The sequence below is a fragment of the Sinomonas sp. B1-1 genome (assembly GCF_050474465.1).
GTDB lineage: Bacteria > Actinomycetota > Actinomycetes > Actinomycetales > Micrococcaceae > Sinomonas > Sinomonas flava.
This window is the reverse complement of the sequence record NZ_JBCHVF010000016.1, coordinates 55,779-102,441: the sequence shown is the minus strand read 5'-3', so window position 1 is coordinate 102,441 and position 46,663 is coordinate 55,779. Positions and strand designations below refer to the sequence as shown.

The 46,663-nt window shown below is 71.4% G+C and carries 45 protein-coding genes and 1 riboswitch (1 of these 46 running past the window's edge); of the genes, 19 read left to right on the top strand and 26 right to left on the bottom strand.

What is annotated here, in order from left to right; all coding sequences use genetic code 11:
- Positions 1 to 248: 248 nt before the first annotated feature.
- The 4 genes from ACQ5BE_RS18080 (at position 249) to ACQ5BE_RS18065 (ending at position 4,915) form a co-directional block, all read left to right on the top strand.
- Positions 249 to 656, top strand: a complete 408-nt coding sequence (locus ACQ5BE_RS18080) for a hypothetical protein (protein WP_430298353.1) — start codon at positions 249 to 251, stop codon at positions 654 to 656.
- A gap of 78 nt (positions 657 to 734) precedes the next feature.
- Positions 735 to 2,366, top strand: a complete 1,632-nt coding sequence (purF, locus tag ACQ5BE_RS18075; RefSeq protein WP_430298352.1) for an amidophosphoribosyltransferase — start codon at positions 735 to 737, stop codon at positions 2,364 to 2,366.
- Positions 2,363 to 3,556 (top strand): phosphoribosylformylglycinamidine cyclo-ligase, encoded by a 1,194-nt coding sequence (purM, locus tag ACQ5BE_RS18070; protein ID WP_430298351.1) that lies wholly within the window; start codon positions 2,363 to 2,365, stop codon positions 3,554 to 3,556. The genes purF and purM overlap by 4 nt, the downstream gene beginning before the upstream one ends.
- Positions 3,557 to 3,682: 126 nt before the next feature.
- Entirely contained in the window at positions 3,683 to 4,915 is a 1,233-nt protein-coding gene (locus ACQ5BE_RS18065) for a cytochrome P450 (RefSeq protein WP_430298350.1), read from the top strand.
- 60 nt (positions 4,916 to 4,975) lie between these two features.
- Here the strand turns inward: ACQ5BE_RS18065 and ACQ5BE_RS18060 are convergent, their stop codons facing one another.
- Positions 4,976 to 5,941, bottom strand: coding sequence for an NAD-dependent protein deacetylase (locus tag ACQ5BE_RS18060; protein ID WP_430298354.1), 966 nt, complete (start codon positions 5,939 to 5,941; stop codon positions 4,976 to 4,978).
- A gap of 4 nt (positions 5,942 to 5,945) precedes the next feature.
- A complete protein-coding gene (locus tag ACQ5BE_RS18055; RefSeq protein ID WP_208710373.1) occupies positions 5,946 to 6,176 on the bottom strand; it encodes a DUF3073 domain-containing protein in 231 nt (76 codons plus the stop codon).
- 349 nt (positions 6,177 to 6,525) lie between these two features.
- Between ACQ5BE_RS18055 and ACQ5BE_RS18050 the strand changes: the two genes are divergently transcribed.
- A complete protein-coding gene (locus tag ACQ5BE_RS18050; protein WP_430298349.1) occupies positions 6,526 to 6,954 on the top strand; it encodes a septum formation family protein in 429 nt (142 codons plus the stop codon).
- A 14-nt stretch (positions 6,955 to 6,968) separates the two neighbouring features.
- Here the strand turns inward: ACQ5BE_RS18050 and clpB are convergent, their stop codons facing one another.
- From clpB to ACQ5BE_RS18025, 5 genes are all read right to left on the bottom strand, one after another.
- The gene (clpB, locus tag ACQ5BE_RS18045) at positions 6,969 to 9,611 is read right to left on the bottom strand and encodes an ATP-dependent chaperone ClpB (protein ID WP_430298348.1); all 2,643 of its coding nucleotides are present in this window, start codon (positions 9,609 to 9,611) and stop codon (positions 6,969 to 6,971) included.
- A 155-nt stretch (positions 9,612 to 9,766) separates the two neighbouring features.
- The gene (locus ACQ5BE_RS18040; RefSeq protein WP_430298347.1) at positions 9,767 to 10,237 is read right to left on the bottom strand and encodes a DUF6220 domain-containing protein; all 471 of its coding nucleotides are present in this window, start codon (positions 10,235 to 10,237) and stop codon (positions 9,767 to 9,769) included.
- Positions 10,238 to 10,270: 33 nt separating this feature from the next.
- Positions 10,271 to 12,619, bottom strand: a complete 2,349-nt coding sequence (locus ACQ5BE_RS18035) for an FtsX-like permease family protein (RefSeq protein ID WP_430298346.1) — start codon at positions 12,617 to 12,619, stop codon at positions 10,271 to 10,273.
- Positions 12,620 to 12,625: 6 nt separating this feature from the next.
- Positions 12,626 to 13,366 carry an ABC transporter ATP-binding protein gene (locus tag ACQ5BE_RS18030; protein WP_430298345.1) on the bottom strand — a complete coding sequence of 247 codons (741 nt, stop codon included), beginning with the start codon at positions 13,364 to 13,366 and terminating at the stop codon, positions 12,626 to 12,628.
- 11 nt (positions 13,367 to 13,377) lie between these two features.
- Positions 13,378 to 13,911 carry a PadR family transcriptional regulator gene (locus ACQ5BE_RS18025; protein ID WP_430298344.1) on the bottom strand — a complete coding sequence of 178 codons (534 nt, stop codon included), beginning with the start codon at positions 13,909 to 13,911 and terminating at the stop codon, positions 13,378 to 13,380.
- Positions 13,912 to 14,096: 185 nt separating this feature from the next.
- Here ACQ5BE_RS18025 and ACQ5BE_RS18020 point away from each other — a divergent pair, with 185 nt between their 5' ends.
- The gene (locus ACQ5BE_RS18020; protein ID WP_430298343.1) at positions 14,097 to 14,984 is read left to right on the top strand and encodes a DUF4031 domain-containing protein; all 888 of its coding nucleotides are present in this window, start codon (positions 14,097 to 14,099) and stop codon (positions 14,982 to 14,984) included.
- Here the strand turns inward: ACQ5BE_RS18020 and ACQ5BE_RS18015 are convergent.
- The 3 genes from ACQ5BE_RS18015 to ACQ5BE_RS18005 all read right to left on the bottom strand — a co-directional run bounded on the left by ACQ5BE_RS18015 (position 14,981) and on the right by ACQ5BE_RS18005 (position 16,588).
- Positions 14,981 to 15,493: a 2'-5' RNA ligase family protein gene (locus ACQ5BE_RS18015; RefSeq protein ID WP_430298341.1), complete on the bottom strand. Its 513-nt coding sequence runs from the start codon at positions 15,491 to 15,493 to the stop codon at positions 14,981 to 14,983. The genes ACQ5BE_RS18020 and ACQ5BE_RS18015 overlap by 4 nt on opposite strands.
- Positions 15,494 to 15,495: 2 nt before the next feature.
- Positions 15,496 to 16,083, bottom strand: a complete 588-nt coding sequence (locus ACQ5BE_RS18010) for a YceI family protein (protein ID WP_413248657.1) — start codon at positions 16,081 to 16,083, stop codon at positions 15,496 to 15,498.
- 103 nt (positions 16,084 to 16,186) lie between these two features.
- Complete coding sequence (locus tag ACQ5BE_RS18005) at positions 16,187 to 16,588, bottom strand: YccF domain-containing protein (protein WP_430298340.1); 402 nt, start codon at positions 16,586 to 16,588, stop codon at positions 16,187 to 16,189.
- An 80-nt stretch (positions 16,589 to 16,668) separates the two neighbouring features.
- Positions 16,669 to 16,733, top strand: a riboswitch (guanidine-III (ykkC-III) riboswitch).
- An 11-nt stretch (positions 16,734 to 16,744) separates the two neighbouring features.
- Here ACQ5BE_RS18005 and ACQ5BE_RS18000 point away from each other — a divergent pair.
- Positions 16,745 to 17,074 (top strand): DMT family transporter, encoded by a 330-nt coding sequence (locus ACQ5BE_RS18000; RefSeq protein ID WP_430298339.1) that lies wholly within the window; start codon positions 16,745 to 16,747, stop codon positions 17,072 to 17,074.
- Positions 17,075 to 17,076: 2 nt separating this feature from the next.
- Positions 17,077 to 17,421, top strand: a complete 345-nt coding sequence (locus tag ACQ5BE_RS17995; protein WP_430298338.1) for a DMT family transporter — start codon at positions 17,077 to 17,079, stop codon at positions 17,419 to 17,421.
- On the opposite strand, the gene ACQ5BE_RS17990 is transcribed toward ACQ5BE_RS17995, so the two are convergent.
- Both ACQ5BE_RS17990 and ACQ5BE_RS17985 read right to left on the bottom strand, forming a co-directional pair.
- Positions 17,418 to 17,903, bottom strand: a complete 486-nt coding sequence (locus ACQ5BE_RS17990) for a pyridoxamine 5'-phosphate oxidase family protein (protein ID WP_430298337.1) — start codon at positions 17,901 to 17,903, stop codon at positions 17,418 to 17,420. The two genes, ACQ5BE_RS17995 and ACQ5BE_RS17990, sit on opposite strands and share 4 nt — an antisense overlap.
- A 90-nt stretch (positions 17,904 to 17,993) precedes the next feature.
- Positions 17,994 to 19,694: a DEAD/DEAH box helicase gene (locus ACQ5BE_RS17985; protein ID WP_430298336.1), complete on the bottom strand. Its 1,701-nt coding sequence runs from the start codon at positions 19,692 to 19,694 to the stop codon at positions 17,994 to 17,996.
- Positions 19,695 to 19,945: 251 nt separating this feature from the next.
- Between ACQ5BE_RS17985 and trmB the strand changes: the two genes are divergently transcribed.
- Both trmB and ACQ5BE_RS17975 read left to right on the top strand, forming a co-directional pair.
- Positions 19,946 to 20,812 (top strand): tRNA (guanosine(46)-N7)-methyltransferase TrmB, encoded by an 867-nt coding sequence (gene trmB / locus ACQ5BE_RS17980; RefSeq protein ID WP_430298335.1) that lies wholly within the window; start codon positions 19,946 to 19,948, stop codon positions 20,810 to 20,812.
- Between the two features lie 24 nt (positions 20,813 to 20,836).
- Entirely contained in the window at positions 20,837 to 21,484 is a 648-nt protein-coding gene (locus tag ACQ5BE_RS17975) for a GntR family transcriptional regulator (RefSeq protein WP_430298333.1), read from the top strand.
- Positions 21,485 to 21,529: 45 nt separating this feature from the next.
- On the opposite strand, the gene ACQ5BE_RS17970 is transcribed toward ACQ5BE_RS17975, so the two are convergent.
- From ACQ5BE_RS17970 to ACQ5BE_RS17950, 5 genes are all read right to left on the bottom strand, one after another.
- Positions 21,530 to 22,339, bottom strand: a complete 810-nt coding sequence (locus ACQ5BE_RS17970; RefSeq protein ID WP_430298332.1) for an AMIN-like domain-containing (lipo)protein — start codon at positions 22,337 to 22,339, stop codon at positions 21,530 to 21,532.
- 107 nt (positions 22,340 to 22,446) lie between these two features.
- The gene (locus ACQ5BE_RS17965; protein ID WP_430298331.1) at positions 22,447 to 24,978 is read right to left on the bottom strand and encodes a GcvT family protein; all 2,532 of its coding nucleotides are present in this window, start codon (positions 24,976 to 24,978) and stop codon (positions 22,447 to 22,449) included.
- Between the two features lie 27 nt (positions 24,979 to 25,005).
- Positions 25,006 to 25,914: a formyltetrahydrofolate deformylase gene (purU, locus tag ACQ5BE_RS17960; RefSeq protein WP_430298330.1), complete on the bottom strand. Its 909-nt coding sequence runs from the start codon at positions 25,912 to 25,914 to the stop codon at positions 25,006 to 25,008.
- A gap of 108 nt (positions 25,915 to 26,022) precedes the next feature.
- Complete coding sequence (locus tag ACQ5BE_RS17955) at positions 26,023 to 26,730, bottom strand: anti-sigma factor family protein (RefSeq protein ID WP_430298329.1); 708 nt, start codon at positions 26,728 to 26,730, stop codon at positions 26,023 to 26,025.
- Positions 26,727 to 27,230, bottom strand: a complete 504-nt coding sequence (locus tag ACQ5BE_RS17950; protein WP_430298328.1) for a sigma-70 family RNA polymerase sigma factor — start codon at positions 27,228 to 27,230, stop codon at positions 26,727 to 26,729. The genes ACQ5BE_RS17955 and ACQ5BE_RS17950 overlap by 4 nt, the downstream gene beginning before the upstream one ends.
- Positions 27,231 to 27,383: 153 nt before the next feature.
- Between ACQ5BE_RS17950 and ACQ5BE_RS17945 the strand changes: the two genes are divergently transcribed.
- Together ACQ5BE_RS17945 and ACQ5BE_RS17940 are read left to right on the top strand one after the other, a co-directional pair.
- Positions 27,384 to 27,968: a COG4315 family predicted lipoprotein gene (locus ACQ5BE_RS17945; protein ID WP_430298327.1), complete on the top strand. Its 585-nt coding sequence runs from the start codon at positions 27,384 to 27,386 to the stop codon at positions 27,966 to 27,968.
- A 101-nt stretch (positions 27,969 to 28,069) separates the two neighbouring features.
- On the top strand, positions 28,070 to 28,237 hold the full coding sequence (locus ACQ5BE_RS17940; protein WP_208710395.1) for a hypothetical protein: 168 nt from the start codon (positions 28,070 to 28,072) through the stop codon (positions 28,235 to 28,237).
- Between the two features lie 64 nt (positions 28,238 to 28,301).
- Here ACQ5BE_RS17940 and ACQ5BE_RS17935 read toward each other — a convergent pair whose 3' ends face one another.
- The 8 genes from ACQ5BE_RS17935 to ACQ5BE_RS17900 all read right to left on the bottom strand — a co-directional run bounded on the left by ACQ5BE_RS17935 (position 28,302) and on the right by ACQ5BE_RS17900 (position 37,342).
- Positions 28,302 to 30,011 (bottom strand): hypothetical protein, encoded by a 1,710-nt coding sequence (locus tag ACQ5BE_RS17935; RefSeq protein ID WP_430298326.1) that lies wholly within the window; start codon positions 30,009 to 30,011, stop codon positions 28,302 to 28,304.
- A gap of 70 nt (positions 30,012 to 30,081) precedes the next feature.
- Entirely contained in the window at positions 30,082 to 30,987 is a 906-nt protein-coding gene (locus ACQ5BE_RS17930; RefSeq protein WP_430298325.1) for a DMP19 family protein, read from the bottom strand.
- 115 nt (positions 30,988 to 31,102) lie between these two features.
- Positions 31,103 to 31,528, bottom strand: a complete 426-nt coding sequence (locus tag ACQ5BE_RS17925) for a heat shock protein transcriptional repressor HspR (protein ID WP_208710396.1) — start codon at positions 31,526 to 31,528, stop codon at positions 31,103 to 31,105.
- Between the two features lie 3 nt (positions 31,529 to 31,531).
- Positions 31,532 to 32,509, bottom strand: coding sequence for a DnaJ C-terminal domain-containing protein (locus ACQ5BE_RS17920; RefSeq protein WP_430298324.1), 978 nt, complete (start codon positions 32,507 to 32,509; stop codon positions 31,532 to 31,534).
- A 164-nt stretch (positions 32,510 to 32,673) separates the two neighbouring features.
- Complete coding sequence (locus ACQ5BE_RS17915; protein WP_430298323.1) at positions 32,674 to 33,360, bottom strand: nucleotide exchange factor GrpE; 687 nt, start codon at positions 33,358 to 33,360, stop codon at positions 32,674 to 32,676.
- Positions 33,361 to 33,362: 2 nt separating this feature from the next.
- Positions 33,363 to 35,243, bottom strand: a complete 1,881-nt coding sequence (gene dnaK, locus ACQ5BE_RS17910; protein WP_430298322.1) for a molecular chaperone DnaK — start codon at positions 35,241 to 35,243, stop codon at positions 33,363 to 33,365.
- A gap of 174 nt (positions 35,244 to 35,417) precedes the next feature.
- Positions 35,418 to 36,836 carry an MFS transporter gene (locus ACQ5BE_RS17905; RefSeq protein ID WP_430298321.1) on the bottom strand — a complete coding sequence of 473 codons (1,419 nt, stop codon included), beginning with the start codon at positions 36,834 to 36,836 and terminating at the stop codon, positions 35,418 to 35,420.
- 92 nt (positions 36,837 to 36,928) lie between these two features.
- Positions 36,929 to 37,342 carry a hypothetical protein gene (locus ACQ5BE_RS17900; protein WP_430298320.1) on the bottom strand — a complete coding sequence of 138 codons (414 nt, stop codon included), beginning with the start codon at positions 37,340 to 37,342 and terminating at the stop codon, positions 36,929 to 36,931.
- A 143-nt stretch (positions 37,343 to 37,485) separates the two neighbouring features.
- Between ACQ5BE_RS17900 and ACQ5BE_RS17895 the strand changes: the two genes are divergently transcribed.
- The 4 genes from ACQ5BE_RS17895 to ACQ5BE_RS17880 are packed head-to-tail and all read left to right on the top strand — an operon-like array spanning position 37,486 to position 41,859.
- Positions 37,486 to 38,316 (top strand): methyltransferase domain-containing protein, encoded by an 831-nt coding sequence (locus tag ACQ5BE_RS17895; RefSeq protein ID WP_430298319.1) that lies wholly within the window; start codon positions 37,486 to 37,488, stop codon positions 38,314 to 38,316.
- A gap of 46 nt (positions 38,317 to 38,362) precedes the next feature.
- Entirely contained in the window at positions 38,363 to 38,983 is a 621-nt protein-coding gene (locus ACQ5BE_RS17890; RefSeq protein ID WP_413248680.1) for a LysE family transporter, read from the top strand.
- 58 nt (positions 38,984 to 39,041) lie between these two features.
- A complete protein-coding gene (locus ACQ5BE_RS17885; protein ID WP_430298318.1) occupies positions 39,042 to 39,575 on the top strand; it encodes a low molecular weight protein-tyrosine-phosphatase in 534 nt (177 codons plus the stop codon).
- 4 nt (positions 39,576 to 39,579) lie between these two features.
- A complete protein-coding gene (locus tag ACQ5BE_RS17880; RefSeq protein ID WP_430298317.1) occupies positions 39,580 to 41,859 on the top strand; it encodes a chorismate-binding protein in 2,280 nt (759 codons plus the stop codon).
- 92 nt (positions 41,860 to 41,951) lie between these two features.
- Here ACQ5BE_RS17880 and cls read toward each other — a convergent pair whose 3' ends face one another.
- The gene (gene cls, locus ACQ5BE_RS17875; RefSeq protein WP_430298316.1) at positions 41,952 to 43,421 is read right to left on the bottom strand and encodes a cardiolipin synthase; all 1,470 of its coding nucleotides are present in this window, start codon (positions 43,419 to 43,421) and stop codon (positions 41,952 to 41,954) included.
- 33 nt (positions 43,422 to 43,454) lie between these two features.
- Here cls and ACQ5BE_RS17870 point away from each other — a divergent pair, with 33 nt between their 5' ends.
- The 3 genes from ACQ5BE_RS17870 to ACQ5BE_RS17860 form a co-directional block, all read left to right on the top strand.
- Entirely contained in the window at positions 43,455 to 44,369 is a 915-nt protein-coding gene (locus ACQ5BE_RS17870) for an aminodeoxychorismate lyase (RefSeq protein ID WP_430298315.1), read from the top strand.
- Positions 44,370 to 44,552: 183 nt separating this feature from the next.
- Positions 44,553 to 46,055: a CoA-acylating methylmalonate-semialdehyde dehydrogenase gene (locus ACQ5BE_RS17865; RefSeq protein WP_430298314.1), complete on the top strand. Its 1,503-nt coding sequence runs from the start codon at positions 44,553 to 44,555 to the stop codon at positions 46,053 to 46,055.
- A protein-coding gene (locus ACQ5BE_RS17860; protein ID WP_430298313.1) for an enoyl-CoA hydratase/isomerase family protein crosses the window boundary here: on the top strand, positions 46,056 to 46,663 show its 5' portion. It continues 517 nt past the right edge of the window; the window shows 608 of its 1,125 coding nt (coding positions 1-608); the start codon lies at positions 46,056 to 46,058; the stop codon falls past the right edge of the window. It abuts the gene before it with no gap.

Here is a 46,663-nt window from a genome sequence, read left to right as displayed (position 1 = left end):
CCGATACAGCCGCTGCACCGGCCACCGGGACACCCCCAGCCGAGTTGCCGCGGCCCGATCGGCGAAACCCTGCTCGAACAACGCTACAGCCGCCGACCGCTGCCCCTCGGACAGCGAACTACTCACATGCATGAACTGCTCCCCAGAAGACGGAACCGAATATCACGGTCCAACTTCCGGGGAGCAGTGCATTGCGGGGTCCCTGGCGCCAGCTCAGCGCCCCGCCGGGCGCCCGGTACGCTTGTGCCATGCCCACCCAGCGCCAGATCAGCGTCCGCCGTGCCCCCAAGTACGTCCCCTTCCTCGTGGCGGGCGGGATCGTCGGGGTGGTCGCGGCCGCGTTCATCTCCTTCACGGTCCCGGCGCCAGCGGACTACACCCAGGAGTCCGTGTTCGGGTACTTCATGGTCCTCTTCGCGGCGGGAGGCGTCCTTGTGGGCGCAATCGTCGCGCTCGTCCTCGACCGCCTGAGCGTACGGCGCACCGAGCGCGCCGTCGTCGAGGAGGTCGACGACGACCAGCCGGCCGCCACCGCGCCCGCTCCCACCGACGACACCACCCACGCCGCCGCCGAGGGCGAGCCGACGCACGACGGCGGGGACGCGCCGTCGTCCGCCGACGGCAACCGCGACGGCACAGAACGCGACGGCCGCTGAGCCAGCCCTCCCACCGCGGCCGTGTGGCGTGGACGACACACGCCGGGCAAGGCGTCAGGGCCATGAGACAATCGACCAGTGGTACGCGGTGACGGACTCCTCTCCCTCGACTTAGATCCCCTCGACAAAGGCCCGAAGGACGCCTGCGGCGTCTTCGGTGTGTGGGCACCCGGCGAAGAAGTCGCCAAGCTCACCTACTACGGCCTCTATGCGCTCCAGCACCGCGGACAGGAGTCCGCGGGCATCGCGACGAGCGACGGCACGCGCATCAACGTGTACAAGGACATGGGCCTCGTGTCCCAGGTCTTCGACGAGTCGACGCTCAACACGCTGACCGGGCACATCGCCGTCGGCCACTGCCGCTACTCGACCACCGGCGCGAGCCACTGGGCCAACGCGCAGCCCACGCTCGGTGCCACGGCGAACGGCACCGTCGCCCTGGCCCACAACGGCAACCTCACCAACACCGCGCAGCTGCGGGACATGATCGAGGAGCTCACGGGCGGCGAGCTCACGGGCGAGATGAAGCAGGGCAACACCTCGGACACCGCGCTCGTCACGGCGCTCCTCGGCGGCCGGAAGGGCGAGACGCTCGAGGAGACAGCGATGGAGCTCCTGCCCAAGATCCGCGGCGGGTTCTGCTTCGTGTTCATGGACGAGGGCACCCTCTACGCGGCCCGCGACGCCTACGGCATCCGGCCCCTGTGCCTCGGCCGCCTCGAGCGCGGGTGGGTCGTGGCCTCCGAGCAGTCGGCGCTGGCCACCGTGGGCGCGAGCTTCATCCGCGAGGTCGAGCCCGGCGAGTTCATCGCCATCGACGAGGACGGGGTCCGCACCCAGCGCTTCGCCCAGCCGACGCCGGCCGGCTGCGTCTTCGAGTACGTGTACCTCGCCCGCCCGGATGCGGCGATCAACGGCCGCTCCGTCTACGAGTCCCGCGTGGAGATGGGCCGCCAGCTGGCCCGCGAGAACACCCACGAGGCCGACATCGTCATCCCCGTCCCGGAGTCGGGAACGCCCGCCGCCGTCGGCTACGCCGAGGAGTCGGGGATTCCGTTCGCCCACGGCTTCGTCAAGAACGCCTACGTGGGCCGCACCTTCATCCAGCCCTCGCAGACGCTGCGCCAGCTCGGGATCCGCCTCAAGCTCAACGCGCTCGAGTCCGTGATCCGTGGCAAGCGCGTGGTGGTCGTGGACGACTCCATCGTGCGCGGCAACACCCAGCGCGCGATCGTGCGGATGCTGCGCGAGGCCGGGGCCAAGGAGGTCCACGTCAAGATCTCTTCGCCGCCGGTCAAGTGGCCCTGCTTCTACGGCATCGACTTCGCCTCGCGTGCAGAGCTCATCGCCAACGGCGCGAGCATCGAGGAGATCTCCCAGGCCATCGGCGCCGACTCCCTCGGCTACATCTCCGAGGACGGCATGATCACCGCGACCATGCAGCCGCGCGAGCGCCTCTGCACCGCATGCTTCACCGGCACGTACCCGATCGAGCTGCCGAGCGCGGACAAGCTCGGCAAGAACCTCCTCGAGCGGCGGGACGCCGCCCAGGGCGTCGCCCGGACTGTGGAGCCCGACGGCGACACCGTTCCCGTGCCGGTGGCCGACACCGAGGACGGCGGCCACCCGGGCTCGACCGGCTGCGACCCGGGCCCCGACTCGGAATTCGAACCCCTGCTGACCGAGGCCGACAGGAAAGAGACCGTATGAGCGCCAGCACCCCCGAGCAGTCCACGTCCCCCGGCACGTCGCCGTCGGGCGCCGGCCGCCCCGCGATCACCTACGCTGACGCTGGAGTCGACGTCGAGGCTGGCGACCGCGCCGTCGAGCTCATGAAGGACGCCGTCAAGGCGACCCACAACGACTCGGTGCTGGGCGGCGTCGGCGGCTTCGCAGGGCTCTTCGACGTCTCGCGCCTGCTGACGTACCGGCGGCCGCTGCTCGCCACCTCGACCGACGGGGTCGGCACGAAGGTTGCCATCGCGCAGGCCATGGACGTGCACGACACGATCGGCTACGACCTCGTGGGCATGGTCGTGGACGACATCGTCGTGGTCGGCGCCGAGCCGCTGTACATGACCGACTACATCGCGTGCGGCAAGGTGGTCCCGGAGCGGATCGCCGACATCGTGCGCGGAATCGCGGCCGCGTGCTCCGTGGCCGGGACCGCGCTCGTGGGCGGCGAGACCGCCGAGCACCCCGGCCTCCTCGGGGAGCACGAGTACGACGTCGCGGGCGCGGCGACCGGCGTCGTCGAGGCGGACGCGCTGCTGGGCCCGGACCGGGTCCGAGCCGGCGACGTCGTGATCGGCATGGCCTCCTCCGGCATCCACTCCAACGGCTACTCGCTCGTGCGCCGCGTGATCAACCACGCTGGCTGGGCACTCGACCGGCAGGTGTCCGAGCTCGGCCGGACCCTCGGCGAGGAACTCCTCGAGCCGACCCGCGTCTACGCCGCGGACTGCCTCGACCTGGTCCGCGAGCTCAACGGCCCGGCTGGAGGCGCCGAGCTGGCCCTCCGCGGGTTCTCGCACGTCACCGGCGGCGGCCTCGCCGCGAACCTCGCGCGAGTCCTCCCGCAGGGCCTCCTGGCCACGGTGGACCGCTCGACTTGGGAGCTCCCGGCCGTGTTCAAGCTCGTCGCCGAGCTCGGCGGGGTCCCGCAGGCGGACCTCGAGCGCACGCTCAACCTCGGCGTCGGCATGGTCGCGATCGTGGCCCCCGAGGCTGCCGACGCGGCCCTCGCCCGGCTCGCGGACCGCGGCCTGTCCGCCTGGGTCATGGGCCAGGTGGGCGCGGACGACGCCGCGGGCTCGGCTGCCGCGGGCGACCCGGACTACGTGCACGGCGCCAAGGGAGTCGACGGCGGGGCCGTGCGCCTCGTCAACGCCTACGCCTGACCCGCCACCCCGTTTCGGGTACACCTCATCCGCTCCAGAGGCGTTCCGGGTACGAGTCCTCGTACCCGGAACGCCTCTGGCGCGCTGTACCTGTACCCGGAACGGGGAGTCTGGCACGGTGGTGCCATGGACATGGAGGAGAACGCCCGGCCCGAGGCCGCGACGGAGACGGCGACCGAGAGCGTGACCGAGACCGCGCACAGCCCGGTCCCCGCGTTCGACTGGGACCCCCGCAGCGCCGAGGTCCAGTCGGACCAGATCGCGGCCTACGACGCGATGCGGGCGAAGTGCCCGGTCGCGCTGGGCGCCCAGGGCAACTGGGCGGTGTTCGGGCATGCCGACACGAAGCGCATCCTCGCCGACCCCGGCACCTTCTCCAACGCGGTCTCGGCGCACCTCTCCGTTCCCAACGGCATGGACCCGCCGCAGCACGGGCCCTTCCGCGCCGTCGTGGACAGGTACTACACCCCGGACCGTATGGCGGCGTTCGAGCCCGAATGCCGAGCGATCGCCCAGCGGCTTGCGGCGGCGCTGCCCGTGCCCGGCGAGGTCGACCTCATGTCCGCGTTCGCCGAGCCCTTCGCGAACCAAGTCCAGTGCGCGTTCATGGGCTGGCCCGAGACGCTGCACGAGCCGCTGCGCGCGTGGACGCGCAAGAACCACGCGGCGACCCTGGCCATGGACCGTGCCGCGATGTCTGCAGTGGCCGTCGAGTTCGACTCCTACATCCGCGAGCAGCTCGACATGCGCCGCTCCGCCGGCGACCTCGCCCCCGCCGACACCACGACCGAGCTGCTCGGCGAGCGGGTGGACGGCCGCCGGCTCAGCGACGAGGAGATCGTCTCGATCGTCCGGAACTGGACCGTCGGCGAACTGGGCACCATCGCGGCGAGCGTCGGGATCATCGCGGACTTCCTCGCCCGCAACCCGGACGTGCAGGCCACCCTCCGCGCACAGAGGCACGACGGCGAGCTGCTCGCCCGGGCCAGCGACGAGATCCTCCGCATCCACGCACCACTCATCGCGAACCGCCGCCGCACCACGGCGCCAGTGACGATCGGCGACCGCGCGATCGGTGCGGGCGAGCGGGTAATCGTGCTGTGGGCCTCCGCCAATCGTGACGAGCGCGTGTTCGGCGACCCCGACGAGTTCAGGCTCGACCGCAATCCGGCCGACAACCTGCTCTACGGGGACGGCGTCCACGCCTGCCCCGGCGCGCCGCTGGCCCGGCTCGAGCTGAGGATCGTGATGGACGAGCTCCTGGCCGCCACGGCGTCCATCGAGCCGGGAGACGAGGCACCCCAGCGTGCCACCTACCCGGGCAGCGGGTGGACGTCGCTGCCCCTGCGGCTCGGCTAGCTCCCACCCCTCTGGGGGTCACCTCCTGGGAGTCACATCCCGGAGGTCACATCCCGGAGGTCACCTCTCGCGGGCCGCCGCCCCAGGCGCCGGGGATCCGAGTTCCGAGCTGAGCTCCTCGAGCGCCTCGCCGACATCGGTGCGCCAGCGCCAGTGGGCCCGGGAGTCTCCGCGCGTGGGGCCCTGGTTGACGATCCCGACAGGCTTCCCCGCCCGCCCCGCATCCAGGACGAACCGGAAGCCGCTCATCACCGCGAGCGACGAGCCGAGCACGAGGAGGCTCCGCGCCTCGGCGAGCATCGCCGTCGCCCGCTCCTTGCGCTCCGCGGGGACGCTCTCGCCGAAGTACACGACATCCGGCTTGAGCTCCACCGACCCGCACACGAGGCAGCCCACCATGCGGAAGCGCTCGACCCAGCGCCCGTCCAGCTCGACGTCGCCGTCGGGGTTGACGGTGGAGGGGTCGTGCGCGACGGCGTCCGCGTAGCCGGGGTTCGCCTGGGCGAGACGCTCGTCCAGATTGGAGCGGCCCTCGACCGCACCGCAGTTGAGGCACATGACCTTGTCCAGGTCGCCGTGGAGCGTGACCAGATTCCGCGTGCCGGCGGCGGCATGCAGGCCGTCGACGTTCTGAGTCACGACGCCGGCCACGCGCCCCGCCCTCTCGAACGCGGCGAGGGCGCGGTGCGCGCTGTTCGGCTCGGCACGGTTCAGGTGCCGCCAGCCGATGTAGCTGCGCGCCCAGTACCGGTGGCGCGCCGCCGGGTCGTGGCGGAACTCCTGGTACGTCATGGGCCGGTGCTTGCGCCACGAGCCCTGCGGGCCGCGGTAGTCGGGGATGCCGGACGCCGTGGACACTCCCGCACCCGTGAGCACCAGGACGCCACCGGCCCGCAGCATGCCAAGGATGCCGTCGCGTGCGACGGCAGGCGTCTGGGGTCCGACGGTTTCCGTCACCTCGCGTGCGATCGAGCGCAGGGCCGCAGCGTGGGCCCCGGCAATGGCGGGGTGTTCGAAGGGGTCCAGTGGCTCAGCCGATCCGGCGGGAATCCTCGTCCTCGTCCTCGTCGGCAAACTGATCGCCGTACTTGTCCTCGTACTCCGAGTAGTCGGGCTCGGAGTCGTCGGCGTACCGATGGGAAGAGTGGCTGGCCTGCGAGCCGAGTTCGCGCTCGAGTGCCGCGTAGTCAGTGGTCGGGCTGTAGTACTTGATGTCCCGAGCCTGCTTAGTTGCCTTAGCCTTTTGACGGCCGCGCCCCATGGCGTGACCCCCTCTTTTGCCTCGTCCCGGAGGTTGTCGCGAAGGCACGCTCGCGAGGCCCCGGAGTCATTGATCAATTTGTCGTAGGTCTAGACTACATGTAATTCCCGCTGACTGCGTATTCGTGCGGCGTGTGCCACGTGCCGTGCGAACGAGAAGGAAGTGAGCCCTCCGCATGAGCAGCCACAACGGCTCTGGCGGCCCACCCAACGGGTCCTTTCCGCCGCCTCCGCCCCGTCCCGACCGTCCCCCGCGTACGGGCGCACTACCCGTCACCGGGGCTCCCAATCCGGGACGCCGGGATCAGCAGCGCAGACGCCGGCCCGATTCCCGGCGCAGGCTGATCATCGTGGTCGCCGCGGTGGTGGGCCTCGTGATCGTGGGCCTGGGGATCTGGGGCATCTCGGGGCTGGTCGGCGGCGGCAGCTCGCAGAACGACGTCAAGGCGGCGTCCTACGCCAAGGGCAACTGCTTCGCCGACTTCAACCCGACGGCGGACTCGAACCGGCGCGTGGACTGCTCCGAGCCGCACTCGGCGCAGCTCGTCGACCAGACCACCGCCGCTGCGGAGGATGCGTATCCCGGGCGGGACGCCCTCGAGGGCCGAGCGAAGGACCTCTGCGACAAGGTTTCGCTCAAGCTCCCGTCGGACTCGAGCAAGCTCAAGAAGCGGTACACCTACCCCACCCAGGAGGGCTGGGGCAGCGGCGACCGCCGCATCGACTGCTACGTCGAGAGCACCGATGGCAACACGCTCACGGCCTCGCTGCTGCCCTGACGCACCGCCCGCACCTACCGCTCGGCAGGCTCCTTGCGCCGGACGCTCAGGCCGCTCGTGGCGCCGCTGAGGTCCTTGAGGTCCACGTCGACGTCCGCGACGTCCACCACCACGGTGTCGCCGTCCGCGACGTCTCCGGCGAGGAGCTCGCGCGCCAGCCGGTCGCCGATCTCGCGCTGGACCAGCCGGCGGAGCGGCCGCGCGCCGTACGCGGGGTCGTAGCCGGACATCGCGAGCCAGGCCCGCGCGCCGTCGGTGACCTCGAGGGTGAGCCTGCGTTCCTGGAGCCGCGCCTGGAGCGAGGCGACCTGCAGCTCGACGATCCGGGCGAGCTCGTCCACGGAGAGCGCGTCGAACATGATGACCTCGTCGAGCCGGTTCAGGAACTCCGGCTTGAACGAGGAGTTGACCACGCTCATCACGAGGTCCCGCTTGGCCTGCTCGCCGAGCGTCTGGTCCACGAGGTACTGGCTGCCGAGGTTGGAGGTCAGCACGAGGATCACGTTGCGGAAGTCCACCGTGCGGCCCTGGCCGTCGGTGAGGCGGCCGTCGTCGAGCACCTGCAGGAGGATGTCGAACACCTCGGGGTGGGCCTTCTCGACCTCGTCGAGCAGGATGACGGAGTAGGGCCTGCGCCGCACCGCCTCGGTGAGCTGGCCGCCTTCCTCGTACCCGACGTATCCCGGAGGGGCACCCACGAGGCGCGCCACGGCGTGCTTCTCCGAGTACTCGCTCATGTCGATCCGCACCATGGCGCGCTCGTCGTCGAACAGGAAGTCCGCGAGCGCCTTGGCGAGCTCGGTCTTGCCCACGCCGGTGGGGCCGAGGAACAGGAACGAGCCGGTGGGCCGGTTGGGGTCGCTGATGCCGGCGCGGGCGCGGCGGACCGCATCGGAGACGGCAGCGACGGCCTTCGACTGGCCGATGAGGCGCTTGCCGAGCTCCTCCTCCATGTGCAGGAGCTTCTGGCTCTCGCCCTGCAGCATGCGGCCGGCCGGGATGCCGGTCCAGGCCGAGATGACCTCGGCGATGTCGTCCGCCGTGACCTCCTCGGCAACCATCTTCGAGCCGCCTCCTGCCTGCTCCTTGGCCGCCTCTGCCTCGGCCGCGGCCGTGAGCTCGCGTTCGAGGGTCGGGATCTCGCCGTAGAGGATCCGTGAGGCTTCCCCGAGGTCGCCCTCGCGCTGGGCCTTGTCCGCGAGCGAGCGGAGCTCGTCGAGCTTGGCCTTGAGCTCGCCGACCCGGTTGAGCCCCGCCTTCTCGGACTCCCAGCGTGCGTTGAGCGCGGCGAGCTGCTCCTTCTTGTCCGCCATGTCCTCGCGCAGGGCCGCGAGCCGCTCGACGCTCGCGGCGTCGGTCTCGCCCTCGAGCGCCAGCTCCTCCATGGTGAGGCGGTCGACGGCACGGCGCAGCTGGTCGATCTCCTCCGGTGCCGAGTCGATCTCCATCCGCAGGCGGGATGCGGCCTCGTCGACGAGGTCGATGGCCTTGTCGGGGAGCTGGCGCCCGGAGATGTAGCGGTTGGACAGGGTCGCGGCGGCGACGAGCGCCGAGTCCGCGATCGCGACCTTGTGGTGGGCCTCGTAGCGCTCCTTGAGGCCGCGGAGGATCGCGATGGTGTCGTCCACGCTCGGCTCGCCCACGAACACCTGCTGGAAGCGGCGCTCGAGCGCGGCGTCCTTCTCGATGTTCTCGCGGTACTCGTCGAGGGTGGTCGCGCCGATGAGGCGCAGCTCCCCGCGGGCCAGCATGGGCTTGAGCATGTTGCCGGCGTCCATCGAGGAGTCGCCGGTGGCACCCGCGCCGACCACGGTGTGGATCTCGTCGATGAACGTCACGATCTGGCCCTCGGAGGCCTTGATCTCCTCGAGAACGGCCTTGAGCCGCTCCTCGAACTCGCCGCGGTACTTCGCGCCGGCGACCATCGAGCCGAGGTCCAGGGAGATCAGCGTCTTGCCGCGAAGGCTCTCGGGGACGTCGCCGGCGACGATGCGCTGGGCGAGGCCCTCGACGACGGCGGTCTTGCCGACGCCGGGCTCGCCGATGAGCACCGGGTTGTTCTTGGTGCGGCGGGAGAGGACCTGGATGACGCGCCGGATCTCGGAGTCGCGTCCGATCACCGGGTCGAGCTTGCCGGAACGTGCGACGGCGGTCAGGTCGGTGCCGTACTTCTCGAGCGACTGGAACGTGTTCTCGGGATCCGGGGAGTCGACCTTCCGGTCCCCGCGGACGCCGGGCAGGGCTGCGCTGAGTGCCTCACGGGAGGCCCCGGCGTCGCGGAGCGCCTTGCCGGCTGACCCGCCGTCGGCCGCGAGGCCGAGCAGGAGGTGCTCGGTCGAGACGTAGGTGTCCCCCAGCTGCTCGGCCTGCTGCTGCGCCGCCTGGATGACCTGGAGCCCCTGGCGGCTGAGCTGCGCCTGGGCCACGCTGCTGCCCGAGCTGGACGGCATCGCCTTGATGGCCGTGCTCGCGGCGACGCTCACCGCGTCGGGGTCGGCGCCGGTGGCGCGCAGGAGTGCGACGGCGACGCCCTCCCGCTGGTCCATGAGCGCCTTGAGCAGGTGCGGGGGCTCGACCTGCGGGTTGCCCGCCGTCGAGGCGTTCATGGCCGCAGCAGAGAGCGCCTCCTGGCTCTTGGTGGTGAATTTGACGTCCAAAACGAGCTCCCTTCCACGCAGCTTCCGGACCCATCCAACCGCGCCGACCTCACTTAGGTCAACGCATCTAACTTGAGTGTATCGTGCTCAAGTTTCAGGACCAAGCTGGGAAGGGAGCCGCCCGCGTCCTGCTGGGAACGGACGCGGGCGACAGGTCAGGACGCACGCGCCGCCTGCGTGGGACGCGCTACCTCGCGGAGCCGCCCACGCCGCACGAGGCGATAGGCCCGCACGAGGACCACAATGCTGATGGCGATGAGCGCCAGCCCCGTGATCGGATGGACGGCTGCGGCCCAGACCGCACCCACGGACATCCGGTCGATGGTGGACCCGGTGAGCATGAGCGGGATCAGAATCGCGAAGGCCTGGACGAAGGCCACGAAGAGCAGGATCACGATTGCCAGCCAGATCGTCGCCCTGCCAGCCCGCGCCAGGGCAGCGAAGAGGATCAGTGCCAGAGCGAGCGCGGGCATGACGACACGGCCGTTCATGGCGTGGACGGCGAAACCGTCCTCAAGACCGTCGCCACGGCCGCCGACATTGAAGGCGCCGACTCCGGCGAGGTACAGCTGTGCGATGACGTCCGCCGCCATGAGTGCGGCGACAACAAGGAAGGCCTTGCGCATGATGATTCCTTGAAGAGCGCCCGGCTGGCCGGGCTATTCGGAGTGGAGGACGACGGCGGCGGGCACCCGAAGCGCGCGCCGCGCCGGAATGGCCGTGCCGAGGAGGGCGACGGCGAGGGCGCCGGCGACGATCGCCAGCCCCGTGAGCGGGCTGAGGCTCCCCTGAGGAAGCTCGAAGCCCCACTGCGACCCCATGACGGCGTTCAGGAGGTAGTCCTCGAACCACAGGCCCAGGGGGATCCCGATGAGCGCTGCGCAGACCGTCAGGAAGAGGCCGAACGAGAAGACCATCGCGACGAACTGCCGGGCGGACATGCCGACCGCTTTGAGGATCGCGTGATCGCGTCGCCGCTCCATCACGGCAAGGAACGCGACGTTGAAGACGCCCGCCGCGGCCAGCACGATGATCGCCGTCGCGAGGCCGCCCACCAGAGAGTTGAGGATGCCGAGGAACCCGTCGGCGTAGCCGCCCCAGATGACGGGCCTGGCCTGCAGGAGCGCGCCGTCGTCCTCATTGAGTGCGGCAATGACGCGCTTGGCGTCCGCCGCGTCGCCGAGCCTGACCTGGTACTGATTCGGCTGGGCGCCCGGCACGATCGACTCGAACGCTGGCCAAGGCACCCGAACCCCGAGGCCGCCGCCCGCAATGTCGTTCATGATCCCGGACACGCGCGCCGAGAAGGGGCGCCCTGCCACAGTCCCGGTCACCGTGTCGCCCACCCGCAGGTCCAAGTCCTTGGCGGTACCGCCTGCAATCACTGCCTCATCGGGTCCCGCGAACCAGTGGCCGCGTAGCGCCCGATATCCAAAGGCGGGAGCGTCCCCCCTCATTCCCGTGAGAGGAATGGACTGGGCTCGACCGCGGACGGCAAGCTGAGCCGTCGCAGACTGGAGGGTGGAGGCAATCTCCGGCCGCGCAGCAAGCGCAGCGCCCACCTCCGCGTCGGTCGCCTGCGGGGCACGGACCACGTCGAAGTCCTGCGCCCCGCCCCAGCTCGCGCGGTCGGCGGCGAGCGAGGCAGCCGCAGGGGCAAACGTGAGCGCGAGCGTCAGAACGGCCAGGCCGACAGCCACCGCACCGAGGGTCAGCAGCGAGCGAACGGGCCGTCTGGCTACGTCGACCATCCCCAGCCGGACCGCCCGCGGCAGCCCGAGGCGGTCGACGGCTGCCGCGAGCCTCGAGGGATGGCCGCCCCACTCCGGGCCATCCCGCAAGGCGACCACGGCGGGAACCCTAGCAGCGCGGACGGCCGGACCCAGTGCGACGAGGCCAACCAGACCGAGCATGCCAGCATAGAGCCCGACGTCCATGGGAAGGTCCACCGGGCTGGGGACGGGCACGCGGAGCGTGTCGGAGCTCGAGCTGAGGAAGGGAGCGCTCGAGGCGAGCCCGAGCGGCAGGCCGGCAAGAGCCCCGAGCGCGGCAGGGACGAGCATCTGGCCGATCACCGCCGCCACGGCCTGGGCAGGCGTCAGGCCAAGGGCCTTGCCCACGCCCAGGTCGCGGCGGGTGGCGAGGACGGATCCCGCGACGATGCTCGCCACAAGGAACACGACTGTCAGGAGCGCGGCAACCATGAAGACGTAGACCACGGCGCCGAAGGCCTGGGTTGCCCAGTTGGATGAAGACTTCGAGACGCTCCAGTACAGCGGAGCCTTGGCAACGGCACCGGAGGGAAGAATCCCGCCGATGGCAGCTGCGGTGGCTGCGAGCCGGGCGTCGCTGACGTCCCCGCTCACGCGGTAGGGTGCCAGCCACTGGTGTGCGGCATCTCCGCGTGCCACGGGAGCCGCCAGTTCGGCCGCGACTGCGGGCTGGACCCAACCGCGCTGGATGGAGCCGAAGGAATCGAACGCCATGAGGTCATCCACCTGCCCGACAGCCCGGAAGAGCCGCAGACCGCCCGCGGTCGCGACCGCGACATCCTGGCCGATGCCGAAGTGCGCGCGGCCCTCGTCGAGCACCACCTTGTTGACCGCGATCTCGTCCGGGGAGCTCGGCCAGCGTCCGTCGACGAGGTTGAGCCTACCCACGGCACCGCCCGCGTCGGATCTCCCCAGGATCTGGATGGTCCGGTGCAGCTCGCCTTGTGCCGCGGGCAGCGTGACCGACTCCTGGACCTCCCCCAGAGCCTCAACCCCGGCGACCGAAGCGGTAGCCCCGACCTGCGCCCGGGTGACCACACCGGCGTCGAACGTCATCACGAGATGGGCGCCGTTCGTAGCACGGAACCCGTCCTCCCAGGCCGAGGTGCTGCGGAGGAAGACCGTGACGGCCAGCGAGGTCAGCGCCATCCCCATGAAGCAGATCACCGCGACGCTCACGCTCTGGAGCCGGTGCCGGCGCACGGCGGCCCAGACGTAGCCCCACACTGCGCGCATGGCCGCTCACCGCCCCTCATGGTTCCAGCCGATGAGTTCCCCGAGGGGGACGGCGCGGCGGGAGTCGAGCATCGTGTCGTCCGCGATCCGCCCGTCACGCAGGGTGACGATGCGCCGCCCGTAGGCCGTGGCGAGCTGATGGTCGTGGGTCACGAAGAGGACTGTCTGGCCGTGCTCGTTCAGCGCCGCGACAAGGTCCATGACCTGCTGCCCCGAGCGGCTGTCGAGGGCGCCCGTCGGCTCGTCGGCCAGCAGGAGTGCCGGCTCGTTGACGAGAGCCCTGCCCAGTGAGACTCGCTGCTTCTGGCCGCCGCTGAGGCTGTCGGGATACTTGTGCGCGAGGTCCGCGATCCCGAGGTCCTCGAGCACGCTCGCAACCCGTTCCCGCACAACGGCGCGCGGCTTCCCCGCGAGCTCCGCCGGCACGGCGACGTTCTCCGCGACGGTCATGGTCCCGAGCAGGTTGAAGAACTGGAACACGAAGCCGACGGATATGCGCCGGAACTTCGCGAGCGCCGATTGGCTGGACGCACCGACGTCCACACCGGCCACCGTGACGGTGCCCGACGTCGGCCGGTCGAGGCCTGCGATGAGGTTCAGCAGGGTCGACTTCCCGCTGCCCGACGGGCCCATGATCGCGGTGAACTCGCCGCGCTGGACGGCGAGGTCGACGGCGTCGAGCGCCACCGTCTCCGAGCCGCCGTCGTAGACGCGGCTCACCTTCTGAAGCTGGACAAGTGCGGTCATGAGAACCACCCCTAAAGACCGGCAAGCTCCTCGGCGCAGGCGTCGAGCCATTTCAGGCTGGCTTCAGTATGGAGCCGTCCTGCCTGGAACAGCAGGGCCAGCGAGGCGCCTGCCGCCCCGCCGCCATTCCGCGCGGCGCGCTCCTGGTCTGCCAGGTCGCGCAGCCGCTGGAGGTAGGCGCGCCGCTGGGTGTCGAGGACCTGCCGGATCCTCTCCGTATCCGGGTCCTTGGCCCGGGCCAGCAGCAGCACCTTGACGTAGACCTCGTCCCGAAGCAGCTCGGGCTGCTTGTCCGGTCCGCTCAGCCACTCGGCGACGACTGTCCGACCCGCGCGTGTGGCCCGGTACGCCTGGCGTCCGCGGTCTCCGCGTTCGCCGACCGCCTCCACGAGCCCGTCCCGCTCCAGGCGCTGCAGCATCTGGTAGACCGAGCCGATGTTGACATCCCACGTACCGCCGAGCATGTCCTCGAAGCGCTGCTTGACCTCGTAGCCGTGGAGCGCCTCGTCCGCGATGAGGCCCAGGACGCCGAATCTCAGGGACACCGGGCACCTCCTCCGCGAAACATGCTATGCATACGGCGAAAGTATATGACGTATGCATATGGGCTGCAAGGGTTTTCCATGCGTCGGGGGGTGACTTCGGCGGCATACGGGGTGACCTCGGCGGCACACTGGGTGACCTCGGCGCCACATGGGGTGACCTCGGCGGCGGTGGGATGCTGGATGGCATGGCGATCCTCATCGACTCCCCCATCTGGCCGGCGCACGGGACGGTGTTCGCGCACCTCGTCTCGACCACGTCCCTCGCCGAGCTGCACGGGTTCGCCGCGGCAGCCGGCATCCCCGAGCGGGCCTTCGACGAAGACCACTATGACGTCCCCCAGCGCCGCCACGCCGAGCTCGTGGGCCTCGGCGCCCTCGAGGTCACCGGGCGGGACCTCGCCCGGAAGCTCATCGCCTCAGGACTGCGCGTCCCCGCCCGCGAGCGGGCCAAAGCAGTCGACCTCCCGCTGCGCCAGCGCTGGTCAAGGCTCATGCCGGCCCACCAGGACCTCGGCCGCGAACTCCTCGACCGCTGGTCCGAGCCCCATCGCCGGTACCACACGCGCGCCCACCTCTTCGCTGTCCTGACCGCCCTCGAGGCGATCGCCGACGGCGGCACGCCGCCGCGCGCCGTCGTGCTCGCCGCGTGGTTCCACGACGCCGTGTACAGCGCGGGCGGCCCCCCGGGGCAGGACGAGGAGGACTCGGCGCGTCTGGCCGAGCACCGGCTCAGCGCGGCGGGGCTGGGCGACGCCGAGGTCGGCGAGGTGGCCCGCCTCGTTCGGCTCACCGCTGCCCATGCACCGGACGCGCACGACGTCGCGGGGCAGCTCGTGTGCGACGCGGACCTCGAGGTGCTGGGCCGGGATCCGCACGGATACAGGCGCTACGCCGCACGGGTGCGCGAGGAGTACTCTGTGGTGCCCGAGGAGGCGTTTCGGGCCGGACGGGCGGCGGTGCTCGAGCAGCTCCTCGGGCTGGATCCCCTCTTCCACACGCCCGCAGCACGGCAGCTGTGGCTCGCCCGGGCGCGGGACAACATGGCTGCGGAGCTTGCTCGCCTCCGGCCCTAGCCCGCCGTCTCCTGGCCGGACCGGGCGGCCCACTCGGCGACCGGGAGCCGCCAGTCGGAGTCGCCGTGAGGGGCCATGTCGACGAGGGACACCGTCCCGAGGACGAGCCTGTCGCCGCGGGCGACGCGGCGGTCGCCCTGGACCGTGATGTGCGGCCGGAAGCCGTGTCCCGTGTGCTGCGGGCTGTGGACCCGGCCCCCGGCGTCGGCAACGGCCACGCGGATGCGGTCATGGAGGGACTGGAGCGCGGTGTCCGGCTCCACGAGGCTCACCCGGACCCTGCCCCGGTAGCCGAAGTCGGCGTCGTGCCCCACGGTGACGTGCGGAGGCTCGAAGACGCCGAGGGCCCCGGACACCGCCTCGCGGGCGGCCTCCGGGGCCATGTCGAATCGCAGGAGCGTCACGTGCAGGGGCCAGTGCCGCTTCCCGAACCGCTCCCCCACCGGGGCCGGTTCGACGAAGGCGACTGCGACGAACGGGTGGAGCCCGCCAGCAGCCGCCCCGGTCATGGTCAGGACTGCTGTGCGCCCTGGCCGGTGCCGCCGTCGGCTGGGGTCTTGATGGCCGAGACCTCGAACTCGAGAAGGATGCGGTCCGAGACGAGCACGCCGCCGGAGTCCAGCGCCGCGTTCCAGTTCACCCCGAAGTCCTTGCGGTCGATCCGGCGGGAGCCTTCGAAGCCGGCGCGAAGGTTGCCGAACGGGTCCTTCTCCACGCCGACGAACTCGATGGGCACCGCGATCTCCTTGGTGACACCGCGGATGGTGAGCTCACCGTTGACGATGAAGCTGTTGTCCTCGACCTGGTCGATGCGCTTGGAGATGAAGGTGATCTCGGGATAGTGCGGCGCGTCGAAGAAGTCGTTGGTGCGCAGGTGCTGGTCACGCTGCTCGTTGCGCGTGTCGATGCTGGCCACCTGGATGACAACCTTGACGGACGAGTTGGTGGGCTCGTCCACGTCGACGAAGATGGTGCCCTCGACGTCGTTGAACGCGCCGCGGACCTTGGTGACCATCGCATGCCGGGTGGAGAAGCCGATCCGGGTGTGCGCCGGGTCGAACTTCCATTCGCCTGCCAGGGAACTATCGAGTTCGGGCATTGTGCCTCCTTATCGGATCAAACCTATAGCGCTGCTCCGCCGGATTCCAAGACGCCCTGCACGGATGGGCCCGCCTGTCCAGTCAACGGGCCCCGCGCAGCGCTCAGCGGCCGTGGCCCGCCAGCAGGCGGTCCGTGGGCACGATCTCCTTCCCGAGGGGCATGAGCGAGACGGGGATGAGCTTCAGGTTGGCGATCGCGAGGGGGATGCCGACGATGGTCATCGCCATGGTGATGGCCGTGGCGACGTGGCCGATTGCGATCCAGATCCCGGCCACGAGGAGCCAGATCACGTTGCCCAAGGTCGAGAAGGCTCCGACGCGGCCGCCGCGGTCCACGATGGTGCGGCCGAACGGCCAGAGCGCGTAGGAGCCGATCCTGAACGACGCGATCCCCCACGGGATCGTGATGATGAGCGCGCAGCAGACGATGCCGGCGACGAAGTAGCCGAGGGCCAGGACGAAGCCGCCGAAGATGAACCAGATCAGATTCAGGAGGGTCTTCATGGGACCAGTCTGCCCTCACCCCGCGGAAACGTCCTAGCCGCCGCCGGGCGCGGGACCCGCCGGAGTTGCTACCGTGGGCCGCAGAGGCCCGACGGCCTCCCGGACGAGGGAACCCAGTACCCGGAGCGCGACAAGACTGGCCGGAAGGGCCCAGCCATGTCATGGATCATCCTCATCGCCTCGGGCGCTCTCGAGGCCGTCTGGGCCGCAGCCCTCGAACGGTCCCGGGGCTTCCGCCGCCCCCTGCCGACGCTCCTCTTCCTGGCCGCCCTCGCGGGCAGCATGGGCGGCCTCGCGCTCGCGATGGCCGAGATCCCGGTCGGGACGGCCTACGCGGTCTGGGTGGGGGTCGGCGTCGTGCTCACCGCCGGCTACGCGATGGCGTCCGGCGCCGAGCGCGGGGGCACCCGGCGCACGACGGCGGCGCGAGTCCTCCTGCTCCTCGGCATCGCCGGGTGCGTGGCCGGCCTCAAGGCGGTGTCGTAGCGGTGGCGTGGGCGGTGCTCCTGGCCTCGGCGGTGCTCGAGGCGGTCTGGGCAACGGCGCTCGGAGCCTCGCAGGGATTCACCCGGCCGGCCGAGACGGCCGTGTTCCTCGTCGCCACCATCGCGAGCATGGCCGGGCTCGCGTGGAGCGTCCGGCGCATCCCGCTCGGCACTGCCTACGCGGTGTGGGTCGGGGTGGGGGCGTCGCTGACGGTGGCGTGGTCCGTCGCCACCGGCGCGGAGGAGTTCAGCTGGGCCAAGGCGCTCTTCGTCGCCGGGATCGTCGCCTGCTCCGCCGGGCTCAAGGCGCTCGGAGGGCGCGCGGAGGCCGGCCCGCGGCAGGACTAGTCGGCGGACGAGCGCCGCACGCCCGTGAACGGGGAGACCCAGCGGGACGGGTCGGCCACCTGGAACTGCCGGCCGGAGATCTCATCGGGGACGATGCGGACGAAGAACGCCTTCTCCCCGGACTGCCAGGGGAAGAGCGGCAGCGCCACAGCGTCGACGATCTCCGCGGTGTCGAGCACCGGCTCGAGGTGGCCGTGGACCACGACGGACCAGGCCTCGCGGCTCTCGGCCTCGTAGCCGTCCACTTCGAAGACCACCGGGAGGCGCCCCATCGACGCGCCGAGCTTGGAGCCCGGCGCGGTCCGGAAGAGGAGGGTGCCCCGGTCGACGAGGTAGTTGATGGGGAAGAGCTCGAGCCGCTCGCCCGCGCTGAACGCGAGCCGACCCACCACGAGCGTGCGGAGCCGCTCCCAGCAGTCCTCGTGGGCAAGCTCCCGGACGCCCTCGGACGTCGACGGAATGTGGCGCTCGTAGGTGCTCATGCAGCCAGTCTATGCCTCGGATCGGGCGGGACTTAGGGCCCTAGGGCCCGCCGGGAGCCGCCACCCGGCGGGCCCTCCCGGCGGTCGGGATCAGCGGGCGTTCGACGCCGGCGCGCTCGCGCGGCGGGGACCGCGCCGGCCGCGAGACGCTGCGCCGTCCTGCGCGCCGCCGCCCTTCTGGCCCGAGCCCCGCTGCCCGGCCTTCCCGGAGCCGAAGCTCCCGCCGGAGGTGCCGCCCGTGGTCGAGCTCCACACGGGCGCGCTGCCGCCACGCGCCTCGTTCTTCGGCTGCTGGCCTCGGGGCTGCTGGCCCCGCGCCTGGGCGATGCGGGTCTGCTGGCCCTGAGGCTGCTGCCCGCGGGACGAGCGGCCGCGGCCCTGCTCGCCGCGCGCGGCCGGAACGTCGTTGCGGTGCGCCGAGCCGGCGGCGCCGCGACCGCCCCGGCGGGCGACGTCGTCGTGCGCGGCCTTCGACCCGGCGTTGGCGGCCCGGCCGTCCCCGCCCGCTCCGCGCCGCGAGCGCTTGCGCCGTGCGTTGGCCCCGTCCGAGGCTCCGCCGCCCTGCTGCGGCAACCTGGCGGCCACCGCGGCGGCACGCGCGGCCGGGTCGACGAGCGCGGCGCGCTCGCCCACCAGGGCCGCGACCTCCGGGGAGGAGGTCGTGACGGGAGTGAACTCCACCGCCACGCCGGCGTCGCGCATGAGCTTGCGCACGTCCTGCTTCTGCTCGGGCAGGGCGATGGTCACGACCGTGCCCTCCGAGCCGGCGCGGGCCGTGCGGCCCGAGCGGTGCAGGTACGCCTTGTGCTCGGCGGGCGGGTCCACGTGGACCACGAGCTCGACGTCGTCCACGTGGACGCCGCGCGCTGCCACGTCAGTCGCGACGAGGACGCGCACCTCGCCCGAGGAGAACTCCGCGAGGTTCCGGTCGCGGGCGTTCTGGGAGAGGTTGCCGTGGAGGTCGACGGCGGGGATGCCCGACTTGGTCAGCTGCTGGGCGAGGCGCTTCGCGTGGTGCTTGGTGCGCATGAAGAGGACCCGGCGGCCCTGTCCCGAGGCGAGCTCCTCGATGAGGTTCTTCTTGCTCGTCGCATCCTGCGTGAGCAGGACGTGGTGCTCCATGGTGCTCACGGCGGCCTGCGGCGCGTCGACCGAGTGGGTGAGCGGGTTCTGGAGGTAGCGGGTGACGAGCTTGTCCACGCCGTTGTCCAGCGTCGCGGAGAAGAGCAGCCGCTGGCCGCCCTTCGGGGTCTGGTCGAGGAGCCGCTTGACCACGGGCAGGAACCCGAGGTCCGCCATGTGGTCGGCCTCGTCGAGGACGGTCACGTCGACCCCGGCGAGCGAGACGAGCTTCTGCCGGCCGAGGTCCTCGAGGCGGCCGGGGCACGCGATGACGATGTCGACGCCGGCGTTGAGGGCGCGCTCCTGGCGTGCCTGGGAGACGCCGCCGTAGATGACCGTCGTGGTGAGGCCGGCGGCCCGGGCGAGGGGCTCGACCGTCGCGTTGATCTGGGTCGCGAGCTCGCGGGTCGGGGCGAGGACGAGGCCCTGCGGGCGCCGCGGCGTGCGGGAGATGGCCGCACCCTGCGCGGCGAGGCGGGCGACGAGCGGGATCGCGAACGCGATCGTCTTCCCCGAACCCGTCTGGCCGCGGCCGAGGACATCCCGGCCCGCCAGGGTGTCCGGGAGCGTCTTGGTCTGGATGGGGAACGGCGTCTCGATGCCCTGGCCGGCAAGGGTGTCGGCGAGGGCGGCGGGCACGCCGAGGGATGCAAAGGTGATGTCAGACATGGCTGTACAGAGTCTCCATGGTCGGAACGTCCCGCGGGCCCAAAGCGAGCTCGCGGGGTCGCCGAGGAAATGAGACCGGCACCACGCCTTCCCGGGTCGCGGCGGCCTCGAGGGGACTCGGCCGCTGGCTCCATGCAGGAAGGGGGCTGGAAACGCGTTCTTCGACGCAGGCGCAGTCAGCGCGCCTCATCCAGTCTACCAGTGCAGCGCTCGGCGTCTGACCCCGCGCCTGCCGGTAGCCTTTAACGACCATGAGCGAGAACACCGACTCCCCCGCCGCGCAGACCGCCGGCAACCCCGTCACGCCCGGCAGCCAGGCCTCCTTCGGCACCTACCGGCGGCAGCGCGTGAGCTTCGTGCGCCGCGGCACCAGGCTGCAGGGCCGGCGGCAGGCGGCATGGGACCAGCACGCCGACGCCTTCGTCATCGACGTCCCCCGGCACGTTGCGGACACCTCGGTGCACCCGGACTACGTGTTCGACGCGGCCGCGGAGTTCGGGCGCGAGGCGCCGCTCGTCGTCGAGATCGGCTCGGGGCTGGGCGAGGCGGTCGTGGCCGCCGCCGAGGCCCACCCGGACAGGGACTTCCTCGCCGTCGAGGTCTACCGGCCCGGCCTGGCGAACACCCTCCTGCGCATCGCCCAGCGCGGACTCACGAACGTGCGCGTGGCCCAGGCGAACGCGCCCGAGGTCCTCGGCTCGATGCTCCCCGCGGGCTCCGTTGCCGAGCTCTGGGTCTTCTTCCCCGACCCGTGGCACAAGGCCAAGCACCACAAGCGGCGCATGGTCAAGGACTCCTTCGCCGAGCTCGCCGCGAGGGCCCTCGCCCCGGGCGGCCTGTGGCGGCTCGCGACCGACTGGTCCTCCTACGCGCAGCAGATGCGCGACGTCGTCGCCGCCTCGCCGGACTTCCGCAACGCGCACGACGGCGAGCGCTCGGGTCCCGCGAGCCCGCTCACCGCCGCGTGGGCCTCCGGGGTCGACTGCGAGGCCACGGGCGAGTCCGACGAGGTGGGTGGCTGGGCGCCGCGCTTCGAGGGCCGGGTGCTGACGAGCTTCGAGAACAAGGCCCTGACCGCGGGGCGCGTGATCTTCGACCTCACGGCCGAGCGCCTCTAGCCATACATCTGATATATCTAGGGTGTGGGAACTGCCAACACAGCAGGCCGCACGCTGGCCGAGCATGCGTACGTGGAGCTGCGCGAACGCATCATCGACATGCGCCTTCCCCCCGGATCCGCTCTCGACGAGGACGCGCTCATGCGCGAGCTCGGCGTGGGCCGCACTCCCATGCGCGAGGCGGTCAAGCGGCTGGAGTCGGACCGCATGCTCACGGTCTACCCGCGCCGCGGGACCATCGTCTCCGAGGTGAACATCAAGGACCTCCGGGCCATCTCCGATGCACGCCGGGTGCTCGAGGCCTTCGCCGCGCGCAAGGCAGCCGAGCACGTGACCGACGGCGACCGAGCAGTCCTGCGGGCGTGCCTCGACGAGCTCTCCCGCGACGGCGCCGCATCCAATCAGGACTCGATGGACCTCGACGAGCGGATCCACCACGCCATCTACGCCACGATGCGCAACTCGTACGTCGAGGCCACGCTCATCCAGTACTTCAGCCTCTCGCAGCGCATGTGGAACTTCGTCCTGGCGGGCCTCGCCCCGATCACGGGCAATGTGCACGAGCACGCCGGGCTGCTCAAGGCGATCATCGACGGCGACCCCGACCGGGCTGCCGCGCTCGCTGAGGAGCACGTGACGCACTTCGAGGACCTCGTCCGCGCCGCCCTGTAGACCGGCCAGCGTTGGGCCGGTTCCAGGCCGCCCCGCCCGGGGCTGCTAGCCCGTCCAGGGCGTGCGGTCCACCTGCACCGCGACGACGTAGAGGTGCTGGCCCTGCTCGACCTTCTCCACCTCGACCACGCGGACCTGGCTCTGTCCGGCCGCGCCGGCACGGCCCACGCCCACGCCCACGCCGTAGGTCACGTACCCCTCGAAGTCGCCCGCGCCGGCGTAGCTGGCGATGGCCGGGTAGCCGACGGCGGCGGGCGGGGCGGAGACGATGGTGCTCGCCGTGCCGTCGTCCGTGTGGGCCTGTGCGGGGTTGAAGCGGACGCGCAGGACTGCCGCCGTGCCGGGCAGCGGGATGGTGGCGCCGCTGCCGTCCTGCACGAGTGCGGGCACGTACTCGACGGTGTAGCCGGGGAAGGCGCCCTTGAAGCGGAAGCTGATCTGGTCGTAGGGCCGGCTCTCCCCGGTGGGGTGGGCGCCCACGCCGATGCTGTAGAGGTACGGCAGGGCGGGCTCCGGCGGCTGGGCGATCGGCGGGTGCACCTCATGCGCGATGCTCCACGGGGACCCCGTGGCGGGGACGCCCCAGTCCTGCCGCAGCACCGAGGAGATCACGCGGTCGCCGTTCTGCGGCGGCGCCGTCTCGTCGGTGTCGGGCGCGGGCGTCGCGGACGACGGCGCGCTGGTCGCCGACGCGGTCTGGGTCGCCGTTCCGCTCGCGGCAGCGGTCCCGGCGGGTCCGGTCCCGGTGGGTCCGGTCCCGGCGGGTCCGCCCGAGGGCTGGCCCACGCAGCCTGCCAGCAGGGCGCAGGCCACCGCCGCGGCTGCTGCGACGGGCTTCGCCATCCTCGTGCCCATAGTCCCCACGGTGGGCGCGTCCCGGCTGGTTTCCCAGAGGCTTTGTGCCCGCACGGCCCGCGCCCCGCCGGACAGGCATCCGACGGGGCGCGTGGCGGCTGTGGAGGTCAGGCGCGGATCTTCGCCATCTCCGGGTCCACGAGCGGCTCGGCCTGGACCGTCGCGGCGATCCGGGTGCCGAAGTACTCGATCTCCACCGAGTCCCCGACCTCGACCCCACCGGGCAGCCAGGCGTAAGCCACCGGCTTGCGGACCGTGTGGCCGAACGCCGCGCTCGTCACGTACCCGGCGAGGGCCCCGTCGACGTAGACGGGCTCCTTGCCGAGGACCATGGACGCGCCGTCGTCGACCGTGAGGCAGCGGAGGCGACGCGCCGGCGCCGCGTCAGCGGCGGCAGACGCGGCGGCCTCGAAGGCGGCCTTGCCGACGAAGTCGCCCTTGGCGGGGCGGACGGCGAACTCGAGGCCCGCCTCGACCGCGCTGTGCTCGGTGGTCATGTCCCCTCCCCACGAGCGGTAGCCCTTCTCCAGGCGCAGGCTGTTGAAGGCGCTCCGGCCTGCGGCGATGACCCCGAGCTTCTCGCCGGCGCCCCACAGGGCGTCCCAGAGCTTCTGGCCGTACTCGGCGGAGGTGTAGATCTCCCAGCCGAGCTCGCCCACGTAGGAGAGGCGCATGACCCGGACGGGGATGCCCGCGATCGTCGTCGAGACCGCGCGGAAGTACTTGAGGCCGTTGTTGGTCAGGTCCGCCGGGGTGAGCGGCTGGACGAGGTCGCGGGCGCGCGGGCCCCACACGCCGACGCAGCACGTGCCGCCGGTCGTGTCGCGGACCTGGACCCACTCGGCCGGGGACGCGGCCGTCTGGTCCGCGGCCTGGCGGGTGAGGTAGTCGAGGTCCTGGCCGCCGTTGGCACCGACCTGGAACAGGTCCTCGGAGATGCGGGCCACGGTCAGGTCGGAGCGGATCCCGCCGGCCTCGGTGAGCATGAGCGTGTAGGTCACCGACCCGATGCTCTTGTCGATCTGGCCGGTGGTGAGCCGCTGGAGGAGCCTGAGGGCGCCGGGGCCGAAGACCTCGAGCCGCTTCAGCGCGGTCATGTCGTACATGGCCACGTTCGTGCGCGTCGCGTGGGCCTCGGCGGCGGCGATGGGCGAGTCGAACTGGGCGGACCAGTCGTCGCGTGCCGGGGCCTGCCACTCGGCGGGGAGGGTGTCGAGCAGCCCGCGGTTTGCCTCGTACCACTGGGGGCGCTCCCACCCGGCGGCCTCGAGGAAGAACCCGCCGAGCTCGTGCTGGCGCGCATGGAACGGCGAGACACGCAGCCCGCGCGGCGACTGGCGCGGCTCGAGCGGGTGCTTGATGTCGTAGACCTCGGCGAAGCTCTGCTTGGAGGTCTCCAGGACGTACTCGTCCGTCAGCTGGATCTCCTCGAACCGCGCGACGTCGAGCTCATGGATGTCGGTGGTGGACTGGCCGTCGACGAGGAGCTCGGCCACGGCCTTCGCGACGCCCGCCGAATGGGTCACCCACACGGCCTCGGCGATGAAGAAGCCGCGCACCTCGGGGGACTCGCCCACGAGCGAGCCGCCGTCCGGGGTGAAGGAGAAGATCCCGTTGAAGGCGTCCGCGATCCCTGCGCCCTCGACGCCGGGCAGGAGCTGCTTGGTGGCCTTGAACGCCCGCTCGAAGTCCTCGGGGGTGAACTCGAGCCGGGACGGCATCGCGTGCTCGCCCATCTCCTTCCCATCCACGGCCGGGAGCTCGTCGTAGCCGACGGCGATCGGGCGGTGGTCGTAGGAGCCGATGCCGAGGGACTCGCCGTGCTGGCGGAAGTACAGGCCGGCGTCCTGGTGGCGCAGGATCGGCACCATCGCGCTGTTGCCGGTGCCGAGGACGTGGCTGCCGCCGAGGGCGACGCCGTCGGCGTGCTCGGCGAGCTCGCGCACCGGCGTCGTCCTGATGTACTGGTGCGCCATGGGCACGAGCGGGACGCGCATGCCGACGAGCTCCCCGAGCGCGGGTCCCCAGAAGCCCGCGGCGGAGATCACGATGTCGGCGGGGACCACGTCGTCGCCCGTCCGCACGCCGGTGACCCGGCCGCCCGACCGCTCGACGCCGGTGACCTCCACGCCGCCGACGAACTTCGCGCCGCGCTCCTGGGCCCGTTCGCGCAGGAGTTCGACGGCGAGCAGCGACGAGGCGAGCCCGTCGCCGGGCAGGTGCAGGCCGCCCAGGACGATGCTCTCGTCGATGAGCGGGTGGAGGGCCTTGGCCTCGGCCGGGTCCACGAGCCGGGCCTCGACGCCCCACGCGGTCGCCCAGCCGTGGCGCCGCTTGAGCTCGGCGAGTCGGCGCTCGCTCGTGGCGATCTCGAGGCCGCCGACCCGGTTGAAGGCGGAGAAGCCCGGCCGCGTGAGGGACGCGAGCTTGCGCCCGGTGTAGGCGGCGAACTCGGTCATGGTCTTGGACGAGTTGGTCTGGAAGACCAGGCCCGGGGCGTGGGAGGTCGAGCCGCCGGTCATCGGGATCGGGCCCTTGTCGAGGACCGTGATGTCCGTCCAGCCCCGCGACGTGAGCTCGTCGGCGAGGTTGGCACCGACGATGCCGGCTCCGATGATGACAACGCGTGGTGAAGGCATGGTGGGCTCCTTGGAGTTCGTGGAAGATCAGGGGAAGACGATGGTGCGGTGGCCGCTGAGGAGCACCCGCTTCTCGGCGTGCCAGCGCACCGCGCGGGCGAGGGCGAGCGTCTCGGCGTCGCGGCCCACGGTGGCGAGGTCCTGCGGGGCGAGCCGGTGGTCCACCCGGATGACCTCCTGCTCGATGATCGGCCCCTCGTCGAGGTCTGCGGTCACGTAGTGGGCGGTGGCGCCGATGTGCTTGACCCCGCGGGCGTGCGCCTGGTGGTAGGGCTTGGCGCCCTTGAAGCCGGGCAGGAACGAGTGGTGGATGTTGATGGCGCGTCCGGCGAGCTTCCGGCAGAGGCCGTCGGAGAGGACCTGCATGTAGCGGGCGAGGACCACCAGGTCCGCGCCATAGACGTCCACGACCTCCAGCAGTTCGGCCTCTGCCTGCGGCTTGGTCCCGGCCGTGACGGGGATGTGGACGAACGGCAGGCCCGCCGCCTCGGCCATGGGGCGGAGGTCGGGGTGGTTGGAGGCGACGGCGACGAGCTCCGCCGCGAGGTTCCCCGCCTTCCACCGGTAGATGAGGTCGTGGAGGCAGTGGTCGAGCTTGGACACCATCACGAGGACACGCGGCGGCGCTGCCCGGTGGAACGTGTAGTCCATGCCGAAGTGCGCGGCCGTCTCGGCGAACTCGGCGGCGAGGGCCTCGGCGTCGACCGTGCCCTCCGACCCGAAGGCCGTGCGCAGGTAGAGCGTGCCCTCCACGCGGTCGTCGAACTGCTGGTGCTCGGTGATGTCGAAGCCCCGCTCGACGAGGAAGCGGGACACGGCGTGGACGATCCCGGCGCGCTGCGGGCACGCGAGCGTGAGCACCGCGGAGTGGGCGGAGACGGGTGAGGGCGCTGCCGCGGCGGGGACCGGGCGGGTGAGGGTCGGCGTTGCAGTCATGGTCGATCCTTCGGGTCATCCGAACTGTTCATACAACTGATATATAAGAGACGGTAGTGGGAGGGATCACAGCCGGTCAAGGGGTGTCGGGAAGGACTTCGGCGAGCCTCAGCTGACGGCAGCGCTGGCTACCGTGCGCTGCGTCTCGTCGCGGATCTCGATGGTGCGGATGGACGCGACCTGGAACGATGTGGCCCCGGTGAGCACGGCTCGGCCCTGGTATCCGGCGGAGCTCCAGCTGCCCGCCTGCTGGGACGCGCCGTCCGCCGCCACGACCCACACGCTGAAGGCGCCGGCCTCAGGCATGCCCCGGCACGTCAGGTCCAGCTGCGTTCCCCAGGCCTTCCGCACCAGCGCGAGGTCCACGTGGGCGCCGTCGTCGCTCGTGAGGGTGAGGGTCGCCGCCGGCGCCGTGGTCGCGGACGGGCTCGGCGCGGGCTGCGCCGCAGGGCCAGGCCCGTTGCCGACCGCAGGCCCGAGGGCGACCCCCGCCGCGAAGAAGCCTGCCGCGACGGCCGCGAGGGCACCGCCCCACGCGAGGGTCCGCGCACGACGGCGCCGGGCCACCCGGGCGAGCAGCGCGCCCGGTGCGCCGGCCGGCTCGGGTGCGCGGCCGGCGTCGTGCGCGAGTGCCTCGGCGCGCTCGACGGGGACAGCGTCGAGCAGCGCCGGGAGGGTCTCGAGCGAGGCGAGCTCGGCGCGGCAGGCCGGGCACCCGGCGAGGTGCGCCTCCAGGTCGCGGGCCTCGCCGGGTTCGAGGGCGCCCAGGACGTAGGCGCCGAGGGACATGCGCAGATCGTCGTGGCTGGGGTTCACCTCTCCACCCCCATCTCGTCGAGCGCGGCGCGGAGCGCCCTGAGCGCGTAGAAGCACCGGGACTTGACCGTCCCGGCGGGGACACCGAGCTCGCGGGCCGCCTCCGCGACGCTCAGGCGGCGGTAGTGCACGGCAACGAGGGCCTGCCGGTGGTCCGGGGTGAGCCGCGCGAGCGCCTCCTCCATCACCACCCGGTCGAGGAGCTCGTCGAAGCGCTCCCCGCCGGCAGCGGCGAAGCCTCCCTCGTCGTCGAGCGGCGCCACCGTGCGGGGCCGGCGGCCGGCGAGCCGATGCTGGTCGACGATGAGGTTGCGCACTGTCCTGTACAGGTACGGCCGCAGCCCCTGCGTCCCGTCCGGGGCATGCCGCCACACTCGGATGATGGCCTCCTGGACGATCTCCTCCGCCTCCTCGCTGCCCACGGCGCCCCGGGCGAACCGGCGCAGCGCGGCCGCGTGGTCGCGGTACAGCGCCGCGACGGCGTCCTCGTCCATGGGCATCACGACCTCCTCGCCGGTTCACACGACGCAGGCCCCGGATCGGTTCAACCGCTCCTGGGAAAGGACGGAATCCCACCGGGATGTGAACCATTGTGCGCCCGGCGACGTATGACTGGCAGCGGCGGAGCGCCGCGTCGAAGGAGAGGCGGAACCATGAACAAGCGAGCAGCACTGGTCCTGGCAGCGTTCACCGCGGCGTCCTCGCTGGCCCTTGCCGGCTGTGGCGGCGGGAGCGGCGGGAGCACCTCAGGCTCGTCGTCCCCGGCGTCCTCCTCGGGCGCGTCGAGCTCGGCGGCGGGCGGAGGCGACGCCTACGGTTCGGGCGGGTCCTCGTCGTCCGGGTCGTCGTCCGGCTCGGCATCGGCTCAGGCTGGCGGCGAGGTCGAGCTCAAGACCTCCACCGTGGGCGGCCAGAAGATCATCGTCGACGAGAAGGGCATGACGGTCTACTACTACACGCGGGACAACAAGGGCGCGACGGTGAGCGCGTGCACGGGCGGCTGCATCACGCTCTGGCCCCCGGTCATCTCGTCCGAGTCGCCGAAGCTCGACGGCGTCACCGCTACGGTCGGCAGCATCAAGACGCCTGACGGCAAGAACCAGGTGACCCTGAACGGCATGCCGATCTACTACTACCAGAAGGACACCGGGCCCGGGCAGGTCACCGGCCAGGCCGTGGCAGGCGTCTGGTACGTGGTCGGGGCCGACGGAACGATGATCACCTCGGCGCTGAAGTAGCGCAGCAGGAAGACCGACGGCAGCAGGGCCGTGGGTGCTGGCCGCGTGCCGGACCCGGGAGTAGGCTGGGGTCCCCCGGACGGTACTAGGAGGAACCAACCATGAGTGGCTTCCGCACGTACACGGAAGAAGAGAAGCACAGCTTCGTTGCACCAGCCTGCGAGCTGTGCGGGCAGCACCGCCATATCGTGTGGCAGCAGGACGGCGACAACTGGGTTCCCCGCGACAAGGGCTGCTCGAACGAGGCCTGCCCGCAGTACGCGGGTTAGCCGCAGCGGAAGGACGCAGCCACACGCCGGAACCACGCACCCGCACGCGAGGGCCTCACAGGTCCTAGTCGTGCGGGTGCACGCTGTCCAGCTCGATCCGGCCGTCCGGCAGTCTCCAGAAGTGCAGCCGCAGCGCCGCGGGGGTGTTCTTCTGGACTGAAGCCCGCCAGAGCGTTGCGCCATCCTTCCGTACCTTCTGCCGGTCCTCTGGGCCTGCACCGCTCCTGAAGGGATGGACGTCGAGGCCCGCGAGCAGCTCGGAGGCACCGACGAGGACGCGGACGCAGATGTCGAACGCCTTCGGCAGTCGGGCGGCCACCCGTTCGTGGTCGAGCGACGCCGCAAAGCGGGGCCCGACGACGTAGGACCGTGCCTCGGGCAGAGGCCATCGCGCCTTGTCGTGCGGGGGAACGACGCGGACCCACGCCTCGTAGACCTCGTGGAGCAGCCAGGCCTCCGGAGCGACGAAGTGCCTGCGCGAGTCGTGGTCTCGAAGCTGCTGTTCCCGAGCGCGCGCGGACTTCCGTTGTCTGCCCGCCTCGACTCGCCGCCTCGCAAGGTCCTCGCTCAGCTTGTCCACCGTGGCCGTCATCTGCTCGAGCGTGGCCTCCCGGGAGGCGAGCCGCTTCCTCAGGAGTTCCACCTCGCCCTCCAGTGCGCGTGTGGGAGCGAGCGCGATGCCACCGTCCACGCGGCCGCTTTGGTCCCTGAGGACGGCGACTTCGCGGCGTGCCGCCTCGAGAGCCAGCTGGGTCGTCTGGAGAGCCGTGCCGAAGCCGTTCGTCGGCGCTGCCTGGCCCTCTGGGGCTGGCGAGGCGGCTGTTCCGCTCTCTTTGCCGCCGAGGGCACGGTCGCGTTCAAGCCAGGGCGGTCCTCCGAGGATGAGAGCCGGCGCGGCGACGACCGGCTCCTCCTCGTCGGCATCGATGACCGACAGACGAACAGCTCCGCTCACCCGAGAGAAGCGGGTGACGACGACGTCGCCCTCGTTCAGGAGCATGCCCATGCCGTCGAGGGGATTGGACGTCACGGCGTCGAGGCCGACAGTCCACTCCTTGCCGGGCCAGAGACGCAGCCGCGCCTTCTCGGGCCTGACCTCCACGACGAGGGCGAGCGCTTGCTCCCCCGGCTGGTAGCACTCGGTGAGCCGGGGTTCCTGCCGGAGGCCAGAGATGTCGAGAGTGTGGCGGTCCGCGTCGAGGAGCCCTTCGAGGCGCTGACCAACGCGGAGGATCCAGTCGAGCCTCACGCCGGGAACGGCCGCTTCCTGGGAGATCGTGGCCCGCGATCCGTTCTCCATCGCAACGACGGCACGGTGCCCCTCGGCAGCGAAGCCCAGCACGACGCCGCGGGCCATCACCGGGGCCGTTCTCGTCGGGGCCACCGTCGCCTTCGGAGCGGGCGCCATGCTGACCACATCATGCACAACGTCATGGGCGGCGCGTGCTGCCTGCTGCGGACCCTGCGACAGGTGCAGCGGGCTCCGATACATGTCGTCGAGCCAGTCGAGCGAGAGCGAATACGCGCGGACTGCGTTGCCGTAGACCTCGCGTCCGGGAGGCAGCGCCCCGGTCAGCGCGCGGGTGGCGGGGCCGCTGACAATCCGGATCACCTCGGCCAGTCCATCAACCTCTCGGGCGATCAGCTCCGCGTCGATGTGTCCGCCCGGCTTGTCCGGGTGCACCGAAACCACGACTGTCGGGACGCCGCGGGCAGGCGAGCAGAGATAGCCGGCCAGCCACGCGCCGTCGTCCGTTGTCCTGACCCCCGCCATGTCGTCCCCCTCGGGCTGCTGCCAACAGGGACAGCCAACCACAGGGGTCCGACATGCCTCGCAGCGTGCCTCAGCGCGTCGGCTGCTCCTCGCGCCCTGCGCCGGCGCCCCCGTCGAGGGGCTGGACGCTGTCCTCGCCGAGGTCCCAGTCGTCATCGTCGTCGAGCTCCTCGAACTCGACGGCGGCGAGGATCTTCCCGTCGGCCAGGTCGATCATGAACGCCTCGTCGTCTTCCTCGACCATCGCGTACTCGCCTTGGTCCGTGGTGAAGCGCCAGGCGAGGGTCTTGATGCCGTGGTGGAGGTAGTTCGGGTCCCCCATCGTGATGGCCACCAGCTCGTGGCCCGCCACGTCGCACAGCTCGCGGATCACGATCTCGAAGTCGGGGAGGTCCTCCAGGTCGTCCTGGGCCGCTGCGCGGCGCTCCTCGAGGTCCTCGATGAGGCCCACCCGGCGGGCGATCTCGTCCTCGATCGCGTCCTCGTCCAGGGCGAGGAGGCCCTCCTGGCCCCTCAGCCACGCGGCATTGAGCGCCACGATGTCCTCCTCCTCGAGGACCTTCTCGAACCGGTCGTCGAGGTCCTCGAGGGACCGCACGGCGTCGGAGGCGTCGTCGTCGCCGTCCAGATAGGCCTCGGCGTCCTCCTCCGAGAGGGCCTCGAAGGCGGCCGTGAACGCCTCGAAGAGCTCGGCGTGCCGGGCGGCGCCCATCTCGCGCAGGCCGTCCCGGACCAGGGCGTCGACCCCGCGGCGGTCGCCGGAACTGAAGATGTACTGGGCGAAGCCACCGTCGAGCAGCTGGGTCAGGTAGAAGTCGACATAGTAGCTGCGCAGAGCGTTGGTGGCGATCTCCCGCTCGTCGAGCAGTTCCTCGTACATGGCATTGACGACGTCGACGTTGGCGTCCACGACGGCTTCGTCTCCGGCCTCGATGGCCTCGGCCGGGAGGACGACGGGGTGCTGGCTGGCGCTCATGCTGGGCTCCTCGCTCTGACGGTCACTCACGTCTCGAACGTACGATGGCGGGCGGCCCCGGGACCGCACTGGAGCGGGATCTGCGGGTGAACGTTGGGCGAACCTTGGGCGAGGACTACTTGTGGTGGGGCCGCCACAGCACGATCGCCTGGGACGGCGGCTGTGGGCGCTGCCCGCGGGCCAGGGTGACCACGTCGCCCGCGATGCCCGCGGCGAAGACCCGCCGCGGGTCGGGGCCGCGGCGCTGGGCGTCTGCGAGATCGGCCTGGAGTTCGGCGACGCGCGACTGGAGCGCGGCGACCTGGTTCTCGAGCTCGAGGATGCGCTTGATCCCCTCGAGGGACACGCCGTCCTTGGACAGCCGCTGCACCTCGCGGAGCATCTCGACGTCGCGCTGGGAGTACCGGCGCTGGCGGCCCGGCTGCCGCGACGGCGAGACGAGCCCCAGACGGTCGTACTGCCGGAGCGTCTGGGGGTGCATCTCGGCCAGCTCCGCCGCCACGGAGATCACGAAGATCGGCGCGTACGGGTCGATGGCCATGGCCTAGAGCCTCGCTTTCTCCGCAAGGTGGGCGCGCGGGTCGGACTGGCCGTTCTTGGCGGTCGCCTCGGCGAAGGCCCGCACGGCCTCCTCGGCTTCCTTCGAGAGGTTCTGGGGCACGACGACGTCGATGGTCACCAGCAGGTCGCCTGCGCCCTTGGAGGTCTTGACGCCCTTGCCCTTGAGGCGCAGCGTGCGCCCGGAGCTGGTCCCGGCGGGGACCTTCATCTTCACGGTCGGGCCGTCGACGGTGGGCACGTCGATCTGGGCACCCAGGACGGCCTCGTCGAACGTGACGGGGACGTGGATGCGGAGGTTGTCGCCCTCGCGGGCGAAGAAGGGGTGGGGCGTGACGTGGACGGTCACCATGAGGTCCCCGGCGCCGCCGGAACCCGGGGCGCCCTTGCCGCGGACGCGGACCTTCTGCCCGTCCCGGATCCCTGCGGGGACCCGGACGTCGATGACCTCGCCGCTGGGCTCGCGCAGGCCGATGGTGGTGCCGCGGATGGATCCGGCGAAGGAGATCGTCGTCGTCGCCTGACGGTCCGCGCCGCGCTGGGGCGGAGCCTGGAAGCCCCCTCCCCCGCCGAAGCCGCCGCCGAACAGGTCAGCGAATTCGGGCGGGATGTTGCCGGTGGAGAAGCCGCGCGAGTGCCGCCCGGTGCCGCCGCCGAAGAGGCCGCCGAAGAGGTCCTCGAACCCCGCTGACCCGGCGCCGCCGGCACCGCCCGGGGCGAAGCGCGCACCGCCCATCGCCCGGATGGCGTCGTACTGCTGGCGCTCCTCCGGGTCGGAGAGGACGTGGTGCGCCTCGGTGATGTCCTTGAACTTCTTCTCGGCCTCGAGGTCACCGGCGTTGGTGTCCGGGTGGTACTTCCGAGCGAGCTTGCGGTAGGCCTTCTTGATGTCCGCCGCGGAGGCGTCCTTGGGCACGCCCAGAATGGCGTAGAAGTCCTTGTCCACCCAGTCCTGACTGGCCAAGTTCGCTCCTTAGTTCGAGTAGTGCTTCAAGTTTCCTACGGTTTCGGGTACAGATGACTCCGCAAACCGCCCTTTCGGGTACGCGGACCGGATGGCCCGCGTACCCGAAAGGGCGTGGACGCGCATCATCTGTACCCGAAACGGGGGCGGGTCAGACCCGCGGCTCAGCCCTGCGGCGTCGCCACGATCACCTGGGCGGCCCGGAGGACGCGCGCCTTGGTGCGGTAGCCGGTGCGGAGCACCTGCTGGACCGTGTCGACGTCGATGCCCTCGCCCGGCTGCTGGATGAGCGCCTCGTGGACGTTCGGGTCGAACTCCACGCCGGCGGCGTCGATCCGCTCGAGGCCCTGGCTTGCGAGGACCGACTCGAGCTTCGCCGCGATGGAAGCGAACGGCCCGTCTGTCAGGTCCCCGTGGGCGCGTGCGGCGTCGATGTCGTCCAGGACCGGCAGGAGGGAGTTGAGGACGCCCATGACGGCGACCTCGCCCGCCACTGCCCGGTCGCGGTCCACGCGGCGCCGGTAGTTGACATACTCCGCCTGGAGCCGGAGCAGGTCGTTGCGCAGCTCGGCGATGACGGCGTCGTGCGCCGCGACCTCCTCGCCGGCCGCTGCCTCGCTGAGGATCTGCTCCGCCTGGGCCAGCGCGTCGCCGGAGTCGTGGGCCTCGTCCACCGGACGGATGTCCTCGTGGTCGGGGTGCTCCGCGGCGCCGTCCTGCTCGGGGTGCCGCGCCTGGCCGGTCACCGGGTCCACCTTCCGGTTGTCCCGGATGACCGGCTCAGGACGCTCGCCGGTCCCCTCGGAGTCGCGCGCGTGCTCGTGCTCGTTCTGGTTTCCGTGGGGGGCCATGGCTACTTCTTCTCGTCCTCGTCCACGATCTCGGCGTCGACGATGTCCTCGTCCGCGTGCGCCGAACCGGCAGAGTGGGCGCCGGCGTCGTGCGTTCCGGCCTGCGCGCCGTCGCCCGCCGCCGCACCGGTCTGGGCCTGCGAGTAGATCGCCTCGCCGAGCTTGGTCTGGGACTGCTGGAGCTTCTCGAACGCGGTCTTCACAGCCTCGTCGTCCGTGCCCTCGAGCGCCTTCTTGAGGGAGTCGACGTCGGCCTTGACCTCCGTCTTGACCTCCTCGGGCAGCTTGTCCGCGTTGTCCGCGATGAGCTTGTCCACGGAGTACGCGAGCTGCTCGGCGGAGTTGCGCGTGTCGGCGGCCTCGCGGCGCTTCTTGTCCTCGGCGGCGTGCGCCTCGGCGTCGGCGACCATGCGCTCGATGTCGTCCTTGGACAGCGCGGTGCCGCCCGAGATGGTCATCGACTGCTCCTTGCCCGTGCCCTTGTCCTTGGCGGACACGTGCACGATGCCGTTGGCGTCGATGTCGAAGGTGACCTCGATCTGGGGGACGCCGCGGGGGGCGGGGGCGATGCCCGTGAGCTCGAAGGTGCCCAGCGGCTTGTTGTCGCGGGTGAACTCGCGCTCGCCCTGGAAGACCTGGATGGACACGGACGGCTGGTTGTCGTCCGCGGTCGTGAAGGTCTCGGAGCGCTTGGTCGGAATGGCCGTGTTGCGCTCGATGAGCTTGGTCATCACGCCGCCCTTGGTCTCGATGCCGAGGGAGAGCGGGGTGACGTCGATGAGGAGGACGTCCTTGCGCTCGCCCTTGAGGACGCCGGCCTGCAGTGCGGCGCCCACGGCCACGACCTCGTCCGGGTTCACGCCCTTGTTCGGCTCCTTGCCGCCCGTGAGCTCCTTGACGAGCTCGGAGACGGCGGGCATGCGGGTCGAGCCGCCGACGAGGACCACGTGGTCGATGTCGGAGACCTTGATGCCGGCCTCGGAGATCACGTCGTGGAACGGCTTCTTGGTGCGCTCGAGCAGGTCCTTGGTGAGGTCCTGGAACTTCGCACGGGAGAGCGACTCGTCGAGGTGCACCGGGCCGTCGGGGGTGACGGAGAGGTACTGGAGCGAGATGTTGGTGCTCGTCGAGGACGAGAGCTCCTTCTTCGCCTGCTCGGCCGCCTCGCGGAGGCGCTGGAGGGCGATCTTGTCCTTGGAGAGGTCGATGCCCTTGACCTTGAGCTGGCCGAGGAGGTACTCGACGACCCGCTGGTCCCAGTCGTCGCCGCCGAGGCGGTTGTCGCCGGCGGTCGCGCGGACCTGGATGGTCGAGAAGCCGTCCTCGTCCTTGCCGACCTCGAGGAGGGAGACGTCGAACGTGCCGCCGCCGAGGTCGAAGACGAGGATGAGCTCGTCCTCCTTGCCCTTGTCGAGGCCGTACGCGAGCGCGGCCGCGGTGGGCTCGTTGATGATGCGCAGGACGTTCATGCCCGCGATCTCGCCTGCCTCCTTGGTGGCCTGGCGCTCGGCGTCGTTGAAGTAGGCCGGGACGGTGATGACCGCGTCGGTGACCTTCTCGCCCAGGTACGACTCGGCGTCGTTCTTGAGCTTCATGAGGATGCGCGCGGAGATCTCCTGCGGCGTGTACTTCTTGTCGTCGATGTTGATCGACCAGTCGGTGCCCATGTGGCGCTTGACCGAGGCGATGGTGCGGTCGATGTTGTTGACGGCCTGGCGCTTGGCGATCTCGCCGACGAGGACCTCGCCCGTCTTGGAGAACGCGACGACGGACGGCGTGGTGCGACCGCCCTCGGCGTTGGCGATGACCGTCGGCTCACCGCCCTCGAGGACGGACACGACGGAGTTGGTGGTGCCGAGGTCGATGCCTACTGCACGGGACATAGGTTCCTCCTGCTGATGCTGATCGGACTGCACTCGCCCAGCCTGGATCAAGTTGAGCGATCTGCACTCAAGTCTACGCGGGCAGCCTCTCGTGTCAAATGAAGTTGAGTCGACCAGACTCAAGTTCGCGGCCGGCGTACCGCGGTGGTGCCCGCGCACGACGGCGCCGCGCGGCTACCGCCGCCCGCTCACCTCGGTCCCGGCGTGGCGCGGGAGGAACGCGCTGTCCGCCACCGAGAGCAGCATGATCACGGCGATCGCGGCGAAGGCGACCCGGTACGGTGCCGCGGGGTCAGCGGCAGCCGCCCCGGCGGCGTCGCCCATCGCCTGCGCGGCGAAGCGGATCAGCAGCGCGCCCACCGCGACCCCGAGCGCGTGGGCGAGCTGGACGAGGGTGTTCGAGATGGCGTTGGCGCTGGGCATCCGATCCGGCGCCACGTCGGCGTACTGGACGGTCATGTAGGCCGAGAAGCCGATGGAGCGGAACACCCCCGAGGCCACGAGGACCGCGAACAGGAGGGCATCGGGCCACTCGGGAGTCGCGAGGGCGCACAGGGCGAACGTCGCTGCCGACGCCGCCGCCGCGCCGACCAGCACGGGCTTGAAGCCGAGCCTGCGGATGAGCGGCGTCGTGGCCGGCTTGATCCCGATGTTCCCCACGAACACGGCCGCGACCATGAAGCCGGCCCGGACCGGGTCCCACCCGAACCCGTCCTGCAGCATGAGCGGGAGCATGAACGGGACCGAGGAGATCGTGAGCCGGTACACGAACCCGCCGGTCTGCGTGGCCCTGAAGGTGCGCACTCCGAGGACGGAGAAGTCGAACAGGGGCGAGTCGGCGCGCCGCATCCACGCGACGGCCGCGGCCAGCGCCGCGATGCCCGCCGCGAGCGCGGCGCCGCCCCAGAACAGCTCCCCCGCGTGCCCGAGCAGCTCGAGGCCGACGACGACGGCCGCGACGCCCGCCGTCGTGAACGCGAGGCCGGGCCAGTCGAGCCCGCGGGAGGGATCGCCGCCGCCCCGCGGGACGAGCCGCAGGGCGGCCACCAGCGCGGCAGCGCCGAGGGGGAGGTTGACGAGGAAGATCCAGTGCCACGAGAGGTACTGGGTCAGGGCGCCGCCGACCAGCGGCGCGAGCACCGGTGCGAGGAGGCCCGGCCACACGAGGAACGCGGTGGCCTTGAGCAGCTCGTCCTTGGGCGTGCCGCGCAGCACCACGAGCGTCCCGACGGGGACCATCATGGCCCCGCCGAAGCCCTGGACCGCGCGGAAGCCCGTGAGCGCCCCCAGCGTGGGGCTCAGGGCGCAGGCGAGGGAGGCGAGCGTGAAGACAGCGATCGCCGCGGAGAAGACGCGGCGGGCGCCGAAGCGCTCCGCGAGCCAGGCGCTGAACGGGATCCCCATCGCCACGGTGACGAGGTAGGAGGTCATCGCGACGTTCACGTCCGCCGGCGCGACCCCGAATTCGTTGCCGATGGCGGGCATCGCCGTCGCCAGCGCCGTTCCGTCGAGGAACTCCATGAAGAACGTGGCCGCGACGAGGAGGGCCAGGCGGGGGCTCCATGCGGTCGCAGGCGGGGCGGCGGGGGTCACCGTCACAGCCTAGCGACGCGCCTCACCGCCGGCGGGTGCCGTCCACGTTTCGGTCCGGCCCGTCCGGGCGCGGGGCAGCGGCTCCGCGCGGGTCAGTAGGCGGGGTAGAACGCGGCGCTGTTGAGGGCTTCGCTGCTGCCCGTGGTGAGGGCGAGCGCGATCACGCCGGCGGTGAAGAGCACGCTGATCGCGAGCCAGATGGCGCTGAACTTGACCAGGGTGCGGATCTCGGCGCGGCTCACGGAGGCCTTGTCCTCGCGCACCGCCTGGATCTGCTGCCCGATCCGGGCCAGCGGGCTCGGGTGGACCGGGAGGAGGGAGTTCGAGGCGCAGTCGATGGTGCCGTCGTGGAGGGTGGCGACCATGCGGTTCGCGCGGCGGTCCAGGCGCAGGCTTGAGATGTTGCTGCCGTGGCGGGCGAGGAGGATGTCCTCGCCGAGGTGCATGCGTCCGCCCCGGCGGCGGAGGCGGCGGGTGTGGTTGTTCGAACTCTCGATCAGGGACATTCGGCGCTCCTCTCAGACGCGGGGGCACCGTTGCCCGAGCAGTCGTATATGATTCGCCTTCAACGGTACCGGGAGGGCGGGGCCGTCCCCCGCGAAAACCGGCCTTTCGTAGCGAACTTCACACCCTCTTGTAACGTGGTGCCATGAGCGGCCCGGACAGCACCTCGCGCACCCCTGACGACGTCTACACCCACGGCCACCATGAGAGCGTCGTGAAGGCGCATGCCTCCCGCACGGCGGAGAACTCGGCGGCGTTCCTCATCCCGCACCTCACCCCCGGGCTCAGGGTGCTCGACGTCGGGTGCGGGCCCGGCAGCATCACGTGCGACTTCGCGCTCCTCGTCGCCCCCGGCGAGGTGGTCGGGCTGGACCGCTCCGAGGACATCGTCGCCCAGGCGAGGGCGCTCGCCGAGGAGCGCGGCGTCGGGAACACCTCGTTCACCGCGGGGAACGTGTACGACCTCGACCTGGAGGACGAGTCGTTCGACGTCGTCCACGCGCACCAGGTGCTCCAGCACCTCACGGACCCCGTCGCCGCGCTGCGTGAGATGCGGCGCGTGGCCAAACCCGGCGGGATCGTCGCGGTGCGCGACGCCGACTTCCACGGGATGAGCTGGTACCCGGAGATCGAGGAACTCGACGAGTGGATGGAGCTGTACCAGCGGATCGCGCGGCGCAACGGCGCCGAGCCCGACGCCGGGCGGCGGCTCGTGAGCTGGATGCAGGAGGCGGGGTTCACAGACGTGGCCCCGTCGAGCAGCAACTGGCTCTACGCGACGCCCCAGCAGCGCGCGTGGCAGGCACGCGTGTGGAGCGAGAGGGTGCTCCACTCGGCGTTCGCTGAGCAGGCCCTCGAGTACGGGTTCGCCGACCAGGCAGACCTCGAGCGCATCGCATCCGGCTGGCACCGCTGGGGCTCGTCCTCCGACGGCTGGTTCCTCATCCCCAACGGGGAGGTCGTCGCCCGGGCGTAGCCCTCGCGCGGCCTGGACCACCGCGCGGCGGCCCTACGCTTGTAGGGTGCCGCTTTCCCTCTGGGGCGCCCTCGTGGGCGCCTGCCTGCTGATCAGCTTCACGCCCGGCGCGGGTGCCATCAACACCATGAGCAACTCGCTCAACTCCGGGTTCCGCCGCTCCATCTGGGGCGTCCTCGGGCAGCAGGCGGCCCTCATCGTGCACTTGGCGATCGTGGCGGCCGGGCTCGGCGTCATTGTGGCCAGCTCGCCGGTGGCGTTCAACGTGATCCGGTACCTCGGGGCGGCGTACCTCGTGTACCTCGGCGTGCGGCAGTTCTTCAGCAGGCCCGACACCTCCCAGGAGGCGGCCGCGGCCCTTGCCAACGAGCCGGCGTGGTCGATGTTCCAGCGCGGGCTCTGGGTCAACCTGCTCAATCCGAAGGCGATCGTCTTCTTCCTCGCTTTCATCCCGGGGTTCGTGCGGCCCGACCTCCCGATGTGGAGCCAGTACCTCGTCATCGGGATCACGATCGTGATCGTGGACATCCTGGTCATGTGGTTCTTCTTCGCGCTGGCGGCCAAGAGCTTCCAGCGGTTCACGCGGAGCGAGCGCGGGCAGACCGTCCTCAACCGCGTGTTCGGAGTCCTCTTCGTCGGCGTCGGCGCGCTCCTCGCGCTCGTGTGATGCCCCGCACTGGGGCTGGATTCCGTCCGATCCCCTCGCCGACCCTATGCTTGGTGACATGAACTCGACGGCGAGCCCCTACCGGATCATCACGGTCTGCACCGGGAACATCTGCCGTTCTCCCATGGCCGAGTTCATGCTCACCGACGCCCTGCGCGCAGCAGGCCTCGGCGAGGTCGCCGTCGTCGACTCCGCGGGCACCACGAACTACGAGGTGGGGCGTCCCATCGACCCCCGCGCCGCGCGCGTCCTCGACGGCCACGGCCTCCGTGCCGCCGTGCATGTCGCCCGGCAGTTCGAGCGCGCGTGGTTCATCGAGCGCGAGCTCATCCTCGCCCTCGACGTCGACCACTACGGCCACCTCCGCCAGAGCGCCCCGGCCGGCACCGAGGACAAGATCCGGATGCTCCGCGCGTTCGACCCCGAGGTGGCCCACCTCGACCACCTCGACCAGGGCATCGAAGACCCCTGGTTCGGGGACCAGAGCGACTTCGAGCTCACTTGGAAGCTCATTGCGGCGGCCGTCCCGGGCATCGTCGCCCACGTGCGGGGCGAACTCGCCTTCCGGGACCAGCAGCTCGCCGGCGCCTGAGCACGTGCCCTCCGCGCACCACGGCCCGGCGCGCACCCCGGCCGTCATCGCCGTCGACGGCCGCTCCGGCTCCGGGAAGACCTCCCTCGCCGTAGAACTGGCCGCGGTGCTCCGTACCCACCGCACGGTGGCGCTCGTGCACCTCGAGGACGTCTACCCCGGCTGGGACGGCCTTGCGGCGGGGATCGAGCGCTCCGCAGCCGGGATCCTGGCGCCGCTGAGGCGCGGCGAGGCCGCCAGATGGCGCGCGTGGGACTGGGCTGCCGGCCTCGACGGCGAGGAGCGGGTCACCGAGCCGGCGGACGTCGTCGTGCTCGAGGGGGTGGGCGCGGGCGCGGCACGGCTCCGCGCGTTCTGCGACGCGGTCGTGTGGGTCGAGGCCGAGGCCGCGGAGCGCAAGCGCCGCGCCCTCGAGCGCGACGGCGAGACGTACGCCCCGCACTGGGACCGCTGGGCGGCGCAGGAAGAGGTCTGGCTCGCGGACGACGACGTACGCGCGGCTGCCGCGGTCGTCGTCGCGAGCGCTGCGGGCACCCCCGACCGGCCCGAGGGATCCACCGGGCAGGTCCTGGCCGCCTTGGCCGAGCTGCCGGCCCTCCGCGACCTGCTGGCGCCGGAGCGCGCCGAGCGGGAGTCCGCGGGCGTCGTCGTGCGCCGGGTGCTGGCCAGGCCCGATCCCGAGCGGCTCTTCGCGGAGCTCTTCGGGGACTCGGAGCACGCGGTCTGGCTCGACGCCTCCGACGCCGAGGTCACCCCCTCTGACGCCGAGGTCACCCCGCCTGACGCCGACGTCACCCCGCCTGACGCCGACGTCACCCCCTCTGACGCCGACGTCACCCCCTCTGACGCCGACGTCACCCCGCCCGGGCGTCAGGCCCGCCCCCGCAGCCGCTTCAGCATCATGGCCGACGACGGCGGTCAGCTCGGCCGCCGCATGGCCCACCGGCGTGGAACCACCGAAGTGGTGTTCGGCCCCGCGACGCCCACGCCCGTCACGGCCACATTCCCCAGCCCGTTCTTCCGCTGGCTCGACACCGAGTGGGGCCACGCGACCGCGCCGGCCGTGCCGGGTCTCGATTGCGGCTTCGCGCTGGGCTGGCTCGGCTACCTCGGCTACGAACTCAAACGCGAGTGCGGGGGCAGCGACGTCAACACAGGCCTCCCCGATGCCCAGCTCCTCTTCGCGGCGCGGGCCGTAGTCCTTGACCACGCGAACGGGGAGGCCTGGGTCCTGGCCCTCGCGTCCTCCGATGCGGGCTGGTGGATCGACGGAGCGTCGGCCGCCCTTGACGCCTGCACCGACGGGGTGACCTCGGCGCCACACGAGGTGACCTCGGCGCCACACGAGGCGACCTCGGCGCCACACGGGGTGACCTCGGCGCCGGTGTTCGCGGCGCGGGACTCCGCCGCGGCCTACATGGCGAAGGTCAGCGCCGCCCAGGCCGAGATCGCCGAGGGCAACACCTACGAGGTCTGCCTCACCACCACCCTGGAGGCCACGCTCCCAGGAGGCGGCGGCACCCCCGGCGGCCAGACCGCCGTCGTGCCCCTCGAAACGTACCGCGCGCTCCGGCGCCGCAGCCCGGCCCCGTTCGCGGCCTTCGCGCGGTTCGGCGGCCTCAGCATCGCGAGCACGTCTCCGGAACGCTTCCTGTCCCTCGCGGCCGACGGCGCCCTCCGCGCCGAGCCGATCAAGGGCACCCGACGCCGCCGGCCGGGTGCGAGCGCGGAGGAGGACGCCGGCGTCGTGCGCGAGCTCGCCGCGAACCCGAAGGACCGCGCGGAGAACCTGATGATCGTCGACCTGCTGCGCAACGACCTGAGCCACCACGCCGTGCCGGGATCGGTGGGCGTGTCGCGGCTGTTCGCGGTGGAGTCGTACGCGACGGTGCACCAGCTCGTCAGCACGATCGACGCGCGCCTGCGGCCTGGCGCCTCGCGGGCGGAGGCTGTCGCGGCCGCCTTCCCGCCCGGTTCGATGACGGGCGCGCCGAAGATCAGCACGATGGAGATCCTCGACCGCCTCGAAGCCGGGCCACGCGGCGTGTACTCGGGCGCGATCGGCTACTTCTCGCGCACGGGCGCCGCGGACCTGTCCGTGGTGATCCGCACCCTCGTCATGGAGCGCACCGGCGCGGCAGGCGCGCACGACGGCGCCACGCGCCTCACGCTCGGGGTGGGCGGCGCCGTCGTGGCCGACTCGGACCCCGCCGACGAGTACGAGGAGATCCGCACGAAGGCCTTCGCGGTCCTGGATACCCTCGGCTCGGTGTTCCCGGCCTGACCGTCTGGAGGCCACGTTCTGGAGGTCACGTCCTGAAGGTCACGTGAGGTGACCCCCAGGACGTGACCCCCAGGCGGAGGGGGCGCCGGCGCCTACTGCAGCGTCGCGGTGAGCCGGGCGACGTTGTCGATGTAGCGCCTCAGGAGTGGCCGGCTGCGCCACGCGTCGAGGTCCAGGGGCTTGCTGATCTCGCGGTACATGTCCTCGACCTCGCGCATCTGCGCCACGATCTCCTCGCCGGGGAGCATGAGCGAGACCTCGAGGTTGAGCGAGAACGAGCGCATGTCCATATTGGAGGAGCCGAGGACGGCCACGGCGCTGTCCACCGTGAAGTGCTTCGCGTGCAGGACGTACGGCTTGGGGTACCGGTAGATCTTCACGCCCGCCGTGAGGAGCTGCTCGTAGTAGGACTGCTGGGCGTGGTGGACGAGGAACTGGTCCCCCTGCTCGGAGACGAACAGCTCGACGTCGACCCCGCGCTGCGCCGCCGTCGTCACCGCGTACAGGAGCGAGTCGTCGGGGACGAAGTACGGGCTGCAGATCGAGAGCCGGTGCTGCGCGGAGTAGATGAGCGTGTTGAACAGGCGCAGGTTGTTCTCGTTGGCGAACGCGGGACCGCTCGGCACCACCTGCGCCGGGGAGTCGCCGCGCGGGTGGGCGGCCTCGAGCTGGTCCTCGAGCAGGTCGTCGGTCTCCGAGAGCCAGTCCGTGGCGAAGACGACGTTCAGCGTGGTGACCGCGGGGCCCTCCAACCGGGACATGAGCTCGACCCACTTGCGGCCCACCCTCCTGTGCCGTGGGTTCCTGTACGAGCGCTCGACGACGTTGAGCGAGCCGGTGAACGCGACCTCCCCGTCCACGACCAGGATCTTGCGGTGGTTGCGGAGGTCGATCCGGCGCCACTGGCCCAGCAGCGGCAGGAGCGGGAGCATGCGCCGCCACTGGATCCTGGACGCCTTGAGCCGCCGCTTGAGGTCCCGGTAGCCGTGGATTCGGAGCGTGCCGAGGTGGTCGAAGAGGACCCGGACCTCGACCCCACGGTCGGCGGCCTCCTTGAGGGCGGTGAAGAGCTCGTCGGTGACGTCGTCCCAGCTCATGATGTAGAACTCGGCGTTGACGAAGCGCTTGGCGTTCCGCACCGCCTCCGCCATCTCGGCGAGCGCGTCCTCGTAGCCGGGGATGAGCCGGACGGTGTTGCCGTTGACCATGGGCAGCGAGCCGAGGTGGCGGTTGAGCGCGGCCGCCGAATGCAGCCATTCGGGCCCCGGGAAGGTGGTGTCGACGTCGTGCGACGCCGCGAGCGCGGCCCGCACCCGCGCGCTCACCTCCTGCTGCTGCTCCCGGCGGCGCCGCGAGAGGCGGAAGTTCCCGAAGAGCAGGAACAGCACGAGGCCGAGGGTGGGGATGAAGAAGATCGCCAGGAGCCACGCCATGGCGGTCGTGGGCCGGCGGTTGCCGGGGATGATGCCGAGCACCACGACCCGGATGACCAGGTCGAGGACGCCGAGCGCGAAGGTGAGCCAGTCGGGCAGGAGCCCAATCAGAGGCAGCTGCAGGAGCATGGGCCCAGCCTACGGTGCGCCTAAGCTGTCCCCATGACCTCCACCGTTCTGACGTTCCTCGATCCGGCGTTTCCCGACGGGCGGGTGGAGGACGCCACGAAGCCGCAGCTGTTCGCGACCGACCTCGGGGCCACCCGCGGCGACGGCGTGTTCGAGACGCTGCTCGTGATGGACGGCCACGTCCGCAAGCTCCCCGCGCACCTGCGCCGGCTCGCGTCCAGCGCCCGGCTGCTCGAGCTCGACGTGCCGGACCACGAGGCCTGGGAGCGGGCCATCATGACGGCCTTGGACGAGTACCAGCGGACCGTGGCCCCCCTGCAGGAGGTGGTCGTGAAGCTCGTGGCGACGCGCGGCGTCGAGGGCGCCCATGCGCCCACCTGCTGGGTCGCCGCCTCGGCCCCCGCGCCGGCGGCGAAGCGGCAGCGCGAGGAGGGCATCGACGTCCTGCTCCTGGACCGCGGCTACGACTCCGACGTGGCCGAGCGCGCGCCCTGGCTCCTCCTCGGGGCGAAGACGCTCTCCTACGCCGTGAACATGGCGGCGCTGCGCTACGCGCACGCGCATGGGGCCGACGACGTCATCTTCACCTCCGAGGACGGCAAGGTGCTCGAGGGTCCGACCTCCACGGTCCTCATCGCGCACGCGGAGAAGGACGACGCCGGCCGGGTCACCCTCCGCCGTCTGGTCACCCCCCAGCTCGATTCGGGGATCCTCCCGGGAACGTCGCAGGGGGCGCTCTTCGCGGCGGCCAAGGAGGCCGGGTGGGAGCTCGGGTACGGGCCGCTCGAGCCGGACGACCTGTTCGACGCCGACGCCGTCTGGCTCATCTCCTCCGTCCGACTCCTGACACCCGTGAAGCACGTCGACGGGAAGCCGATCGGTTCGGACCCCGAGCTCGCCAAGGCGCTGACCGCCGAGCTCGCGGGGCTCTTCGACGCGATCGCGTAGCGCCGGGCTCCCTCGGCGCCACACGGGGTGACCTCGGCGCCACACGGGGTGACCTCGGCGGCACACGGGGTGACCTCGGCGGGCTGGCTCTGGAAATTAGTTGGAAGTCCGAGTATCTTCGGTCTCGAGATGACTTGGATCACACATCCCTGAGCAAGTCCACCCTGAGCAAAGGAGCTCTCCATGGTCCGCGACCTCCACCACTACATCGGCGGCGCCCGTGTCGACGGGACGTCGGGCCGGTTCGGCGACGTCTACGATCCCTGCCGGGGCGAAGTGCAGGCGCGCGTCCCGCTCGCGAGCGCCGACGAGGTCCGCGAGGCCATCGCCAGCGCCGAGAAGGGCCAGCCTGACTGGGCCGCCATGAACCCCCAGCGCCGGGGCCGGATCCTGCTGAAGTTCGTGGACCTCGTCAACGAGAACATGGACGAGCTCGCACGGCTGCTCGCCTCGGAGCACGGCAAGACGTTCGCGGACGCGAAGGGCGACCTCCAGCGCGGGCTCGAGGTTGTCGAGTTCTCGGCGGGTGCGGCCCCGCACCTGCTCAAGGGCGAGTTCTCGGACAGCGTCGCGACCGGCGTCGACGTCCACTCGCTCCGCAAGCCGCTCGGCGTCGTCGCCGGCATCAGCCCGTTCAACTTCCCCGCCATGATCCCGCTCTGGCAGGCGGGCCCGGCCCTGGCCGCGGGCAACGCGTTCGTCTGCAAGCCGTCCGAGCGGGACCCCTCGGTCCCCCTCCGCCTCGCCGAACTGCTCACCGAGGCTGGACTTCCGGACGGCGTGTTCAACGTGGTCAACGGCGACAAGGAGGCGGTCGACACCCTCCTCGAGGACCCCCGCGTCAAGGCCATCGGCTTCGTCGGGTCGACCCCGATCGCGCAGTACATCTACGAGATGGCGGCCAAGAAGGGCAAGCGCGCCCAGTGCTTCGGAGGCGCGAAGAACCACATGGTCATCCTGCCCGACGCAGACCTCGACATGGCCGCGGACGCCCTCATCGGTGCGGGCTACGGCTCCGCGGGCGAGCGCTGCATGGCGATCTCGGTGGCGGTTCCCGTGGGCGAGGAGACGGCCGACGCCCTCGTGGGCAAGCTCCGCGAGCGCATCGCCGGGCTGCGGGTCGGGGCGAGCCTGGACAAGGATGTCGACTTCGGGCCGGTCGTCGCGGCCTCGGCCAAGGAGCGGATCGAGGGCTACATCGCCGCTGGCGCCGAGGAGGGCGCAGAGCTGGTCGTGGACGGCCGCGGCCACGCGGTCGAGGGCTACGAGGGCGGCTTCTGGGTCGGTCCCACGCTGTTCGACCGCGTCACGAAGGACATGTCGGTCTACCGGGACGAGATCTTCGGCCCGGTCCTGAGCGTGGTGCGCGCCGCGGACTACGACGAGGCGCTGCGCCTGTGCAGCGAGCACGAGTTCGGCAACGGGGTCGCGATCTTCACCCGCGACGGCGACGCCGCCCGCGACTTCGCGAGCCGGGTCGAAGTGGGCATGGTCGGCGTCAACGTGCCCATCCCCGTGCCCATCGCGTACTACACGTTCGGCGGCTGGAAGGCCTCGGGCTTCGGCGACCTCAACCAGCACGGGCCGGATGCATTCCGGTTCTTCACCAAGACCAAGACGGTCACGACCCGCTGGCCCTCGGGCGTGCGTCAGGGCGCGAGCTTCGTGATGCCGGCGGGCAGCTGAATGGCGACGGCAGGCGCAGCGCCCGAGGCACCCCTGCCCGAAGCACCCCAGCCCGAGGTCCTCTTCGAGCGACGGGGCCGGCTCGGCGTCGTCGTCCTCAACCGGCCGCGCGCGGTCAACGCGCTCACGGAGGGCATGGCCGCGGCGATGCTCGACCAGCTCACCGAGTGGGCCGAGGACGACGCCGTGGAGACCGTCCTCGTGCGCGGCGCCGGCGGGCGCGGGCTGTGCGCGGGCGGGGACATCGTGGCGATCTACCGCGACATGCTCGACGGCGGCGATGCCACCGCGCGCTTCTGGCGCACCGAGTACCGGCTCAACTCCCTCATCAGCCGCTACCCGAAGCCGTACGTGGCGTTCATGGACGGGCTCGTGCTCGGCGGCGGCGTGGGCATCTCCGCACACGGCTCGCACCGCGTGGTCACCGAGCGCACGCGCACGGGCATGCCGGAGACCACGATCGGGTTCGTGCCCGACGTCGGCGGGACCCTTCTGCTCGGGACCGCGCCCGGCGAGGCGGGAACCCACGCGGCCCTCACCGGCGCGCACCTCGCCGGCGCCGACGCGATCCACCTCGGCCTCGCGGACTTCTTCGTCCCCGCCGACCG

What these genes read in the sequence shown, in the direction of transcription:
- ACQ5BE_RS17865 (WP_430298314.1), top strand. Translation starts at nt 44,553, where the DNA reads ATGGTCCGCGACCTCCACCACTACATCGGCGGCGCCCGTGTCGACGGG.
- ACQ5BE_RS17900 (WP_430298320.1), bottom strand. Translation starts at nt 37,342, where the DNA reads ATGTCCCTGATCGAGAGTTCGAACAACCACACCCGCCGCCTCCGCCGC.
- ACQ5BE_RS18065 (WP_430298350.1), top strand. Translation starts at nt 3,683, where the DNA reads ATGGACATGGAGGAGAACGCCCGGCCCGAGGCCGCGACGGAGACGGCG.
- ACQ5BE_RS17985 (WP_430298336.1), bottom strand. Translation starts at nt 19,694, where the DNA reads ATGTCTGACATCACCTTTGCATCCCTCGGCGTGCCCGCCGCCCTCGCC.
- cls (WP_430298316.1), bottom strand. Translation starts at nt 43,421, where the DNA reads ATGCTCCTGCAGCTGCCTCTGATTGGGCTCCTGCCCGACTGGCTCACC.
- purM (WP_430298351.1), top strand. Translation starts at nt 2,363, where the DNA reads ATGAGCGCCAGCACCCCCGAGCAGTCCACGTCCCCCGGCACGTCGCCG.
- ACQ5BE_RS17895 (WP_430298319.1), top strand. Translation starts at nt 37,486, where the DNA reads ATGAGCGGCCCGGACAGCACCTCGCGCACCCCTGACGACGTCTACACC.
- ACQ5BE_RS18000 (WP_430298339.1), top strand. Translation starts at nt 16,745, where the DNA reads ATGTCATGGATCATCCTCATCGCCTCGGGCGCTCTCGAGGCCGTCTGG.
- ACQ5BE_RS17965 (WP_430298331.1), bottom strand. Translation starts at nt 24,978, where the DNA reads ATGCCTTCACCACGCGTTGTCATCATCGGAGCCGGCATCGTCGGTGCC.
- ACQ5BE_RS17940 (WP_208710395.1), top strand. Translation starts at nt 28,070, where the DNA reads ATGAGTGGCTTCCGCACGTACACGGAAGAAGAGAAGCACAGCTTCGTT.
- ACQ5BE_RS17950 (WP_430298328.1), bottom strand. Translation starts at nt 27,230, where the DNA reads ATGCCCATGGACGAGGACGCCGTCGCGGCGCTGTACCGCGACCACGCG.
- ACQ5BE_RS18005 (WP_430298340.1), bottom strand. Translation starts at nt 16,588, where the DNA reads ATGAAGACCCTCCTGAATCTGATCTGGTTCATCTTCGGCGGCTTCGTC.
- ACQ5BE_RS18035 (WP_430298346.1), bottom strand. Translation starts at nt 12,619, where the DNA reads ATGCGCGCAGTGTGGGGCTACGTCTGGGCCGCCGTGCGCCGGCACCGG.
- trmB (WP_430298335.1), top strand. Translation starts at nt 19,946, where the DNA reads ATGAGCGAGAACACCGACTCCCCCGCCGCGCAGACCGCCGGCAACCCC.
- ACQ5BE_RS18030 (WP_430298345.1), bottom strand. Translation starts at nt 13,366, where the DNA reads ATGACCGCACTTGTCCAGCTTCAGAAGGTGAGCCGCGTCTACGACGGC.
- ACQ5BE_RS18010 (WP_413248657.1), bottom strand. Translation starts at nt 16,083, where the DNA reads ATGCCCGAACTCGATAGTTCCCTGGCAGGCGAATGGAAGTTCGACCCG.
- ACQ5BE_RS17970 (WP_430298332.1), bottom strand. Translation starts at nt 22,339, where the DNA reads ATGGGCACGAGGATGGCGAAGCCCGTCGCAGCAGCCGCGGCGGTGGCC.
- ACQ5BE_RS17925 (WP_208710396.1), bottom strand. Translation starts at nt 31,528, where the DNA reads ATGGCCATCGACCCGTACGCGCCGATCTTCGTGATCTCCGTGGCGGCG.
- ACQ5BE_RS18055 (WP_208710373.1), bottom strand. Translation starts at nt 6,176, where the DNA reads ATGGGGCGCGGCCGTCAAAAGGCTAAGGCAACTAAGCAGGCTCGGGAC.
- ACQ5BE_RS17885 (WP_430298318.1), top strand. Translation starts at nt 39,042, where the DNA reads ATGAACTCGACGGCGAGCCCCTACCGGATCATCACGGTCTGCACCGGG.
- purU (WP_430298330.1), bottom strand. Translation starts at nt 25,914, where the DNA reads ATGACTGCAACGCCGACCCTCACCCGCCCGGTCCCCGCCGCGGCAGCG.
- ACQ5BE_RS17930 (WP_430298325.1), bottom strand. Translation starts at nt 30,987, where the DNA reads ATGAGCGCCAGCCAGCACCCCGTCGTCCTCCCGGCCGAGGCCATCGAG.
- ACQ5BE_RS18080 (WP_430298353.1), top strand. Translation starts at nt 249, where the DNA reads ATGCCCACCCAGCGCCAGATCAGCGTCCGCCGTGCCCCCAAGTACGTC.
- ACQ5BE_RS17935 (WP_430298326.1), bottom strand. Translation starts at nt 30,011, where the DNA reads ATGGCGGGGGTCAGGACAACGGACGACGGCGCGTGGCTGGCCGGCTAT.
- dnaK (WP_430298322.1), bottom strand. Translation starts at nt 35,243, where the DNA reads ATGTCCCGTGCAGTAGGCATCGACCTCGGCACCACCAACTCCGTCGTG.
- ACQ5BE_RS17990 (WP_430298337.1), bottom strand. Translation starts at nt 17,903, where the DNA reads ATGAGCACCTACGAGCGCCACATTCCGTCGACGTCCGAGGGCGTCCGG.
- ACQ5BE_RS18015 (WP_430298341.1), bottom strand. Translation starts at nt 15,493, where the DNA reads ATGACCGGGGCGGCTGCTGGCGGGCTCCACCCGTTCGTCGCAGTCGCC.
- ACQ5BE_RS18040 (WP_430298347.1), bottom strand. Translation starts at nt 10,237, where the DNA reads ATGCGCAAGGCCTTCCTTGTTGTCGCCGCACTCATGGCGGCGGACGTC.
- ACQ5BE_RS18020 (WP_430298343.1), top strand. Translation starts at nt 14,097, where the DNA reads ATGGCGATCCTCATCGACTCCCCCATCTGGCCGGCGCACGGGACGGTG.
- ACQ5BE_RS17870 (WP_430298315.1), top strand. Translation starts at nt 43,455, where the DNA reads ATGACCTCCACCGTTCTGACGTTCCTCGATCCGGCGTTTCCCGACGGG.
- ACQ5BE_RS17945 (WP_430298327.1), top strand. Translation starts at nt 27,384, where the DNA reads ATGAACAAGCGAGCAGCACTGGTCCTGGCAGCGTTCACCGCGGCGTCC.
- ACQ5BE_RS17915 (WP_430298323.1), bottom strand. Translation starts at nt 33,360, where the DNA reads ATGGCCCCCCACGGAAACCAGAACGAGCACGAGCACGCGCGCGACTCC.